The following is a 57,671-nucleotide window of genomic DNA, read 5'->3' as shown; positions in this document are numbered from 1 at the left end:
CCGTCCTCCCCGGCCTGGGCCTGGCCCTCGCCGGCCTCCAGCGCGGCATAGGCCAGGAACGCGACCAGCTCGGTCAGCGCCGCGGCCTCCTCGTCGTCTCCGTGCACGAAGCGCGAGGCCACCGACACCAGCTCGTCGAGGTTGTCGGTGCGCGACTCCGAGTCCAGCCCCGCCCGGCTCTCCTTGGACCAGTGCTCGCGCAGCCCCGAGCGGGCCAGCACGTGGTCGATCTTGTCCTGCAGCGGCAGCGCGTCCACCTCGCCGGCCAGCGCATCGATCAGGGCGTGGAAACCGGCCACAGCGTTGCGCGCCCGCGCGGTCGTCGCGACGCCTCGCGCCACCCGGCGCGAGGCGTCCCATAGCGACAACCCTTCCGCGCGCGCGTCGCGGCGCACCTCGTCGAGGGTGCGGTCGCCGATGCCGCGCGGCGGGGTGTTGACCGCGCGCTCGAAGGCGGCGTCGTCGCCGCGGTTGGCGACCAGCCGCAGGTAGGCCAGGGTGTCCTTGATCTCGGCGCGTTCGAAGAAGCGCACGCCGCCGTAGACCCGGTAAGGGACCTGCTCGGCCACCAGCTGCTCCTCCAGCGCGCGCGACTGCGCGTTGCTGCGGTAGAGCACCGCGCAGTCGCCGTAGCTGCCGCCGCCCTGCACCCACTGCGCCACCCGCTCGACCACGAAACGGGCCTCGTCGACTTCGTTGTAGGCGGCGTACAGGTCGACCGGCTCGCCCTCGCCGCTGTCGGTCCACAGCCGCTTGCCGAGCCGGTCCGGATTGTGGGCGATCACCGCGTTGGCGGCGTCGAGAATGTTGGCGGAGGAGCGGTAGTTCTGCTCCAGGCGGATGGTCTGCGCGCCGGGAAAGTCGCGCAGGAACTGCTGCACGTTCTCGACCTTCGCCCCGCGCCAGCCGTAGATCGCCTGGTCGTCGTCGCCGACCACGAACACCTGGCCGGTGTCGCCGGCCAGCACCCGCACGAAGGCGTACTGGATGGCGTTGGTGTCCTGGAACTCGTCGACCAGCAGCTGGCCGAAGCGCTGCCGGTAGTGCGCCAGCAGCGGTGCGTTGTCGCGCAGCAGCTCGTGCGCGCGCAGCAGCAGCTCGGCGAAGTCGACCAGCCCGGCGCGGTCGCAGCGCTCCTGGTACAGCGCGTAGCTGCGCCGCATCACGTCGGCCCACTCGTCCTCGCCGGACTGGATGTGCTGCGGGCGGCGGCCCTCGTCCTTCTGCGCATTGATCCACCAGGCGATCTGCCGTGGCGGGAAGCGCGCCTCCTCCAGTTCCAGCTGCTGGGCCACGCGCTTGACCAGCCGCAGCTGGTCGTCGGAATCGAGGATCTGAAAGCCTTCCGGGAGCTTCGCGTCCTGCCAGTGCAGGCGCAGCAGCCGGTGCGCCAGGCCGTGGAAAGTGCCGATCCACAGGCCGCGGCCGCCCGGCCCCGATCGGTTCCGCTGCAGCAGCGCGCCGGCCCGGTGCCGCATCTCGGCGGCCGCCTTGTTGGTGAAGGTGACCGCGAAGATGCCGTGCACCGGTACGCCATGCACCTCGTTGAGCCAGGCGATGCGGTGGGTGAGTACGCGGGTCTTGCCGGATCCGGCGCCGGCCAGCACCAGGTAGTGCCCGGCCTGCGCCGACACGGCCTCGCGCTGGGCGGCGTTGAGGCCGTCGAGCAGGTGGGAGACATCCATTGCCGCCATTGTACCGGCGCCGTCCGTGGCGCCGACAGCGCCACGCAGGGTCGCGCAATGCGCGCGCGCCCGAACCCGGGACGCGGATCGCCTCCCAGGCGGACATGCACCCGCGCACTGCCAGCCGGAGAAGCGCCGTCTGCGGAAAGGTCACGCTGCACTGCAGCATGACAACGCTGTCAGTTTCCCCTCCAATGGCCCGCAGGCAGCCGCGCTGCCGAACACAACTCGTTCATCCGATTCGTGAAGCCCTGGGGAGGGAGGATCATGAAACAGCCGCATGCGGCGCCGAAACGGCGCCTGCTCACTTCCGCGCTACTGCTGGCGCTGGCACCACCGCTGGCCGCGCAGACCGTCGAGGAGGACCGTATCGGCCCGGCCACCGCCGACAGCGACGCCACCACGCTCGATACGGTGACCGTCACCGGCATCCGCGGCAGCCTGCTCTCGTCGATGAACCTCAAGCGCGACGCGCAGGGCATCGTCGACGGCATCGTCGCCGAGGACATCGGCAAGTTCCCGGACACCAACCTGGCCGAGTCGCTGCAGCGCATCAGCGGCGTCTCGATCGACCGCACCTCGAGCGGCGAGGGTCAGCGCGTCACCGTGCGTGGCGTCGGTCCCGACTTCAACCTGGTGCTGCTCAACGGCCGCCAGATGCCCGCCTCGAACCTCGGCCCCGGCGGCGCAGGCGTTTCGAATTCGCGCGCCTTCGACTTCGCCAATCTGGCATCGGAGGCGGTCTCGGAGATCCAGGTCCACAAGACCAGCCGGGCGCGGACCCCGACCGGCGGCATCGGCGCGACCATCGACATCCTGACCGCGCGCCCGCTGGACAATCCCGGGCTGCAGGCCAGCGTCGGCATCAAGGGCGTGCACGACACCTCGGCCGACAACCTGCCCGACAGCTACCCGGGCAGCTCCTTCACCCCGGAAGTGTCCGGCATCTTCAGCAACACCTACGCCGACGGCCGCTTCGGCGTCGCGCTGACGGCCAGCTACCAGGAACGCGACTCCGGCTACAGCCAGGCCTCGGTGGCCGACGGCTGGGCGATGTTCGAGGGCGACGACACCAACAGCTGGAACCGGCTGCCGATGGCGGGCGAGCCCGGCTTCGACCTGATCACCAACCGCCCGGGGCCGGATTCGGTCTACGGGCGCCCGCAGAACACCGGCTACAGCGTCAACGGCGTGCAGCGCCAGCGCACCAACGGCCAGCTGGCGCTGCAGTGGGCGCCGAGCGACAACGTGACCACCACGCTCGACTACACCTATGCCGAGAACAAGGTGCAGCAGCAGCGCAACGAGCTCTCGGTGTGGTTCAACTACGCGCCCGGCACCAGCTCCTGGACCGACGGCCCGATCTCCGCCCCGATCGAGTATTCCGAGGACATTCCTGCGGCGAATGCGGACCTGTCCATGGGCGGCATGGAACTGGCGACGCGGAACGAGCTGAAGTCGCTCGGCTTCAACGTGGAATGGGCGGTCAACGACGCCCTGACGATGGCCTTCGACTACCACGACTCCACATCGGAGTCCCACCCGGACAGCGACTACGGCTCGGCGGGCGTGCTCGGCGCGGCCGCCTTCATCCGCGGCACCACCAGCGTCGACTACAGCGGCGAGCTGCCGATCCTGACCGTCGAGCTGCCGCCGGGCATCGCCGAGGTCGGGCCGGAGCACGTCGTGGTCACCGGATCGGTGTTCCAGAACAGCTACAACCGCTCGGACGTGGAGCAGTTCCAGGCCAGCGGCCGGTTCGAATTCGCCAACTATTCCGGTCTCGACTTCGGCGTCTCCGCCACCGAAGTCAACAACCGCACCGCTTCGGCCGTGATGCAGCGCGACACCTGGGGCGGGGTTGGTTCGACCGCCGACTATGACGACGACATCTGGTACGCGGACAACATGGGGCGTTACTTCGACGCCTTCTCCGGTCACGACGATCCCAGGTTCACCGACCGCTTCATGGTGTTCGACTTCGAGCGGCTGCGGCAGCGGGCCGCCGAGGTCGCCGGCAACGACGCGTTCTACCGCGCGCCGAGCGAGTTCACCGACGACCTGCGCACGACCGAGAAGTCCAGGGCGGCCTACGTGCAGTGGACGAACACGTTCGACTGGGCGCATCCCGTCCATGTCGCGGCCGGCGTCCGCTACGAGGAGACCGAGGTCGAATCGTCGGCGCTGGTGCGCGTGGGCACCGCGATTTCCTGGGATGCCGCCAACGAGCTCTACGTCATCTACGACGACGAGCGCGACTTCGTGGACGGCGAGGGCAAGTACGACCATTTCCTGCCCAGCCTCGACATTCGCGTCGACTTGAGCGAGGACATGCTGCTGCGCGCCAGCTATGGCCAGACCATCGGCCGCCCGGGTTGGCAGCAGATCCAGGGAGGCACGACGCTGGCCCCCGTCGTCCGTGTCGACGGCGGCGACGGCTCGCAGGGCAATCCTGCGCTCGCGCCGCTCAAGTCGAGGAACTTCGACCTGTCGTTCGAGTGGTACTACGGCGAAGCCAGCTACCTCTCGGCGGGCTACTTCCGCAAGAACATCAGCAACTTCATCAGCGACACGATCGTGCGGGACACACCGTTCGGGCTCAACACGCCGGTCGGCGGCACCTACTGGAACAACGCGCTCGACGCCGGCTGCCCGGCGACGGACATGGTGTGCATCCGCGACTACATCTTCACCAACCACGCCGGCGATCCGGGCGTCACCGTCACCGGAACCAACGAAGCCGGCCAGTTGACCGGAAGCATCGTCGGCCAGCCCGGCGACCCGATCGCGTCGTTCGACATCAACACGCCCGCCAACCAGCGCTCAGACTCGCTGGATGGCTGGGAGATCAATCTTCAGCACATGTTCGGCGAGAGCGGCTTCGGCGTGATGGCGAACTACACCATCGTCGACTCGGGCCTGACCTTCGACAATCGCAGCCTCGGCGACCAGTACCCGATGATCGGCCTGAGCGACTCGGCCAACCTGGTGCTGTTCTACGACAAGTACGACTGGCAGGTGCGCGCGGCCTACAACTGGCGCGACGAATTCCTGTCCGGCATCGGCGGCCAGGGCCCCAACCCGAACTACACCGAGTCGTACGGGCAGCTGGATCTCAACGTGAGCTATCAGGTCAACGACCGCCTGTCGCTGCACGCCGAGGCGATCAACCTCACCGACCAGACCCAGCGCATCCACGCCCGCCACACCAACCAGCTGCGCTTCGCCACCCAGACCGGGCCCCGCTACATGTTCGGAATGCGGTACAAGTTCTGAGGAGACCCGAAGGAGGCGCGCCGCGCCCGGCCATGACCCAGAGCGTCCTGCTGAACAACATCGACCACGCCGACCTGCGGGTCGAGACCCGGCGCGGCGCGGACCTCGGCGATGCCGTGATGTCCGCGCCGACCTTCCCGGGGGAGTTCCGCCAGCTGCAGGCGCACTATCCGGTGGTCTTCCAGAAGACCGCGGAGGGCGCCTTCCAGCCGGTCGCGCTGTTCGGGCTGGAGCCCGGCGGCAACCTGTTCCTCGAGGACGGGCGCTGGGATGCGGCCTACCTGCCGCTGGCGATCGAGCGCGGGCCATTCCGTATCGGCGAGTCGCCGGAGGGGCCGATGGTCCACGTCGACCTCGACCATCCGCGCGTGCGTAGCGGCGGCGGCGAAGCGCTGTTCCGGGAGCACGGGGGCACCACGGAGTTCCTCGAGCGCGTCCGCTCGGTGCTGCTCGCCTTGCGCGAGGGCCTGTACGAGGTGCCCGCCTTCGTCGAGGTTCTGCAGCGCCAGGAGCTGCTCGAGCCGTTCGTGCTGGATGTGCGCCTGGACGACGGCTCGCAGAGCCGGCTGGCGGGATTCCACACCATCGACGAGGAGCGCCTGCGCGGGCTGGATGGCGCCGCGCTCGGCGAGTTGCACGCCCGCGGGTACCTGGAGGCGGTCTACATGGCGGTGGCCTCCGTCTCGCGCTTCCGCGATCTGATCGACCGGCTGAACCGCCGCCATGCTCCCGGCTGAGCGCGCGATCGCGGAAATCGACTGTCGCGGGGTGAGGGCGCCCCCCGACGAGGCGCTGTGCGCGTTCGAGCCCGTGGTGCTGCGCGGCCTTGCCGGCCACTGGCCGCTGGTGCGCGCCGCGGCGGACTCGCCGCGGGCAGCCGTGGACTACCTGGCCCGCTTCGAGCGGAAGCCGGCGCCGCCGGTGGTGGCGACGGTCGGTCCGCCGGAGATCGACGGCCGCTTCTTCTACAGCGACGACCTGCAGGGCTTCAACTTCCGCCGCGAGAAAATGCCGCTGGGCGCGGTGCTGGACTCCCTGCTCGAGGTCCTGCCGGAACGCGCCCCGCCGGCGATCTATGTCGCCTCGACCACGATCGATACCTGGCTGCCCGGCCTGCGCGACGAGAACGACATCGACCTCGGAGACCGCGCGCCGCTGGCCAGCATCTGGATCGGCAACCGCACCCGCATCGCCGCGCACCAGGACCTGCCGGACAACCTGGCCTGCGTGGCCGCAGGGCGTCGCCGGGTCACCCTGTTCCCGCCCGACCAGTTGCGCAACCTGTACATCGGCCCGCTGGATTTCACCCTCGCCGGTCAGCCGGTGAGCCTGGTCGATTTCGCCGCGCCCGACCTGGACAGGTTTCCGCGCTTCGCCGAGGCGCTCGGGCACGCGCGCACGGCCGAGCTGGGCCCGGGCGACGCGGTACTGATCCCCTCGATGTGGTGGCACCACATGGAGGCGCTGGATGGCTTCAACGTGCTGGTCAACTACTGGTGGCGGCGCTCGCCGGCGTGGATGGATACGCCGATGAACGCGCTGATGCTGGCGCTCATGAGCGTGCGCGATCTTCCGCCGCAGGAGCGCGCGACCTGGCAGGAGGTCTTCCGCCACTACGTGTTCGAACCGGGCGAGGCCACCGACGGCCACATCCCGGAAGCCGCGCGCCGGGTGCTGGCGCCGCTGGACGACACCCGCGCGCGCGAGTTGCGGGCGCGCCTGCTGCAACGCCTCAATCGCTAGGGGGAATGGCGTGGAAGAATCGGTTTCGACGCAGGCCGGGCGTGCGCCGGTCAGGCGCGTGGTCATCGCCGGCGGCGGCACCGCCGGCTGGATGGCGGCGGCGGCGCTGTCGCGCACGCTCGGCAAGGGCCTGGAGATCCACCTGGTCGAGTCCGAGCAGATCGGCACCGTCGGTGTCGGCGAGGCCACCATCCCGACCCTGGTCACTTTCCATCGCCTGCTCGGGATCTCCGAACAGGAGTTCATGACCGCGGCGCAGGGCACGATCAAGCTGGGGATCTCGTTCGAAGGATGGCGCGAACGCGACCATCGCTACATCCACTCGTTCGGTACCACGGGGCAGGACCACTGGAGCGCGGGATTCCAGCATTTCTGGCTTCGCGGGCGCGAACGCGGCCTGGCGGAGGGCTACGAAGCCTATTGCCTGGAGTCGCGCGCGGCCGAGCAGGAGCGTTTCGCGCACCTGCCGCGCAACGGCATCAACTACGCCTACCACATGGACGCCGCCGGCTACGCACGGTTCCTGCGCACCTTCGCCGAGGGCTACGGCGTCAAGCGGATCGAGGGAAAGATCGCGCGCGTGCGCACCGATCCGGACTCCGGCGACATCGCCAGCCTGGTGCTGGAGGACGGCAGCGAACTGGCGGGCGACCTGTTCCTCGACTGCACGGGCTTCCGCGCGCTGCTGATCGGCCAGGCGCTGCGGGTCGGCTTCGAGGACTGGTCGCACTGGCTGTTCAACGACAGCGCCTACGCCGCGCAGACCACCGCCGTGCGCGACGCGGTGCCCTACACCCGTGCGATCGCCGGCGAGGCCGGCTGGCAATGGCGGATCCCGCTGCAGCACCGGGTCGGCAACGGCATCGTCTACTCCAGCCAGTACATGGACCAGACCCAGGCGCTGGAGGCGTTCACATCGAGCCTGGAGGGAGAGCTGGTCGCGCAACCCTGGCACCTGCGTTTCCGCCCGGGCAGGCGGATCCGGTGCTGGCACCGCAACTGCGTGGCGCTGGGGCTGGCCGGCAGTTTCATCGAGCCGCTGGAGTCGACCACCATCCACCTGATCCAGCGCGGCATCATGCACCTGCTGCGCTGCTTCCCGGCGGTGGTCGCGCAAGAGGACATCGACGCGTACAACCGCCAGGTCGACGCCGAGGTCGAGCACGTGCGCGACTTCGTGGTGATGCATTTCCACCTCACCGAGCGTCGCGACACCCCGTACTGGGATGCATGCCGGCTGATGGAGATCCCCGCCTCGCTGCGTCAGCGCATCGAGCTGTTCCGTGAGACCGGCAAGGTGTTCCACGTGCCCGGCGAGCTGTTCGGCGAAAACTCCTGGATCCAGGTGATGCTCGGCCAGGGGGTGATGCCGCACCGCCACCACCCGGCCGCCGACCTGATGGGCGACGAGGAGCTGTCGCGCTTCCTCGGCGACATCCGCGCCGGGGTCGACCGCACCCTCGCACAGCTGCCGGCCCACCGGGCCTATCTCGACACCTACTGCCCGGCGCCCCGCCCCGACGTGCCGGCAACACCCCAACGTCCACGATCCGGAGACGAGCGATGACCCTTTCCACCCTCGATGCCGGCATCGTGCTGGCCTACCTCGCCGGCCTCTTCGTCCTGGCCCAGTGGGTGTCGCGGGAACGGGCCGGGCACCACAAGTCCGCGCAGGACTATTTCCTCGCCGGCAAGGCGCTGCCGTGGTGGGCGATCGGCGCCTCGCTGATCGCCGCCAACATCTCCGCCGAGCAGATCATCGGCATGTCGGGATCGGGGTTCGCGATCGGCCTGGCGATCGCCTCCTACGAATGGATGGCGGCGGTGACCCTGCTGATCGTCGCCAAGTACTTCCTGCCGATCTTCCTGCGCAACGAGATCTACACGATGCCGCAGTTCCTGGAGCGGCGCTACGGCGGCCGCATCCGCACCCTGATGGCGGTGTTCTGGCTGGGCCTGTACGTGTTCGTCAACCTGACCTCGATCCTGTGGCTGGGGTCGCTGGCGATCTCCTACGTGTCCGGCATCGAGCAGACCACGGCGCTGCTGGCTCTGGCGGCGTTCGCGCTGGCGTACCAGATCTACGGCGGACTGAAGGCGGTGGCGCTGACCGACGTGGTGCAGGTCACGCTGCTGGTGCTGGGCGGACTGCTGCTGGTCGGGATCGCGATGGACCGGATCTCCGACGGCGCCGGGGTGCTGGCCGGGTTCGAGCGCCTGCGTACCGAGGTGCCGGGGCACTTCCACATGATCCTGTCGCCGGACCACCCGTTCTACAAGGATCTGCCGGGCCTGAGCGTGCTGCTCGGCGGCATGTGGGTGATGAACGTCAGCTACTGGGGTTTCAACCAGTACATCATCCAGCGCGCGCTGGCCGCCAAGAGCCTCGGCGAGGCGCAGAAGGGCGTGCTGTTCGCCGCCTTCCTGAAGCTGCTGATGCCGGTGATCGTGGTGCTGCCGGGCCTGGCGGCGGTGCTGCTGGCGCCGGACCTCGAGCGCCCGGACGCGGCCTACCCGGCGATGATGGCGCTGCTGCCGGCCGGGGTGCTGGGGCTGGTGTTCGCGGCGCTGATCGCGGCCATCGTGTCGTCGCTGGCATCGATGACCAACTCGATCTCGACCATCTTCACCCTGGACTTCTACACCCGGCTGGGGCGCGAGCACAGCCAGCGGCAGATGGTGCGCGTCGGCCGCATCGCCGCCGTGGTGGCGATGGTGCTGGCGGCGCTGGCGGCGCGGCCGCTGCTGGGCAGCTTCGACCAGGCGTTCCAGTACATCCAGGAATACACCGGGTTCTTCACCCCGGGCATCGTGGTGATCTTCCTGCTCGGGCTGTTCTGGAAGCGCGCCAACGAGGCCGGCGCGCTGGCGGCGGCGATCGGCTCGTTCGTGCTGTCGGTGGTGCTGAAGCTGGCATGGCCGGCGCTGCCGTTCATCGACCGGGTGGGGCTGGTATTCCTGCTCGCGGCCGCGCTGGCGGTGGCGGTGTCGCTGTTCACGGCGCGCGCCGGGGCGAAGGACTTCATCCGCACCGACGATGTGCGCTATCGCACCAACGCCACCTTCAACCTCGGCGCGTTGGGCGTCGTCGCCATCACCACCGCGCTGTACGCGGCGTTCTGGTAGGGGCGCGGGCCGGTTCCCGTAGCGCCGAGCTTGCTCGGCTGGCGCGCGGGCTCCGGAGCCGGGAGCAGCGGAGCAAGCTCCGCTCTACGAAGGGGCGACACGGCGCGCGGCGTGGATTCCGGAGGCCCGTAGAGCCGAGCTTGCTCGGCTGGCGCGCGGGCTCCGGAGCCGGGAGCAGCGGAGCAAGCTCCGCTCTACGAAGGGGCGACACGGCTCGCGGAGTGGATTCCGGAGGCCCGTAGAGCCGAGCTTGCTCGGCTGACGCGCGGGCTCCGGAGCCGGGAGCAGCGGAGCAAGCTCCGCTCTACGAAGGGGCGACACGGCGCGCGGCGTGGATTCCGGAGGCCCGTAGAGCCGAGCTTGCTCGGCTGGCGCGCGGGCTCCGGAGCCGGGAGCAGCGGAGCAAGCTCCGCTCTACGAGAGTGGGCGGCTCGCGGCCTGTTCTCCGGGGTCGCGGTCGCGACCCCGGCGGATCAGCCCTCCATCTGCTCCAGCTCGCGGCCGCGGGTCTCGTGGACGAAGCGGAGCACGAAGAAGATCGAGATGAAGGCCGCCAGCGCGTAGAAGCCGTAGGTGGCCGCCAGCCCGATCCCCGCCAGCATCACCGGGAAGGTCATGGTGATCGCGAAGTTGGAGCCCCACTGGAACAGCCCCGCCACCGCCAGCCCCGAGCCGCGGATCTGGTTGGGGAACATCTCGCCCAGCATCACCCACATCACCGGGCCCCAGGACATGTTGAAGAAGATCACGTAGACGTTGGCCGCCACCAGCGCCAGCACGCCCATCGAGTCGGAAAGCACCAGCCGGCCGTCGGCGTCGAGCGTGCCGGTGGCGAAGGCGACCGTCACCAGCGCCAGGGAGATGGCCATGCCCAGCGATCCGGTCCACAGCAGCGGCTTGCGCCCGATGCGGTCGATCAGCAATACGGTGACCACGCAGGCGCCGATGCTGAGCGCGCCGGACAGCACGTTGATCAGCAGCGCGTCGTTCTCGGAGAAGCCCACCGCCTGCCACAGCACCGCGCCGTAGTAGAACACCACGTTGATGCCGACCAGCTGCTGGAACGTGGCCAGCCCGATGCCCACCCAGACGATCGGCCGCACCTTGCCGGTGACCTTGCTGATCAGGTCGGACAGCCGCGGCCGGTGATGGTCGGCGGCCAGCGAGCCGTCGATCTCCGCCAGCTTGACCGGCCCGGTGTTCGGCCCGTAGAGCCGCGTCAGCACCGCCAGGGCGCGCTCGCGGCGCCCGCTCGCCACCAGGAAGCGCGGGCTCTCGGGGATGAACAGCAGCGCCCCCAGGAACACCGCGGCCGGCAGGATCTCGATCCAGAACATCCAGCGCCAGGCCTGGAAGCCCAGCCACAGCGGCTCGATCGAGGCGCCGGCGAAGCGCGCCAACAGGTAGTTGCTGAGGAATGCGGCGAACAGCCCGCAGATGATCGCGATCTGCTGCACCGTGGCCAGGCGACCGCGGTAGTGCGCCGCCGACACCTCGGCGATGTAGGCCGGCGCCATCACGCTCGCCGCACCCACCGCCAGGCCGCCGAGCACGCGGTAGAACACGAACTCGAGCGAGCTGCCCGCCACGCCCGAACCCCAGGCCGAGACCAGGAACAGCACCGCCGCGACGATCAGCAGCGTGCGGCGGCCGAACCGGTCGGCCAGACGCCCTGCGAAGAACGCGCCGACGGCGCAGCCGAGCAGCATCGAGGCGACGTTGAAGCCGGTGCCCATCGAGTCGGATCCGAACGCCAGCCGCAGGCCGTCGACGGTGCCGTTGATCACACCGCTGTCGAAGCCGAACAGGAAGCCGCCGAGGGTGGCGACCAGGCTGATCAGCACGATGAAGCGGGTATTGGGGGCATCGGCGGCCACGCCTGCGCCGGGGACTGCTGCGATGCTGCTCATGACGGCTCCTGTGGTGTCGGGAAGGTGCGGGCCGGCACACGCCGATCGCCGCGTCGAGATCGAAAGGTAGCGCAACCATCGCTCATGCGCGCGCCAGGCGGTCGCCGCGCAGGCGCAATTCGGCGGTCTCGCCCGCGGCGAGGGCCAGCGTCAGGGCGCTGTCGCGCCAGGCCAGCGCATAGGTGCCGCCGCGGTCGCTGGTCAGCCGCACGCGCCAGGGCCGGCCGTCGCGCCAGGCCAGGTCCACGCCCGCCGCGCCGCGCACGCGCAGGCCGCGCACCTCGCCGCGCGCCCAGGCGGCCGGCAGCGCCGGCAGCAGGAAGATCGTGCCGCCCCAGCTCTGCAGCAGCATCTCGGTGATGCCCGCGGTGCCGCCGAAGTTGCCGTCGATCTGGAACGGCGGATGCGCGTCGAACAGGTTGGGATAGGTGCGCGCGGGGCTGAGCAGCATGCCCAGGATCCGGTAGGCGCGTTCGGCGTCCCACAGCCGCGCCCACAGGTTCAGGCGCCAGCCGATGCCCCAGCCGGTGGCCTCGTCGCCGCGGATCTCCAGCGAGCGCCGCGCCGCGGCGGCGAGTTCCGGCGTATCGCGCAGGTTGATCTGGCTGGACGGATGCAGCGCGTACAGGTGCGAGACGTGGCGGTGATCCATCTCCGGCGCCTGCATGTCCCAGTCGTCCTGCCACTCCTGCAGCTGGCCGGCCTGGCCGACCTTGTGCGGCGGCAGGCGCTCGCGCAGCGCGGACAGCCGCAGCGCGAAGTCGCGGTCGGTGTCCAGTAGTTCGCTCATCTCGATGCACTGGCCGAACAGGTCGCGCAGGATCTGCGCGTCCATCGACGGACCGGCGCAGACCGAGGCGCCATGGGGGTGCACGTTCTCCGGCGACATCGACGGCACGGTGACCATCGCGCCGGTGTTCGGGTCCTCCACCAGGGTGGCGGCGAAGAACTCGGCCGCGCCCTTGAACAGCGGCCAGATCTTCTCGAGGTACTCCGGGTCGCGGCCGTAGTCCCAGCGGTCCCACAGCTGCTGCAGCAGCCAGGCGCCGCCCAGCGGCCACAGGCCCCACTTGGCGCCGTCGATCGGCGCGGTCTGCCGCCACAGATCGGTATTGTGGTGGGCCATCCAGCCGGGCGCGCCGTACATTGCCTTCGCCGTATGCGCGCCGGTCTCGGCCAGTTCGAACAGCATGCGCTCCAGCGGTTCCACGCATTCGGGCAGCGCGTTGGCCTCGCTGGGCCAGTAGTTCATCTCGGTGTTGATGTTGATGGTGTACTTGCTCTCCCACGGCGGCGCCATCAGGTCGTTCCAGATGCCCTGCAGGTTCGCCGGCTGGCTGCCGGGGCGCGAACTGCAGATCAGCAGGTATCGGCCGAACTGGTGGTACAGCGCGGCCAGCGCCGGATCGTCGCCTTCGGCGAAGCGCGCCACGCGCTCGTCGGTGGGCAGGTCGGCGGCGGCGGTGCGGCCCAGGTCGATCGACACGCGGCGGAACAGGCGGCGGTGCTCGGCCAGGTGGTCCTCGAGCAGCGTCCGCCAGGGCTTGCGCGCCGCGGCATCCAGCTGCACGCGGGTGATCGCCTCGGGATCGCCATCGGTGTCGTCGTAGCGGCGGTAGCTGGTGGCGGCGGTGAGCAGCAGGACCACCTCGTCGGCCTCGACGATCTCGATGCGGTCGCCCTGCCGCTGCATGCGGCCGCCCTGCGCCAGCGCGCGCAGGCGCAGGGCGAAACGCAGCCGCCCCTCGATCCCGCGGCTGGACCCGTTGCGTCCGCGCAGCAGCAGGCCGGCGTCGCCGTCGGCGACGACCTCGGACTGTTGGTCGCTCTCCAGGCCGATGCGCACGCCGACGCGCCCGGGCTTGTCGCCGCTCAGCCGCACCGCGATGCACTGGTCCACCGGCGAGACGAAGACCTCGCGCCGGTGGCGCATGCCGCGGCTCTCGAAGGTAGTGCCCGCCAGCGCGCTGTCCAGGTCCAGCGTGCGGCGGTAATCGCCGATGTCCGACACCTCGAAGAAGTCCAGCGCCAGGTCGCCCAGCGGCTGGTAGGGCATCTGCTTCATCGGATCGCCCATCATCTTCGCATCGGCCAGCGCTTCGGCCTCGGCGTAGCGGCCGGCGAAGATCAGCCGCCTGACCTCCGGCAGGGCGGCCAGCGCCTCCGGCGGCGTGGGATCGTAGGGGCCGCCGCCGTACAGCGTGTCCTCGTTGAGCTGCAGGCGCTCGTACTTGCCGCCGCCCCAGACCATCGCGCCGAGGCGGCCGTTGCCCAGCGGCAGCGCCTCGACCCATTGCGTGGCCGGGCGCGCATACCGGAGCGTGAGCGCATCGCCATCGGCATGCCGGGCAGGTGCGGCAGGCTCCGGCGGACCTGCCGCTTCCCGTCCCTGCGCCTGCGCGGCCGCCATGCCGCCGAAGCCGGCCATCGCCAGCCCGGCCGCCACGCCCTTGAACAGTTCGCGCCGGGCCGGATCGGCAGGTGCGGTGGTGCCGGCGCGACCGGGGCCGCGCCCGCTGCGGTGCTCGTTAGCCAAAGAACCCCTCCCCCGACTCTGGTTGTCTACCGGTGGTCATTCATCATGCCCGGCCGGTCCCGGGGTTGTCATTCCGCGGCGCGGCACGGCGATCGTCTCGCCCGCGTACTGCACGACGACGTCGGCACCGGGCTCCAGGTCGCCGGCATCGTCGCGCGGGCCTTCGATGAAACGCACCCGGAACTCGCGCTGCGCCTGCATGCCGGGGAAGCCGCCCTCGCGCGCGCCGATCGACAGCTCGCCGGCGTCCTCGTTCCAAGTCAGCGGAATGCGACTGAACCGCCCCTGCTCGTAGTCGTAGCTGTCGCCGTCGTCCTCGTAGAGCGAGAACGCGCCATCGGCGCCGGTGTACACGGTCAGGGTCAGCGGCGCATCCGGCCGCTCGTCGACGTACTGCTGCACCGGGCCGCTCGGCACGATGGCGCCGGCGCGCACGAACAGCGGCATCCGCTGCAGCGGCGCGTCGGCGTCGATGCGCTGGCCGCCATCGAAGCGCCGGCCGCTGTAGAAGTCGTACCAGGCGCTGCCGGCCGGCAGGTACACCGGGCGGCTGGTGGCGCCGAACTCGCCGACTGGGCTGACCAGGAACGCAGGACCGAACAGGTACTGGTCGTTGATGTCGCGCACCTCGGGATCGTCCGGGAAGTCCATCGCCAGCGCGCGCATGATGCTGCCGTCGCGGTGGTAGGTATCGCCGGCCAGGGTGTAGATGTAGGGCATCAGCGCATAGCGCAGCCTGAGGTAGTACGCCATGCTGTCGTGGTACGGCGTGCCGGCCGGGGCGATGTTCCAGAGTTCGCGGTGCGGGAACTGCCCGTGCGAGCGGAACAGCGGCACGAACGCGCCGAACTGGAACCAGCGGGTGTTGAGCTCGCGCCATTCCGGCAGGTGCGCCGGGTCCTGGTTCTCGTAGCGCTTCTCCACCGCGAAGCCGCCGATGTCGAAGGTCCAGTTGGGCAGCCCGGCCATCGAGGTGTTGACGCCGGCGGCGACCTGCTCGCGCAGGTCGTCCCAGCGCGAGACCACGTCGCCGCTCCACAGCGCGGTCGCCGCACGCTGGCTCCCTGCGAACGCCTTGCGCGAGAGGATGAATACCCGCTTGTCGGGGTCCGCGGCGCGATCGCCGCGGTACACGCCCTCGGCGTGCGGCAGCGAATAGGAGTTGAAGAACTCCGCCGAGGGCCCGAGCGCGGTCGGCGTGGTGCGCGCCTTGCGCTCCTCCACGTCGAGATTGGAATGCAGGTCGGGCTCGGTCGCGTCCAGCCACCAGGCATCGAAGCCCAGCGAATTCAGCTTGTCGTCGAGCTGGCGCCAGTAGATCGCCTGCGCCTCCGGGGCATACGGATCGTAGAACGAGCTCAGATAGCCTTCGCCGATCCAGTCCTTCTCGCCGACTTCGACGTTGCGCTTGTAGATGTATCCCTTGGCGTCGAGTTCCCTGTAGTGCTCGGTCTGCGGATAGAACTTCGGCCAGACCGAGATCATCACCCGCGCGTTCTGTGCGTGCACCCGGTCGACCATGCCCTTCGGATCGGGGAAGCGCGCGGCATCGAAATCGTGCGAGCCCCAGGCGTCCTCCGGCCAGTACGACCAGTCCTGCACGATGTTGTCGATCGGCAGCTCGCGGCGGCGGTACTCGGCCAGCACGTCGAGCAGCTCGTCCTGGGTCTTGTAGCGCTCGCGGCTCTGCCAGAAGCCGTAGGCCGATTTCGGCAGCAGCACAGCCTTGCCGGTCAGAGCGCGGTAGCCGGCGATCACCTCATCGGCGGAGTCGCCGGCGACGAAGTAGTAGTCGATGAACTGGTCGGCCTCGGACCACAGCGACAGGTCGCCGGCCTCGTCCTCCGGCAGCGGGTCGCGGTGCAGCAGGGCGATGTAGCTGGGGTCGATCAGGTCCCACTCGATCCGCAGCCGGTGGCGCTCGCCGGGCTGCATCTGCAGCGCGAACTCGTGGTGCCACGGATTCCAGTTCTGCCGCCAGCGGTCGATGACCAGCTCGTCGTCGATCCACAGCTTGATGTATTCGCTGCCGTACAGCGAGAAGGTATGGCGGCCCGGCGAGAGCGCCTCGATCGCGCCCTCCCAGCTCGCCTGCACCCGGCCGTCGCCGCCCTTCAGCGCCTCGGGGAAATTCTCCAGGTCCTTGATGTACTGGTAGTCGACCTCGGACTCGCGACGCTCGAGCTTCAGCTCGCCGTCGACCGAGTAGCGCGCGGTCAGCGCGCCCTCCTCGCCGTTGGCGTCGTACAGCTTCAGGCTCTGCGGCAGCGGCTGCAGGCCGCGCGGATCGCCCAAGCGGGTGATCGCGTTGCTATCCCACAGCAGGCCGTAGTTGCGGCTGGAGACCAGGAACGGCACCGCGTTGTCGATGTTGTGCTGCAGCAACTCGACGTCGCGGCCCTTGAGGTTCACCCAGCCCTGCTGGTGCTGGCCGGTACCGTAGATCGCCTCGTCGGCGGGCGACTCGAAGCGCTGGCGGATGCTGAAATACGGCTCGCCCTCCACCTCCAGCGGCTCGAAGCCGCGGCCGCTCGCGACCTCGGCGAGGATCTGCTGGCCGTCGCTGTCGAGGAAGCGCACCCGGCCGTCCTGCAGCGAGACCTCCGCGGTGACCTGCGCGGTGCTCAACCGCACCGCGCCGTCGGCCTCGGCGACCTCGAACGCCGGCGCGGCGCCCGCGTCCTCCACCCGCATCAGGCTGGGCGTGCGCTCGAATGCGCCCTCGGGATCGGCGCTGACGCGAACGATGCGCTCGCTCACCACCTGCAGGCGTACGGCGGCCGCACCCTCGGCGACGGGCCGCACCACCACGCCCTGGTCGGTGGTCTGGTACCGCTGCGATGCGCCTTCCGCACCGCAGGCTGACAGCAGCGCAGCCAGCGGCAGCGCCAGCCAGTTCGTATGTCTCATGGTTCCACTCCCATCAGTGTTCAAAATTCCGCCAGCTTCACGCGCAGCAGCTGCACGGCGCTGGAAAAGTTCAGGCCGTAGTCGGTCTGGTCGCCGTTCCAGACGCGCTGGAACCGCCATTGGCCGTCCTCGTCGTAGGTCCCTTCCTCCACCCGGTCGTAGATCATGTTCACCGTCTCGTCGGCGGGGAATATCGTCACCCGCGCGTGATAGCCGGTGACCAGAAACTCGTCCGGCCCGAGTTCGACGATCAGCGCCGCACCGATCGGTTCCGGGTTGCCCGGCGCCTCGCCCTGGAACCAGAACTGCGGCACGCCGTACATGACCGAGGCGTTCCAGCGCGCGTTGAGCTCGAGCAGCTGCACCGGCTGCCCGGGCTGCTCGGCGGTGCCGTGCACCTTGCCCTGAAAACTCCTCTCGGCCAGCAGCCGCGCGATCGGCCGCGTCAGCGCGTAGTTCAGCGCGAACGGCGCCAGCGTCTCCTCGTCCAGGCGCTTGGCGCCCAGCGGCCAGTTCGAGTACCTGGTGTAGTCGATGCCGAACGGCGCCCAGCCGATCGCCTGCTGTCCGAGCGCGGAGAAGAAGAAGCGCGCGTACGGGGTATCGTTGCCGGTCTCGGCGACGAACAGCGCGTTGTCCGGCCGCGAATAGCGCTCCAGCACGGTGGTGTACTTCTCGTACTCGCGCATGTAGATGTCCGGCGCCAGCAGGTCGATGTTGGGCGCGGCGAGCTTGTAGATGTCGAGCACATTGTCGGTCGGGCCGCCGCTTTCGTACTGGCCCGGCAGGCCCGGGTCGAACGGATCGCGCAGCGCGCCATTGACGTACATCGGCAGCGGGTATTCGGCCTTGCCGGCGGCCGCCACCTGGTCGATGTAGTGCGCCACGTGCCAGGCGTGGAAGAACTCGTCGGCGTCGTCGCCGAACACCTCGCGCCAGGTGCCGGGCTCCCGGTCCAGCCCCGCCGCCAAGGCCTCGGGCACCGGACCGTCGAACACGCGCTGCGCCAGCGGCGAGAAGTCGCGCGGGGCGCCGTAGGTGCCGGGCTCGTTCTGCGGCTGCACCATGATCACGGTGCGCTGCGGATCGGCCTGCTTCAGGTGACGCATCAGCTGGACGAACGCCTTGGTGTCGGCCTCCAGCGTGCTCGGGGCCAGCGGCGACAGCGAGTTCAGCGTCTCGCCCTCGGCGGTGATCACGCGCGGGAAGCGCTCGTTGTCCAGCTTGACCCAGGCCGGCGCGTAGTTCGGGCCATTGTTCTTCCAAGTCGCGAACCACAGCAGCACCAGCCGCAGTTCGCGCTCGCGCGCCTGCGTCAGCAGGGTATCGACGAAGGAGAAGTCGAATTCGCCCTCGACCGGCTCGACCTGCTCCCAGGCGATCGGCACCATCACCGTGTTGGGCCCGAGCGCATCCATGGCCGGCCAGACCATGTCCAGCGCGGCCGGGTAGTTGCTGGAGTTGTTGACCTGGCCGCCGAGGATCAGGAACGGCGCGCCGTCGACCAGCAGCGCGTGGCGGCCGTTCTCGGTGACCAGCTGCGGGATCGGCGCTTCGGTGGCGGTCTGCCCGCTCGGTGCCTCGGTGCTGGCCTGCCCGCTGGCCGACGCGGGGGCGGCGGTTTCGGCGCTCGCATCGTCGTCCGCGGCTTGTCTGCCGCCGCAGCCTGCGAGCAGCATGGCGAGCAGCACGCCGGCAAGGCCCCGGGCACCCAGGAAGGCGTTCCATTTCCGCGAAGGCCTGCTCCCCCCCCGTAGAGCGGAGCTTGCTCCGCTGCGCGGGCTCCGGAGCCGAGAGCAGCGGAGCGAGCTCCGCTCTACGGCGTGAGGCGGGGCAGCGATGGGGGCAGCAACGGGGATCGTCTTCGTCATTCGGTTCACCACTCTGCGGTACGGAACGGCGAGGCCGGCAGGCCCTCGCGGTTGACCAGGTCGGCGTCTTCGGGGTTGTCGCGCCAGGCGTAGCGGACCGCGACAGGCGCCGGCACCGCGTCGCTCCGCACCACGACGGCGTCGTCGGCGATCCGCGCCTGCGCCGGATGGAACAGGCGGTCGGCGCCGGCGATCTCGAAGCCATGCACCGCCTCGCCTCCGCCGCGCACCGCCAGCGAACTGCCCTGCAGGTCGAAACGCAGCACGGCGCGGTCGCCCTCGATCGCGACCGCGCGGTAAACCGGCCCGGAGAACACCAGGTCTTCGCCATGGGCGACATGGCGGGCCGCCAGCGCCAGGCGACGGCCGACCGTTCGCTTGTCGCGCGGGTGGATGTCGTGCGCGTCGCCGACGTCGATCGTCACCGCCTGTGCGGTGGCCGGCAGCGCCAGCGTCGCCGTCTGCGACTCGCGCAGCACCGCCCACGGGCTTTCGAGCACGCGGCCTTCGGCATCCGTGCGGTCGCCGTCGGAAACGAAACTGGCCAGCTGCGCCCAGAGGAAGGGCAGTTCCGGCGCATTCCAGTCGCCGCGCCAGCCGCGGATCATGTCAGCGAACTGCTCGCGGTAGCGCCAGGCGCCTTCGGGCGAGGCGTTGGTCTCGCCCTGGTACCAGATCGCGCCGCGCAGCGGATACGGCTGCAGCGGGCGGATCATGGCGTTGTACAGCAGGGTGCCGATCCGGTTCTTGTCGTCCAGCAGCGAGACGGTGACGGCGGTGGTGCGGAACTTCCACTCGCCGGCAAGCGGACGCCGCGCGCCGCCGGCCGGCGCCACGTACAGCTGGTCCGCGCTGCCGGCGATGCCGCCACCGCCGCCGGTGTCGGTGACCCGCACCGCGAGAGTATTCGTGCCTGCACGCAGCGCCGCCGCGGGCACCGGGTACTCGCGCGGCGTGTTCCAGGCGTTGTCCATGCCGCCGACCGGCTGACCGTTGACCCAGGCGCGGTCGCTATCGTCGATCTGGCCCAGGCCCAGGGTCACGCCGGCCGCGGCCTCGCCGGCGCTCAGTTCGAACGTGGTGCGGTACCAGGCCTCGCCGTCCATGCCGGCATAGCCCTGCGCTTCCCAGATCGCCGGCACCTCGATGTCGGCCCAGTCGCCGGTATCCAGTTCGGCCACGGCCAGTTCGGCTCCGCCGGCGGCGGTCTCGGGCCAGCCCGCGATCAGGCCGCGCGTGCGCGCTTCCACTTCGGCGTCCGCCTCGCGCTTGCCGCGCATCTTTTCCGCCAGCGCGGCGGCGTCCAGGCCGAGCATGTCGGCGTCCATCCAGGCCTCGATCGCGCTGCCGCCCCAGGTGCTGTCGATGATGCCGACCGGCACCCCGGTGGCGGCGCGCAGTTCGCGCGCGAAGTGGTAGCCGACCGCGGAGAAGTCGCCGACGGTCTGCGGCGAGGCCGCGGCCCAGGCGCCGCCGCCCAGCCGCGCCTGCGGCGCTTCCGCCCACGACTTCGGCACCTTGAAATGCCGGATCAGCGGATCGTCGGCGCGCGCGATCTCGGCCTCGGCATCCTCGGTCTGCAGCAGCGGCCACTCCATGTTCGACTGGCCGGAGGCCAGCCACACGTCGCCGACCAGCACGTCGCGCACGGTGACCGTCTCGTCGCCGGCGGTCACCGTGATCTCGAACGGCCCGCCCGCGGCATGCGCCGGCAGCACCGTGGACCAGCGGCCGTCGGCGTCCGCCACCGCATCGGCCTGTCGTCCGTCTAAAGCGACCCGCACCGCGGTGCCCGGCGCCGCCCAGCCCCAGACCGGCAGCGGCCGGTCGCGCTGCAGCACCGCGCCGTCGGAGAACAGCAGCGGCAGCTCCACCTGCGCCTGCGCCTGCGCCTGCGCCTGCGCCTGCGCCGCGATTGCGACCAGCGACAGCAGCAACACGATCCAGCTCGAACGCCGCATCACGGTCGCACCTCCTCGTAGTAGTCGTGGATCACCTGCCAGGCCTGCTTGCGCTCACCATGTTCGGACAGCAGCCCCTTGCGGTTATACCCGTGTCCGTGCGCGCCGCGCTGGAACGGGTGCAGGCGCACCGGCGAGCGGAAGTCGGCCAGCACCCAGGGCGCGACGCCGCGCAGGAACGGGACGCCGGCCAGCATGCGCAGCTGCTTGCGATAGAACGCCGCCTGGAAATCCTCGCTCCAGGCGCTGGCGGTGTCTTCGCTGCCGCGATGGCCGTGGCGCGCCTCGGCGCCGAATTCGGTGATCAGCAGCGGCTTGCCGAACGGCGTCCACACCGCCTGCTCGGGTTCGACCGGCCAGGGCGTGTACCAGCCGAAATATTCGTTGACGCCGACCACGTCGAGTGCGTCGACCAGCGGATCGCCGACCGTCAGGGTGTTGCCGTCGAAGCCCGGCCCGTAGAGCGCCGCACCGACCAGGCGGGTGGGATCGAGCCGGCGGCTGCGCTGCGCCAGCGCCGCCAGCGCCGCGTCGCGCTCGGGGCTGGAGGACGTCTCGTTGGCGATGCCCCACAGCACCACAGCGGCGCGGTTGCGGTCGCGGCCGATCATCTCGGCCAGCATCGCATCCAGCCTGGCGCGCATGTCGGGGTCGGCGAAGTCGATGCCCTGGTAGACCGGGAGTTCCTGCCACAGCAGCAGTCCCATGCGGTCTGCCAGGCGCACCAGGTGCTCGTTGTGCGGGTAGTGCGCCAGGCGCAGGAAGTTGGCGCCCAGCTGTCGCGCCTGCTCGAGCAGGCGGCGCGCGTCGGCCTCGGAATACGCGCGGCGGCCGTCGATCTCCTCGTGCAGGTTGACGCCGCGCAGGAACACCGATTCACCGTTGAGCAGGATCTCGTCCCCGCGCACGGCGATGCTGCGGAAGCCGATGTCCTCCTCCAGCGCGTCGTCGGGCGTGGAGACGTGCACGCGATACAGCTTGGGCCGCTCCGGCGACCACGGCTCGAACGGCGCCTCGAAGCGGATGCGCGCACGGCCGTCGGCGCCGGCCTGCGCGCGCACGTCCACGCCCAGTTCTGGAATGCGCACGCGCACCGGCTGTCGCGGCGCACTGCCGGCCACACGGACCCAGCCGTCGACGCGTCGCAGCGAGTCCGGTGCCAGCTGGATGAAGTAGTCCTGGACGTAGGTCGCCGGCGTTTCCACCAGGTCCACGTCGCGGGTCAGGCCGCCGTAGTTGAACCAGTCGAAGCCCTGCGCCGGGATGCCGTCCTTGCGCCGTTCGTTGTCGACGTGCACCAGCAGGCGGTTCTTGCCGTCACGCACGCGTTCGGTCAGCTCGAACTGGAACGGCGTGAACCCGCCCTCGTGGCTGCCGAGCTTCTCGCCGTTGAGGAACACGTCCGCGCGGTAGTTGGCGCCGCCGAAGTGGACGAACAGCCGGCGCCCTTCGCGGCGCGCGGCGGCGGCGTCGTATTCGAACGCCTTGCGATACCAGACCGAGCCTTCCAGATACATCAGTTCCGGCCGCTGGGTGTTGAAATCGCCCGGCACCTCCAGGGTGACGTCGTCATCGAACCCGTATTCGTAGAAGTCGTCGTGGGCGCTCGCGGTGCGGTCCTTCCACACCGCCTTCCACTCGCCGATACCGGAGGCGTAGGGATCCACCAGCGCCTGCCATTCGCCGTTGAGGCTGCGCCGCTGGCGCGCCGGCAGGTTCGTCAGCACCGGTGGCGGCGGCGCGGCGGCTTCAGCGGCGGCCGGTTCGTCGTCGCGATCGCTGCGCTCCTGCGGCAGCGCGGTATAGCCTTGCGCAGCCGCCAGCAGCGGCGCCGCGGCCAGCAACAGCGCCAGCCATCGCTGCGCGCCGGCGGACGGCGCGGGCCTAGCGCGGATCGCCATACAGGATCCCCCGGCCGCCGGTGGCGAGATACACGCGGCCGTACAGGCGCGGATCGCCGGCGACGCTGCGCAGGCTGCCGAAGCGGTGCGCATCGTCGTCGATGCGCAGCCAGTCGCGGCCGTCGTCGTCGGAACGGTACAGGCCGAACTCGCCCCGCACCGCGCCGAACAGGAACAGCGTCGGCGTCTCGCTGCCGTCCTTCGGCTTGCCCAGTCCGATCGCGCGGGCGTCGTCGACGTCCGGCAGGCGTTCCAGCCGGCCGGCGTTCCAGCGCAGCAGCCCGCGCCGGGACGCGGCGATGTAGACCAGGCCGGCGTGGCCGTGCGCCGGCCTGAGCTGCGCACGGAACCGCTCCTCGGCCTCGCCGGCCGTGCCGGCGTCGCGCGCGGCTTCAGTGAACTCGCCGCCGCCGTCGTCGCTGAGGTAGAGCCTGCCGCTGGCCGGATCGAACCCGTACCAGCGCGCCGCGTCCACCCGGTCGGCCTCGACCACCGCGGTGTCCGGCAGCCCCTTCACCCGCTGCCAGCGTCCGCCGAAATCGTCGGTGCGCCAGTGCCCCGCCTTGCGCGGCTGCCAGATCACCCGCTTGCCGTCGGCGGCGATCGCGATATGGCCGGCGCCCTCGCCCTGCGGCGGCTCGGCGGCGAACATCGCCCAGCTGCGACCGCCGTCGCGCGAATGCGCCGCGAGCACCACGCCGTCGCGAGCGTCGTGCAGATGGCCGCTGCGGACCATCACCTCCGGCGCCCGGCCCGCGAAGGCCAGGCTCTCGGTGTTGCTGTAGCGCGGCGGCGCGGCGAACTGCACGGTGGTGCGGTCCAGGTCGTCGTGCACGAAGCCGTCGATGTCGCCCAGCCCGCTGATCAGGTGCGGCCCCTGCGGCGGGCTGACCAGGACCAGCGGCACGGTTTCCTCCAGGCCGGCGTCCTCGAAGCGCCAGTGCACGGTGCCGCCGCGCTCGAACGCGGTCATGTCGTGCGAGGCCCAGAGGCCGTAGCCGGTGACGAACCACACCCGGTCCGGATCGAACGGATCGATCTCGATATCCGCCATCCAGTGCGGCGTGGCCTGCGCGGTCCAGGGCGAGGCCGAATGATCGAACTCCGAACGCGGGAACACCGGCTGCCAGGTCTTGCCGCCGTCGGTGCTGCGGAACACGTCGTCGTGCGGCCCGAAGCGTCCGAAGGTGGTGGCGACGATCGTGTCGGGATCGTGCGGGTCCGCCGCCACCGCGCCCCAGCCGAAGCCGTCGCCCTCGGTGTCGGTGGACTGCGGCGCGGGGGTGATCTCGGTCCAGCTGCCGTCGGCCGGCGAATATTTCCACAGCGCGCCGTCGTGCATCGCATCCGGACCCGGCTCGTCGCCGTAGCTGACCAGCCAGTCGCCGCGCGCGTCGCGCACCATGTGGTTGGGCCGCAGCCCGGTGGGCTGGCCCGGAAGCGCGCGCCAGCCGGCACCGCCGTCTTCGGAAACGTACAGGCTGGTCTGGCGCGTGGAGACGCCGGCGTACACCTTCGGCGTCGGCGCGCCGGCCTCGCCGCTGTCCGGATCGAACGCCACGAACGCGATGCCGACGTGCTGGCGCCGCCAGTCGTTCTCGGCCATCGCCGCTTCCGACTCGGCCAGCGCCGGAAATGCGTCCACCTTGTTCCAGCTGGCGCCGCGGTCGTCGCTGCGCCACAGCCCGTGCGCGCGCGAACCCAGCAGCAGCACGCGACCGTCGTTGGGATCCACCGCCAGGCGTTCGCCGTTGCCGCGGCCCAGCTCGTTGCCGCCGAGCTTGAACGGCAGGTCGCTGCGCTCGAACGTGGCGCCGCGATCGGCCGAGCGCAGGATCGCGCCGTTGCCGGCGCGTTCGTGGGTGTAGGTGCCGGCGGCCAGGTACAGCCGCTGCGGGTCGGAAGGATCCAGCGCCAGGCTCTCGATGCCGGCGAGATTGGCGTCCTGGTGGCCGATCCAGTCGGTCAGCGGCACCCAGCGCCGCGCGGCGGCCTCCCAGCGGTAGGCGCCGCCCACATCGGTGCGCGCGTACAGCAGTCCGGCTTCCGTCGGATGGAACACCAGCCCGGTGACGAAGCCGCCGCCGCCGATCGCGACGTTGCGCCACTGGTACGGTGCCGGCGCGGCGATTCCCCGCGGCGTCGCACCCGCCAGCAGCGCCAGCGCCAGCAGGCCGGCCATCATGCCCACCGAGGGAGTGCGCATTGCGCGGCCGTTGGCCCGGCGGTACAGGGGGCGGGAAAGGCTGGTCGCGGGCATCTCGGCAGCGGTTTCCTCGTGAATGGAGCCGGTACGGGCTCGCCCGCAGGGGTGCCGGGGCGGCGGTCGCCGCGGACGCGGGCTCCGCCATCCGCCCGCCGCAGACTGCCCGGCGACGCCGGCGCCGCACGCACGCGGCGGCTGCATGGCGGCGCCGAAACGCCGGCCCCCGCACCGCCGCCCCGGGGAGGCGAGACGACGATGCGAGGCGGCGAAGGCTACAGATCCAGGTTGGCGCGGACGGTCAGACCGATCCGACGATCGTTGAGGTACCAGCCGTTGGGGCGGCTCGGGCTACCGTAGTAGTCGAAACGTTCCTCATCCAGCAGGTTGGTGCCGTCGAGCGAGATCGACCAGATCTCGTCGAAGTTGAATCGGATCGACGCGTCCAGTTGTCCGGTCTCGTCGTGGTACTGCGGCACATGGCCGGCATTCGGCGGCCGGGTGGTGACCAGCCAGGTATCGCGCCAGTTGTACGCGGTACGGACCGAGAAGCGTTCGCGCTCGAAGAACAGCACCACGTTGTAGCTGTGCTTGGACAGCCCCTCCAGCGGCAGGTAGGCCACCTCGATGCCGTCGGTGGTCTGCGCGTCCGGCGACGGCGCGCTGCTGTCGACGTAGGTGTAGTTGGTCTCGAACCCGAACCCCGACTGGAAGATCTGCCGGTAGCCGACCTCCAGGCCCTTGATCTTGCCGTCCTCGCCGTTGGTGCGGGTCTGCAGCTCGAACGGGCGCACGCACTCGGCGCCCACGCAGGGGCGCGCCGAGCTGTCCGGCGTGTCCTGCACCTCGTACGCCGGGTCGTAGTAGTTGGCGGTCACCGTGTCGTAGAAATAGAAGCCCTTGACCTGCTTGTAGAAGGCGGTGCCGTACAGCATCGAGCCTTCGCCGAAGTACCACTCCAGGGAAGTGTCGAACTGATTGGAGTACATCGGCTCCAGGTAGGGGTTGCCACGGTTGGCGTAGGACAGGCCGCCGGTGTTGAAGTCGAAGAAGGTGTTGTCCAAGTGCACGTAGGGATCGAGCAGGTCGAAGTTGGGCCGCGACATCGCGCGCGAGGCGGCCACGCGCCACTGCAGTTGCGGGGTGAAGAACATGCGGAAGTTGAAGCTCGGCAACACGTCGGTGTACGCGTGCTTCACGCTGACCGGGACCAGTTCGTTCACCGGCACGTCCTGCTCGCGCTCCCAGCCGTCGACCGTGGTCTCGGTGCGCACCAGGCGAACACCGGCGTTCGCGTCCCAGGGGAAGCGGCCGCTGTCGTTGCCGAAGCGCAGCATCGCGTAGGCGGCATAGGTCTTCTCGCCGAACTCGCGAATATCGGTCTGCGCGTTGTAGGTCACCGGATCATGGCCGAACATGCGCACGGTGTTCTCGTAGTCGGCGACCATCTCGTCGCAGGCCACGTAACCGGTCGGCAGGCCGCTCTGGCCACGGAAATGGTCCTCGAAGGGGAACAGCCTGTAGCACGCGTCCGGGTACTCCGACAGGGGCACCGCGGCCCACGTGCCCCAGGCGTTGTCCGAACCCGGCGGCGGGATCTTCTGCCAGTTCCAGCTGGAACTGCGCACGATCGAGTCGCGGTCGGTCAGGCGGACGCCGAAGCGCAGGTCGCGCAGGAAGCCGCTGTCGACGAAATCCCAGCGCACGTCCGCCCGCCACGAAATCTGGTCGGCGTCGTTGTCGTCGCGCTTGTCCAGGTGGGACATCCACCCGGCGTAGTTCTCGACGTTGCTCATGTAACCCGGGATCGGCTGGCCGGTGGCCTGGTCGACGACGCTGATCGACGGCCGCTCGCCGCGGAAGTCCACGATCACCGGCGGCATGCCGTAGAGCCCTGACCAGCCACGCCAGTCGTTCGGATCGTCCAACTGCCCCGCCAGCAGGTCGACCCAGTAGTTCACGCTTTCGGTGGTGGCGTCGACATACTGCAGATCGGTGGAGAAGTGGAGCCGGTCGTTGACCTGCCACTTGAAGCCCGCGCCGTAGTCGCTGGTCACCGAATTGCGCCAGTCCATGCGCGCGGTGGTGGTCACCAGCGCGTTGTTGAACGTCCCGTACTGGAACTCGCCATCCGGGGTGAAGCCGAATGGATCGGTGAAGGCTTCGTAGCCGGGGATCGACGGCGAGACGAAGCCCCAGCCGTTCCCGGACCAGTTCACCACGTCGTCGGTGTTGTTGTTGAAGTTGCCGGCGCGGACGCTGTACTCGCGGTTGCGGAACTTGTAGTCCGAACGCAGCGCTTGCGCGTAGATCTCCATGTCGTCGTTCGGCTTCCACTGGAACGCCGCGGCCAGGCCGTCGCGCTCGCGGTCGCCGAAGTGGCTGTACATGCCGATCTCGGTGGGGATCACGACCTCCTGCCCCTCGTAGCCGGGCACATCGTCGAACACCAGGTAGCTGCCGAGGTTGATGCGGTCCTCGCGGTACTGGCCTTCCTGGCGGGCGATGTTGAACAGGAAACCCATCTCGCCGACGCCGGTCAGCCAGCGGTTGCTGAACAGGAACGAGGCCGATGGATGCACCGAATCGCGCAAGTCCCAGCGGTTGACGGTGAAGCTGCCGCTGAGCCTCATGCCATCGGCATCGAACGGCATGCGCGTGCGCAGGTTGACCAGGCCGCCGATACCGCCTTCGATCAGCTCGGCGTTCGGATTCTTGTAGACGTCGATGCCGGCGAGCAGTTCGGCCGGCACGTCCTCGAGGCTCAGTGCGCGGCCCGCGTTTGCGGTGAAAACGTCGCGGCCGTTGAGTTCGGTGCGCACCTGGGTCAGGCCGCGGATGGCGATTTCGCTGCCCTCGCCCTTGTTGCGCCGGATCTGCACGCCCGAGATGCGCTGCAGCGCCTCGGCGACGTTGTTGTCGGGCAGCTTGCCGATGTCCTCCGCAACGATGGAATCCACGATCTGGTCGGTGGTTTCCTTGATGATCTGCGCGCGGGTCAGGCTGCCGCGGACGCCGGTGACCTGCACCGTATCCAGCTCGGTCACGCGGGCATCGGGATCCTCCTCCTCGGCGCCCGGCGCGGAGGGCGCCTGCTGCGCCCAGGCGTGGGCGCTGAACGTCAGCGCGACGGCGGTGGCGATGGCGGTGAGCCGGAGCGCGCGGGCGGCGCGATGACCCGCCGGCCGAGGATGACGCTTTTGCATGCTGTTCCCTCCCAGGACACATGGCTGACGCTTGCGGACCGGGCCGCGGGCGCCGTGGCGCAGTGCGGTCCCGGGCGGTGGTGGTGCCTCGGACGGGCTCTCCGGTCTACGCCGTCGTTCGCCCCTCCCGCGCTCCTGCGTCCGGCGCCGGGCCGGTCGCGTCACACCCGGCCCGAGGCCGGGGTTCACGGGCCGGCAAGCAGGCCATCCGGCCCCGGCCCTCGGCGTCCCCTTGGCACGGGCGCCGTGAATGTGACTTGCGTCGGAGCATAGGCGCCGTGCGCCATGCCGTACCAATGAAATATTTACAAGATTCTATATCCCGTTGGAATACGAGCTAGCACCGGCCGGCCCCCTTCCGCGTAGAGCCGAGCTTGCTCGGCTGCCCACCCCCCGAAGCCGGAAACGGCGAAGCGCCCCGACTCTCCCGCCCGGCCAACCGCAACAGCCCGCCAGGACGCCAGGACGCCAGGACGCCAACGACAGGATCGGCCCGAATCGCCGCAAGAGGGCGCAACGCGCGCCCACGCGCAACTCACTCCTCCGGAGCGAAGACCCCCGCCAGCCGGGCGATGGACGCACCCCCCGCATACCCCACGCACCCCACCGGCACCGACCCGCCCGTCGCCTCGACGACCCTTCCGGCCCAGACCGGCTCGAAGCCACCGCAAAGCTCGATGAACTGCGCCCCGTCGCGCACCAGGTCCACGGCCACCTGGACCACTGCGGACTGCTCCGGCACGGCGACCACGATGCTCCGTACCCCGCCCCGCTCGATGACGAGGCGATCGGTCCCCGGATCGGTCTCCGGTGCCTCGAAGATGAATGCCCAGCTGATCATGAAATTCCTCCCATGGAGTCGAGTCGTTTACGAGCGCTTCCTGGCAACGATGAATACCGACCCATTCCTGGGCTGCCATTCGCGATCGATGCCGAAGCCGGCATCGGTCAACCTCGAGACGAGCTGCTGCCTGCCGAAGCGATTCACGTAGGGCGCGAAACCCACGAACTGCATGAGGGGAATCAACATTCGCCAAGCAGCATTGATGTCATCGATCAGCACGGTGCTGGAGACGAAGATCCCACCTGGCTTCAGCAGTCCATGCACTCTCGAAATCGCAGCCTCGACGTCCTCGAGCAGGTGCAGCACGTTGAGCCCCAGCACGGCATCGTAGCTTTCCGGCTCCAGTGCGAGGCTCTCCAGGGTGCCCTGGCGAAAGCTGATGTTTTCGACGCCTGCTTCGGCGGCCTTTCGTTCGGCGATCTCCAGCATCCTGTCCGAGATGTCGGTCGCATCGATGCGCTTCACATAGGGCGCATGGACGATCGCCGTACTGCCGGTGCCGCAGCCGAACTCCAGCACGGACCAGTCCGGCCGGAAGTACTCCTGGGTGATCGTCAATTTCTTCCGATAGGCCTTCTCGTCTCGAATCGGGCTCCTGGCGTAGCGAGGCGCATTTCTGTCCCAGAATTCTTTCGTCTTCTTCAATCGTCTGCCCTTCTGCCGTTCGGCGGTCATCCCTGAGGCGTCCTGCGAGGCGGGGCCGAACAGGAGGAATCATCGGGGTCCAAGCCTCGCACGAATGCGGCAACCTCTTGAGCGCATGCCTCCGTGGAAGTCTGAAGAAGCAGGTGAGGCCCTGCAACCACGACCGTGCGGCAGTCGGACAGGCTGGCCGCCAGCTCCTCCGATGCAGACCGGACCAGCAAGCGATCCTCGCCGGCCACGAGCTGCAACACGGGAACCTGCACGGACGGCAGAAGCTGCGAGACATCGATGCGCATGGCCGCTGCAGCTCGTGCGCGCAGGGCAGCCGGGCTGACCGAGCGCAGCGCTGCAGCGAGTTGCGACCTGAGGGCGGGCGTGGCCCACGGCCCCAGAAGTGACCAGGACAGTAGTGGCATGGGCGGCCGAACCGGGGCGAACCGCACCAGTGGCGCCAGGGGGGAAAGTGCAGGCACCGGCGCTCGCGCGAACGTGGTGGACAAGACCAGCCCCGCAAGGCCAACAGGCGCGTTCGCAGCAACGAGGATGGCCAGCGGGCCGGAGAACGACTCCCCTAGAAGCACGAAGGGATTGGACGTGCGAAGCTGAGCTCGGACGATTGCCTCGAGCTCGAGATACCCCAGAGCACGATCCGGCGGGTAAGCAATGGCTCGGGCCGCAACCCCGAGATCGCCGAGACGAGAACAAAAGGCCTCGAGCAGCGTTGCAGTGCCATCGAGCCCGGGAAGTAACAATACCTCCATCATGTCGTCCCTTGGATCCTGGAGTCAGCCGCTCGGAGACATGAAGATGGCTTAAATGGGGAGGCACCCACAACTCCTAGCGGTGGCGAGAGGTTCCGTCCGTCGCAAGCCGCTTCTAGACAGAAAAATTTCGCATTCAGTATGGCCACCCCTTCATTGCTGCCTCGACAACGATCTCCTGTAACTGCTCATTCGTTAGATCGTACTTCCGTACGAGTTCATTCTTGTACTTCTCTTCGAGTTCTCGTTCCATGTCGATCTGCTTCATGATCTGCGAGCCAGGAACGCGCGCCATTGCCTCCCGGGTCGCCCTGTCTTCGGCCGCAGCCGACTCGCGAAAAACCTTCTTGCGCTCTTCCTCAGAGAGACCAAAACGTTCTTCTGGCACGTGGGAGAGGGCAGCCAATCTCTCCTCACTGATGAGAACGCGAGGTTCTTCTTTGTCCAGCGGGCCCATCGCGATCATTCCAATCCAGAGCCCCTGTCCCGCGTTGGCCTGCTCTTTGGTCCCATAGACGTATATGTAGATATTGGTCGCGACGTTGTGGTGACGGAAGCCACGGCGAGCCCTGGCGGAGCGATAGCGTCTGAAGATTTCATCTTCGAGTCCCGCCCTCGTTGGGACGCTAGAGACGACGATCTGCTGCTCAATCTGGGTCTTGATAGGCGTGTCGGATACTTTCTCGTCTATAACCAGGTATGTGATTCCGGACTCAGGCAATGCGCTCGAAACGGCTTCTGGATGTTCTCCAGAATCTGGCGCGTGTATTTTCTCGGATTCTTCCCGAGCGCAACCTCCGCCAAGAAGAAAGATAAGAAAGACCGGCAGACAAATTACCCTTCTTAAGCGCATTTTTGTCACCCCACTGACTGCCTAGCACCCTAGCTAGTCCGATCTGCACCGGGCCGCTTCCGAGGTCGATGTTAACGCGGAACCACCCGGGTACAAGATGATGCGAAGCGGGTTCTGCTTGAACGAATTGCTAGGGAAGGCCTGAATATCTCGTCCGTTCCGCGCGACGATAGCGCAACTTGATGGAGACAGCGATCGATGCAACTGATGTTCGTTGACACCGAGGGCTTTGTCTCTGACATCCTTTGTTTTCCCTAGTCGGTCTGCGAACAAATCGGTGTGCACCGAGACGCGCCGCGAAGCGGAACCGGCTTGGATGACGAGGGGGATCTCTCAGTGCCACCACATTCGATGGCCGAGATTGATGTGGTTCGCTGTCAGGACACGGGGTCACGAGATCGGCTCCGGGCCCGGGGCCTCGCTCCGATCACTTCGTGCAGAAGCGCCCCCGGGTCGATGCCGATGGCATGGCAGAAGTCGGCGAACTCGATGACGTCGATCCGGCGCTCACCGCGCTCGACCTTGGAAACGAAAGTCTGGGTCGTCTTCAGCGCCTCGGCCACGTCGATCTGAGTGAGCCCGGCTTTCAGCCTTGCCTCCCTCAAAGCGCCGATCAACGCGCGGTACTCAGGACGGTGAGTGAAGGCGGGCATGGTCGCTCAAGATGCGAAACGCCCCAGAACCTAGATGCTATATTGGAATAGTCCAAATTAGACTATTTATGCTATGCTGATCCACATCGTCCATGGTGAGGGACAGACGACGCTGATATCGATGGAGGCTTGGACAAGGATCGTTTCACACGCCTAGAGGAACACATCATGAGCAAGGAACCACGCTCGCTCACGGTACGCGCCCGCGAGTACCGACTGCCCGAAGAAGTGCACCTGGAACTGCAACAGACCCGCGACCGCCTACGCCTGCTGGCCTGCCTGACCGCACCACGCTCCCCGCAGGACGACCTGCCCATAGCCGAGCTGTCGCTAGCGCCAGCCGCCTTGGCGCAGTGTTTCCAGGAGTTGGCCGATCGACTGGACAGTAGCCTGCGGGAAGTCTATTGGCCCGATTCGCCACCGCCCAACTGAGCTTCAAGCCCAAGGCAAGGAATCAGGCAGTGGGGTCAGTGCGGACGTTATTTGATTATGGGCCCTGACGCCAGAATCAGGTCTCGCCCTGAAGCAGGGTCGGCTTGAATGAACTGTCAGGCCCCAATTTGAAGGAACGACTGCCGCCGTCATTTGCCCTTCTTGTGCTTATGAGGTTTGAGAGAGGGCGTATTTCCAGGCGTGTCCTTGTTGTCACGTCGACGTCTATCAGGTTTCCCTGTTGATTTGGCAATTGGTTTGGGGCCGGGTTTGATTGTCATGATCGCTCTCCTTGGTAGTTACAGAAGTGGAACGCTGCCACCTGTAACGTACTTCCTTCTCATCAGGTGAGATTGCATAGCCGCCTAACGCCTTATGTCTTGAACTTCCCCTAGCTAGGTGCAGAGAGCCCGGCGTGCGCGCCCGATAACGCTTCGGTCTCAGCACCACCGTAACTCAGCAGGGGCCGCACGCCGGATCTCGCGCCCTGCGCCCGAACAGTTGATCGAGGTTTCCCCTCGAACCGATAAGCGTGGGCCTCAGGCGCGATGCTCTCGACAGGCCAACTCTAGCGGAGAACGGGCATGTGGGCAGCAGGAATCGACGTGGGCAAGGCCAACCTGGACCTTGCGGTGGATGGGCAGACGGGTGTGGCGCGCTTCTCCAATAACCCAGCGGGGATCGGGAAGCTGGCCAAGCGCCTGGCGGCCCTGGGGAACGGCGGCCCTGGGGAACGAGCGGGCCGTCGTAGAGGCGACCGGTGGCTACGAGGAGCCCCTGCTCGAGGCCTGTTGCGACGCCGGGCTCTGGATCGCCCGAGTCAACCCGCGCCAGGCACGTGACTTTGCTCGGGCTACCGGCGAACTGGCCAAGACCGATGCCATCGACGCCCGGCTGCTCGCCCTCATGGCGCGGATGCTCGGCGACCGCCCGCGCCGGCATGTCGCGCCGCCGCTGTGGCAGCGGGAGCTGCGCGACTGGTTGCGCCGGCGCGGCCAGGTGGTCGTGTTGATCCAGGCGCAGAAGCAGCAGGCGGCGATGGCGCGCGGGAGGGCACCAGTCCGCGTGGCCCTGTACATGGCGACGCTCTCGGCGGTGCGCTGGGATCCGCTGATGAAGGCGCACTACCAACAACTGCGCGCTCGCGGGAAACTGGGCAAGGTCGCGCTGGTGGCCTGCATGCGCAAGCTCCTCGGCATCATCAACGGCCGCCGGCGCGATGAGCTGCTTGCGGAGGGATTAATCCTGGCCTGAGCCGTCCGATCACAAGACAGTTGCTGAGTTAAGCCGAACTGCGTAGTGGAGGCAAAGGCATGACAGGCTCTCTCTGCCATGCCTTTGCCGTAACGAAGCGGTTTCGGCTTGAACGAATTGTTAGGCGCATCACCGGAGACGCCAGCCCTCAAGCTTTTTGCCGGCGAGGGCGAGGTAGGCAGCATTGAGATGCGCAAAGTAGTCAGTCTTTTCGTCTCCGAAGTCAATCAGGAATGACCTTGTTAGATCCGGGCCTGGCGGCGCATCCTCCCCGGCGATGAAGCCCAGTAAGAGATCACGATAATGCGTCAGCTCGGCAAGCTCAGAGTAAGTGCTGTTGATGAGAGTGAACAGTTCCTTGTCGAGCTCCGCTAGCGTGGGGAGAAGCTTTTTATACTGCTCGTCGTGGAACTTAGGGATCCACTGATTTGACTCGAAAGTGTCCTCTGGCTCGCGCTTAACACGAACATGTTCTGTTCCGTTACGCGCAATGTGTAGCCGATACTCGGCCTCTGGGAAATCCTCTGATAGTTCCTTGATGGTGCCAAGCACTCTGAACATTGACGTGTGGGACCAGTGGTTCTTTTCAATTTCCTCGGCGAGAAGCAGTTTGATGGCCGAGAGCTTTCTAGCCCTCTCGTTACGCCGGCGAAAGAACTCAAACACCTCTTTTGTGACAAAGATGATGATGGCGGCAATTACAGTTGCCGGGAGAATTGAGGGCAAGTGGTTCAATGCGGCTGTGATGCTCATTGATGCGCCTATCACCTGAATTAAGCCGCGCCGCGAAGCGGCGGGGACTTCCTACGCAAAATTGGACACCTGCGGGTTAGGCGCATTGCTCGTACTCGACCGGTGACCGGTACCCCAGAGCCGAGTGTAGACGCCGGTGATTGTAAAAGTCGATGTAGTTGCGGACCGCGGTGCGCAGGGCGCTGTCGGTGTCGAAGGTCCGGCGGTGGTACATGTCCGATTTCATCGACTTGTTCCAAGATTCCATTTGCGCATTGTCGTTCATGCGACCCAACCGGTTGGCTGACTGCACCAGTCCGGCACGGGCCAGGCGCTGCCGGAAGCCGCGGGCGAGGAACTCGATGCCCCGGTCGCTGTGCAGCACCGTCCCCGGGGCCGGCCTGCGCGTCCGCAGCGCTGCTGCCAGGGCACGGCGGGCCAGGGCCACCGTACGGTCGACCCCCAACGACCAGCCCAGCAGGCGACGGGAGTGGCGATCCATCACCGTGGCCAGGTAGCGCCACTGGCCCTGGACCTTCAGATATGTCACGTCAGCCACCCAGACCTGGTTGGCGCGGCCGGTCTCGACTCGGTGCGCCCGGCTCTCCACGCTGGAGAGGAATCGGGCCAGTCCTGGTCGCCGTCGGTACAGCCGCGCCGAGCAAGCGCGCAGGTTTCCTCGCGCATCAGGCGTTCGACGCGGCGCCGACCGATTATTTCGCCCTGCCGGCGCAGCGCCGCGTGCACGCGCGGACTGCCGTAGGCTTGCCGTCCGTCGCGATGCACGGCGCGGATCTTCTCCAGCACGTGCGCGTCCTCGATCGCGCGAGGACTGGCCGGTCGGCGCCGCCAGGCGTAGTAGCCGGACGGGCTGACCTGGTGCAAGCGGCACAGCACTCTCACCGGCATGGCTTCTTCGTGCTGTGCGATGAAGGCGAAGACGTCGGCCTTGGACTGGAAGTGAACGCGATGGCTTTCATTAAAAGGCATGCTCGAGCTTGAGCTGCTCGTACTGCTTCTTCACCTGCCGCAGCGCCTTGAGCTCGGCCGCTACCGCCTTGTCAACCTCGATCCCCTTGGTCACGATCAAGCCCTCGCGTGCGTGCTTGCGCCAACGAGACAACATGAAGGGATGGATGTAAAGCGACTCGGCCACGTCACGCACCGCCACGCCCGGAAGCTGGCTCAACCGGACGGCGGTGGCTTTGAAGGTGTCGCTGTATCGATAGGGCGTTCTGGGACCTGGTTTGGGCATTGAAGACACTCCTGAAGTGAGATCAGGGTGTCCACTGAACCGTAGGAACTACCGCGTCGGCTTGAATGAATTGTTAGCTGCCAACTGTGAGCCCTCGAATCCAGACAATTCCGTGCCAAAGGTTGTAGAGCAGCATGATGGCACCATAGGTCGCAAGACCTGTAAGAGCGCCTTTGACAGCTGGAGATTGCATTGGCGCCGTGAGAGCCGTGACAATCTGCGCGAAGCCACTATCGCTTTTTGTGTACGTGTTGATTTGACTGAACGTAGTTGGCGATGGATAGAGATAGGTGATCACGACCTGTTCTCCGGGAACAAGCGTTGGAAAAACAATCTCTGCTGTTCCATCATCTCGGCGATTCACGACATGCTCCGATGGCGGCCAAATACTGAAGTCAGCTGGCAGGTGGTTATGCCCAAGCCTTAAATTTGTCGCGGCAAGCCTGCCGGCATTCCGGACAACAATGCTATGTGAGTTGATGTTGAATGGCTGCCCATCCGGCGGGTTCACCCGAACGGCTGTGGCATGGGAAAGAAAGCTGATCAATCTAGGCCGGCGCTCAAGCTTTCGGTCAAGGAGCGCTCCAACAAAGAGCGCAACTACCGGCGCTGCAATCGTTGCAAAAATGTGCCAGTCCATTCGGAACTCCCCTTGGCAGCTAACGCTTAGTAGACCCCGAACTGGGGCAATAAAACGGAGTATTCAGCTTCGCTCCATCCAGGTCAAACCAGGAATTTGTAGCCGGATCAGTGAGTTGCCGCGTCCATGGATGAGATGCACGGTGGATCAGCACCGGGGATACCCTGTGAAATGCGCTGCTATGCTTTATCACCCACGAAAGTGGCGATAACAGGGACGGGAGTTACGGCGCCATCCCCCGAGAACCTGCAGGTTCCACTCAAGTGAACTGCGGCGGCAAGGCATCGCCGTACAGCCGCCGCGCCGTGCTCCGCAGCGCCTCCAGCACGCGCTCGGCGCCGGGCGAGAGCTGCTGGTCGCGGCGGCGGACGATGCCGAAGACTTCCATGCGCACGCCCAGGTCGATCGGCAGCGCGGCCAGCTGGCCCGCCTGCACGTAGGGCGCCACCGACTCGATCGGCAGCGCGGTCAGCAGGTCGCCGCTGCGCAGCAGGTTGGTGATGACCGGCAGCGCCGAGGTTTCGATGATGTTGTGCGGCCGCCGCAGGCCGCGCTCCAGGAATACCGAGTCCAGCCTCGCGCGCAGCACGCTGGCCGCCGGCGGCAGGATCCAGCCGTAGTCGACCAGGTCGGCGTGCTGCAGCCGCTCGCGCCCGGCCAGCGGATGGCCGGCGCGGACGATCACTGAGTGCGGCTCATCGGCGAGCGGCTCGAAGTCCAGCTCGGCGGCGCCTTCCGGGCCCATGATGCGGCCGATCACGATGTCCAGCCGCCCGTCGAGCAGCCTGGCCACCAGCGGCCGGCTGTAGTCCATCTCCACGCGGATCATGATGTCGGGGAAATCGCGCTTGACCAGCGCGACCGCCTGCGGCACCAGGTTGGTGCCGGGATTGACCACGGTGCCGATCGCCGCCTGCCCCATCCGTCCGCCGCGCAGCGCCGCGATCTCGTCGTGGGCGCGGCCGATCTCGGACAGCGCCGAGCGCGCCCGACGAATCAGCGCCTGGCCGTACCAGGTCGGCTCGACGCCGCGCGCGTGGCGCTCGAACAGCTTCACGCCCAGCACGCTTTCCATCTCGGCCAGCAGCTTGGAGGCGGCCGGCTGGGTCATGGAGGCCGCCTCGGCCGCGCGCAGCACGCTGCGCTGCTCGTGCAGGTGCAGCAGCAACAGCAGATGCCGCGTCTTCAGACGCGAGGCGTTCGACCAGTTGGTGCTCGCCTGGACCATGCGGACTACCCTCCCAGATGGCGATGCGGTTGCGGCGCGTGCCCGAGCGGCAGTCGTCGTTCGCGGACGCGCGACCGATGATACGTATTCGCAGGCGGAATAGTATCTGCTGAAAATTTCATTTGTCGAACATAGGTTTGCGGGCAAGGCTTAAAGCCGGATCGCCGGCCCCGCCGGGGCGAGCGTTCGGGTCCGGCGTTCCGGCGGGGCGTCCGGCGCAGGATGGCGCGCAGGCCCCGCTGCCGCCGCAGGCTCATGCCAGGAGGAGGGTCCATGGCGCATCCCATCGGCAGTCGCGTTTCGTGCAGTGCCGCGCGGCGCGCCCGCCCGTCGACGGCGCCGCGCCGCCGCGCATGAGCGGTCACCCGTTCCGGTTGCCGCTGATCGCCATCCTGCGCGGCATCCTGCCGCAGCAGGTGCCGGCGCACGTGGCTGCGCTGGTGGACGAGGGGTTCGATGCGATCGAGATCCCGCTCACTTCGCCCGACTGGGCCGACAGCATCGGCAGCGCCGTGCGCGCCTTCGGCGATCGCGCCTGGATCGGCGGCGGCACCGTGCTGCGCCCGGCCGATGCCGACGCGCTGGCCGCGCTGGGCGCGCGCTTCATCGTCACCCCGCATGCCGATCCGGCGCTGATCCGCCATGCGGTGGCGCGCGGCCTGCAGGTGGTCGCCGGCTTCGCCACGCCCACCGAAGCGTTCGCCGCGCTCGACGCCGGCGCGCAGATGCTCAAGCTGTTCCCCGCCTCCAGCTACGGACCGGCCCACGTGCGCGCGTTGCGCGCGGTGCTGCCGCCCGTCCCCGTGTTCGCCGTCGGCGGCGTCGCCGCGACCGCGCTCGGCGCCTATCTCTCTGCCGGCTGCAGCGGCGCCGGCATCGGCGGCGAGCTCTATCGCCCCGGGCAGCCGGCCGAGCGCACGCGAGAGAACGCGTGCGCGTTCCGGCAGGCCTGCCTGGAAGCCCTGCCATGACGCTCGCACCGCGGCGGGCGCAATGATCGCGGTCGACTGGGGCACCTCGCGCCTGCGCGCCTATCGCCTGGACGCCGCCGGCACGATCCTGGAACAGCGGCGCTCGGACGATGGCGCGACCGCCTGTCGCGGCCGCCACGCGGAGACGCTGCGCGCCTGCATCGACGACTGGGACGAAGAGCTGGTGCTGCTGTGCGGGATGGTCGGCAGCCGCCACGGCTGGCAGGAAGTGCCGTACGTGGCCTGTCCCGCCGGCATCGACGCCCTGGCGGCGGCGCTCTGCGGCGGCGAGGCGGCGCGACTGCCGGCGCGCCGGCTGTGGCTGGTCCCCGGAATGGCCGACCGCAGGTCTGCGCATCCCGGCGACACGATGCGCGGCGAGGAGAGCCAGGTACTGGCGCTGCTCGAACGGCTCGGCGGCGGCCGCCACGCGATCTGCCTGCCGGGCACCCACAGCAAGTGGGTGGCGGCGGACGACGGCCGCATCGCCTCGATCGCGACCGCGATGACCGGCGAACTGTTCGACCTGCTGCGCCGGCACGGCACCCTGGCGGAACTGGCGCCCACGGGCACGGGCCACAACGGCATCGGCACGGCCACCGCCGAGACCGAGGCATTCGACCGTGGCCTGCGCGACAGCGCCGCCGGCGGCGGCCTGCTGCACCATCTGTTCGGCGCGCGCGCCCAGGTTCTGTTCGAGGGCCTGCTGCCGCAGCACCTGGCCTCGTACCTGTCGGGCCTGCTGATCGGGCACGAAGTCCGCTCGCTGCTGCCCGCCTGCGCGCCCGCCGCCGGCGCCCCGCTGCACCTGGTCGGCAACGAGGGGCTGCTCGACGCCTACGCCCGCGCCTTCGCCGCTCTCGGCGTCGACACCCGCCGCCATTCCGAGCAGCTGGCCGCCGACGGCCTGTACCTGCTGGCGCGCCGCCGTGGGCTGGCCTGAAAGGCGTTTGCGGCGGCGGCCGTGCGCGTCCCGCCGTCGCGCAAGGCTTCCATGGCTCGCCCCGCGCAACTCAGCGCGTCGGCGCCGGCCCGGTCGAACGCCGCAGCTGCAGGGTGTAGGGCACCATCACCATCGCCCCGGCGTCGCGCTCGCGGATCGCCTTGAGCAGTTCGATGCCGGCCAGCTTGCCCATGTCGCGGGTCGGCTGGCGCACCGTGGTCAGCGCCGGATAGATGTGCCGCGCGATCGGGGTGTCGTCGAAGCCGCAGACCGAGACGTCGCCAGGCACCGACAGACCGCGTTCGCAGATCGCGGAGATGGCGCCGGCGGCCATGTCGTCGTTGGCGGCGAAGATCGCGGTCGGCGGACGCGCGAGGTCGAGCAGGCGGTCGGTCGCGGCGACGCCGGAGTCGAAGTAGAACTCGCCTTCGGCCACCAGCGCGGGATCGAAGCGGATGCCGGCGCGCTTCAGCCCTTCGCGGTAGCCGGCCAGCCGCCAGCCGCTGGCGCCGTGCGCCGGATGGCCCTTGATGTGGGCGATGCGGCGGTGGCCCAGCTGCACCAGGTGCGCGATCATCTCCGCCACCGCGCTCTGCTCGTCCACGGTCACGCCGATGCGGCGATGCCCCTCCATCGGCGAGATGCTGGCGTACGGCACGCCCAGTTCGTCGAGCCGCTGCAGCAGCGCGGGGTCGTCGGTGATCGGCGGGGTCAGCACCACGCCGTCGAGCCGCGACTGGTCGATCAGCGCCTCGACCTTGGCGACGATGTCGCGCGCGTCGTAGACCAGCGGCGCCAGCATCAGGTTGTAGTGGTGCGCCTGGCAGGCGTCGAGCACCCCCAGCTCCACCTCCATCAGGTAGTTGCTGGACGGGTTGTCGTACAGCATCGCCACCAGGTAGGACCGCCGGCCGGCCAGCGTGCGCGCCGAGGGGTGCGGGCGGTAGTGCAGCTGCTCGACGATCGCCTCGACCCGCTGCCGGGTCGCTTCGGCGACGTTCGGCTCGTGATTGAGCACGCGCGAGACGGTCTTCATCGACACGCCGGCGGCGGCGGCCACGTCCTCGATGCGGATTCGCATGTTGCCTCGTCCCGGCTCGGCCACGACCGGCTGCGATTCTGCCAGATGCACGCGCGCACGCATGTCAGCGCGCGTGCCGCGGCGGTGGGAACGGATTCATCGGGGCGTTTCCTCCATGGGTGCTTCGCCGATGCCGTCCCCGGCATGGTCCACCGGCATTTTTCCGTGATGCAACAAGCATCGCCGGCAGCTTGGGGCTATTCTGCCCACATCTTGACAACGCTGTCATCCATCGGGCCGCCGGCCCACCACCGCGGAGAACACCCCTGATGCCCACGACCTGGAACGCGCGCCTGCGCATCGGCGTACTGGCCCTGGCCCTGGCGCTGGCCGGCTGCACGCCGTCCGGCGACGACACCGACGCCGCGGCCGCATCGCCGCCCACCGCCGACGGCGGGGCGCCGAGCGCCGAGATCGATTCCGCCCAGTGGCCCGAGGTGGACTGGCCGCTGGCGGCGGATCCGGACCTGGAGAACCGGATCGACGCGCTGCTGGCGACGATGACGGTGGAGGAGAAGGTCGGCCAGATCATCCAGGGCGACATCGACAGCATCACCCCGGAGGACGTGCGCAAGTACCGGCTCGGCTCGATCCTCGCCGGCGGCGGCTCGGATCCGGGCGGCCGCTACGACGCCCCGCCGCAGGACTGGCTGGATCTGGCCGACGCGTTCTGGGAAGCCTCGATGGACACCAGCGGCGGCGGCAAGGCGATCCCGATCATCTGGGGCATCGACGCCATGCACGGCCAGAGCAACATCGTCGGCGCCACGCTGTTTCCGCACAACATCGGCCTCGGCGCCACCCGCAACCCGGAGCTGCTGCACGAGATCGCCCGCATTACCGCGATCGAGACGCGCACCACCGGCATGGAGTGGACCTTCGCGCCCACCGTCGCGGTGCCGCAGGACGACCGCTGGGGCCGCGCCTACGAGGGCTATTCGGAGGATCCGGAGCTGGTCGCCAGCTACGCCGGGGTGTTCGTCGAAGGCCTGCAGGGCAAGCCCGGCACGCCCGAGTTCCTCGACGATCATCACGTGATGAGTTCGGTCAAGCACTACCTCGGCGACGGCGGCACCAGCGACGGCAAGGACCAGGGCGACACGGTGGTGAGCCAGGCGCAGCTGCGCGACATCCACGCCGCCGGCTACGTGCCGGCGATCGCGGCCGGCGCGCAGGCGGTGATGGCCTCGTTCAACAGCTTCCACGGCGAGAAGATGCACGGGCACGGGCCGCTGCTGACCGACGTGCTGAAGGAGCGGATGAACTTCGGCGGCTTCATCGTCGGCGACTGGAACGGCCATGGCCAGGTCCGCGGCTGCACCAACGTCGATTGCGCGCAGACCTTCAACGCCGGCCTCGACATGGCGATGGCGCCGGACACCTGGAAGGGCATGTACGAGTCCACGCTCGCGCACGTCCAGGCGGGCACGATCCCGATGGAACGCCTCGACGACGCGGTGCGCCGCATCCTGCGGGTGAAGTTCCGCGCCAACCTGTTCGAGAAGCCGAAGCCCTCCGAGCGTGCGCTCGGCGGCCGGTTCGAGCTGCTCGGCGCGCCGGAGCACCGCGAGGTTGCACGCCGGGCGGTGCGCGAATCGCTGGTGCTGCTGAAGAACCAGGGCGGCATCCTGCCGCTGTCGCCGAAGTCCAGCGTGCTGGTCGCGGGCGACGGCGCGGACGACCTGAGCAAGCAGGCCGGCGGTTGGACGTTGACCTGGCAAGGCACGGATACCCGGCGCGAGGACTTCCCCAATGCGGACTCGATCTGGGACGGGCTGAAGGCGCAGGTCGAAGCGGCCGGCGGCCGCGCCGAGCTGGCGGTCGAGGGCGACTATGCGCGCAAGCCGGACGTGGCGATCGTGGTGTTCGGCGAGGAGCCCTATGCCGAATTCCAGGGCGACCTGCCGGACCTCATGTTCCAGGGCGGCAACTCCGGCGACCTCGAGCTGATCCGCAAGCTCAAGGCCGACGGCATCCCGGTGGTGGCGGTGTTCCTCAGCGGACGGCCGCTGTGGCTGAACCGCGAAATCAACGCCGCCGACGCCTTCGTCGCCGCATGGCTGCCCGGCTCGGAGGGCGGCGGCGTCGCCGACGTGCTGCTGCGCGGCGCCGACGACAGCGTCCAGCACGATTTCAAGGGCAAGCTGAGCTACTCGTGGCCGCGCCGCGCCGACCAGTTCGCGAACAACCACGGCCAGGAGGACTACGACCCGCTGTTCGCATTTGGCTTCGGCCTGACCTACGCCGACGACGGCGACCTCGCCCCGCTGTCCGAGGAACCGGGCGTCGACCCCGAGGCGGCGCGCAGCAACGCCTGGTTCGAGCGCGGCGTGGCGACCACCGGGCTGACCCTGCGCCTGGTCGGCGCCGACGACAGCGCCACCGACGTCGTGCATCCGGCCGCGAGGACCGCCGACGGCAGCCTGGACATGACCGCGGTCAACACCGAGATCCAGGAGGGCGCGCGCGCGTTCGCCTGGTCCGGCGACGGCACGGTGCAGCTGCGCGCCAACACCCCGCTCGACCTGGAGCGGGAGACCAACGGCGACGTGTTCGTGGTCGCGACCGTGCGCGTGGACGCGCTGCCCGCCGACGGCGAGGCGACGTTGCTCGCCGGCTGCGGTCCGGACTGCGTCGGAACGCTGCCGATCGGCGATGCGCTGGCGAAGCTGCCGCAGGGCGAATGGACGCGCCTGGGGGTGCAGCTCAAGTGTCTGCGCGCGGCCGGCGCCGATACCGCCCGACTCGACATGCCGTTCGCGCTGCGTACCGGCGCAGGCGCGCGGATCGCGCTCAGCCGCGTCGCCCCGGGTACCGATTTCGACCACAAGGTCGACTGCGCCACGCAGTAGCCGCTTCCTCCACCGGGGCGCGCCGGCCGCCACGCCGGCCGCCCCGGCCTTTCCGCCGATGTCGCCTCCGGCCACCTGGGCGCTGCAACACAGCGGCCCGCAAGCGGGGGCAGCCGGGCCGTATCCATGGGCCTAGAATCGTGTCCTCCCGCACGGAGCGCCCGACCATGATCGACCTCTACTACTGGCCCACCCCCAACGGCCACAAGATCACCCTGTTCCTCGAGGAGGCGGAGCTCGAATACCGCATCAAGCCGGTGAACATCGGCAAGGGCGACCAGTTCGAACCCGGCTTCCTCGCGTTCTCGCCCAACAACAAGATGCCGGCGATCGTCGACCACGCGCCCGCGGATGGCGGGGAGCCGATCAGCGTGTTCGAATCCGGCGCGATCCTGTTCTACCTCGCCAACAAGACCGGCCGCTTCTTCGGCGCGGACGTGCGCCGCAAGGTCGAGGTCGACCAGTGGCTGATGTGGCAGATGGGCGGCCTCGGGCCGATGACCGGGCAATACGGGCACTTCAACGTGTACGCGCCCGACCCGATCCCCTATGCGATCGAGCGCTATACCAACGAGGCGCAGCGCCTGCTCGGCGTGCTGGACAAGCGTCTGGCCGGCCGGGCCTTCATCGCCGGCGACGATTACACCATCGCCGACATGGCCAGCTATCCGTGGATCGACCCTTACGACAAGGCGCCGCTCGACCTGCAGCCCTATGCCGAAGTCCGGCGCTGGCATGCCGCGATCGCGGCACGCCCGGCGACGCAGCGCGCGTACGCGCTGACCAGCCAGGTCAACCCGGAGGCCGGCAAGCCACTCGGCGAGGAAGAGCGCCGACTGCTGTTCGGCAAGGCGCCGCCGCGCGGCTGAGGGCGGCCGGTCGCCGGCGCTCGAGATGGCCGCATCGATGCCTTCGTAGAGCCGAGCTTGCTCCGCTGCTCCCGGCTCCGGAGACTACGCAGCCGAGCAAGCTCGGCTCTACGGGGCTCCATTCGACATCGCCCCCGGTCCGCCTTCGCCGCCCGGCTCGCCTCGTAGAGCGGAGCTTGCTCCGCTGCTCCCGCTCCGAGAGCGCGCAGCCGAGCAAGCTCGGCTCTACACTTGGCGTTCGCGCCCGCCGGGAGACACCATGCGACCACTGCTCGCCACCGCCGTCCTCATGCTCGCCAGCACCGCCGCCACCGCCGAAACCGGCAAGCTCACCCTCGAGGCCATCACCGGCGACGCCGCGCTTTCCGGCCCGACCCTGACCCGTCCCAAGATCGCCCCGGACGGCTCGCGCGTCACCTTCCTGCGCGGCAAGGACGAGGACCGCAACCGCCTCGACCTCTGGGAGTACCACATCGAAAGCGGCCAGACCCGCATGCTCGTCGACTCACGCGTGGTGCTGCCCGGAGAGGAGACCCTCAGCGACGAAGAAAAGGCGCGCCGCGAGCGCCAGCGCATCGCCGGCCTGTCCGGCATCGTCGACTACCACTGGGCACCCGATGCGGAGCGGCTGCTGTTCCCGCTCGGCGGCGAACTCTACCTCTACGACCTGACCCGGGGCGGCGCCGACGCCGTGCGCCGGCTCACCGATGGCGGCGGCTTCGCCACCGACCCGAAGATCTCCCCGCGCGGCGGCTACGTCAGCTTCATCCGCGACCGCAATCTCTGGATCATCGACCTCGCCAGCGGCCGCGAGATCCGCCTCACCGACGACGGCTCGGACACCATCGGCAACGGCGTTGCCGAATTCGTCGCCGACGAGGAGATGGGCCGCCACACCGGCTACTGGTGGGCCCCGGACGACTCCGCGATCGCCTACGCCCGCATCGACGAGTCGCCGGTGCCGGTGCAGAAGCGCTACGAGCTCTACGCCGACCGTACCGAGATGGTGGAGCAGCGCTACCCCGCAGCCGGCGATCCCAACGTCCTGGTCGAGCTGCGGGTCGCGCGGCTGGCCGATGCCGGGCCGCCGCCGACCCGCGAAGGCACCATCGATACCGCCGAAGGCCAGCGCCAGGTCCGGTTGCAGACGCGCATGGGCCCGGCGGAGCCGCTGCGCATCGACCTCGGCGACGATCCCGACATCTACCTGGCGCGGGTGGACTGGCGCGACCCGCAGCGGCTGACCTTCCAGCGCCAGTCGCGAGACCAGCGCCGGCTGGAGCTGGTCGAAACCACGCTCGCCACCGGCGCGCAGCGGATCCTCGTGGCCGAAACCTCGAAGACTTGGGTGCCGCTGCACGACAGCCTGCGCTTCCTCGACGACGGGCGCTTCCTGTGGAGCTCCGAGCGCAGCGGCTTCGAGCATCTCTACCTCGCCGCCGAGGACGGCAGCCGGCTGGTCCCGCTGACCTCCGGCGACTGGCCGGTCGACGAACTGCTGGCCGTGGACCAGGCCGCCGGACGCGTGTACTTCAGCGCCGGTCGCGAATCGCCGACCGAACGCCACGTCTACATGATCCCGCTGGCCGGCGGCGAGCCGCAGCGCCTGTCGCAGGCGCCCGGCATGCACGACGCCACCTTCGCCGACAACGCCAGCGTCTACGTCGACCGCTGGTCGAACACCCGCACGCCGCCGCAGCTGGAACTGTTCCGCGCCGATGGCAGCCGCATCGCCGCTCTGGTCGACAACGACCTCGACGACTCCGGGCACCCCTACGCGCCCTATCGCGATGCGCACCTGCCGACCGAGTTCGGCACCCTGCCCGCCGCCGACGGCACCACGCCGCTGCACTACAGCCTGATCCGGCCCGCCGGCTTCGACGCCTCGCGCCGCTACCCGGTGGTGGTGTTCGTCTATGGCGGGCCGGCGGCGCAGACCGTGCTGGAAAGCTGGCCCGGCCGCGCCGACGCCTTCTTCAATCAATACCTGGCGCAGCGGGGCTATGCGGTGTTCACGCTGGACAATCGCGGCACCCCGCGCCGCGGCGCCGCCTTCGGCGGCTCGCTGTACGAACGGCAGGGCACGGTGGAGGTCGAGGACCAGGTGGCCGGCGTCGAATGGCTGCGTGCGCAGCCCTGGGTGGACGGCGCGCGCATCGGCGTGCACGGCTGGTCCAACGGCGGCTACATGACCCTGATGCTGCTGGGCAAGGCGCCCGATGCCTACGCCTGCGGCGTCGCCGGCGCGCCGGTCACAGACTGGGCGCTGTACGACACCCACTACACCGAGCGCTACATGCACCTGCCCGCTGCCAACATCGCGGGCTACCGCGAGGCAAGCGTGTTCACCCACGCCGGCAACATCCGCCCCGACAGCCTCCTGCTGATCCACGGCATGGCCGACGACAACGTGCTGTTCACCAACTCCACCAAGCTGATGGGCACCCTGCAGCAGGCCGGCGTGCCGTTCCAGCTGATGACCTACCCGGGCGCCAAGCACGGCCTGCGCGGCAAGGACGCGCTGCACCGCTACCGGCTGACGGAATCCTTCTTCGCGCGCTGCCTGCAGCCGTAGAGCGGAGCTCGCTCCGCTGCGCCCGGCCTCGGAGCCCGCAACGGCGGCCCAACCCTCCAGTGCCCGCAACGTGGCCCCCCAACCTGCCCCGTAGAGCGGAGCTTGCTCCGCTGCGCCCGGCTCCGGAGCCCACCACCGGTCCGCACAGCCGAGCAAGCTCGGCTCTACGGGACTCCGATGCCCGCGACGTGGTCGGATCCTCCGGTGGCCGCGCGTCAGCTCACCCGCGCCAGCATCCGCCGGTGCCGGATCAGCCGCGCCCAGCGCGAGCCGATGTCCGCCCAGCACACATAGGCCGCCTCGGCGGCCACCCGCCACAGCGCGACAGGGCGCCAGCGCCACTGCGGCTCGGCCGCGCACAGCTCCGGTTCCAGGCCGAGCTGGCGGGCGAGCAGCGCGCAGCGCGCCAGGTGGTAACGGCTGCTGAGCAAGGTCACCGTGCCCAGGGCGATGTCGGCGCGCAGCATCTCGCGCGCGTTGCGCAGGTTCTGCAGGGTGTCGCGCGACTGCGACTCCAACTGCAGCGGGGCATCGTTGGCGAGGCCGAGCGCCAGCAGCGCGCCGCGCGCGAGTTCGGCTTCGGTCGGCACGCCCGGCGGGCCACCGCCGAGCAGCACCACCTGCCGCGGCGGGCGCAACCGCCAGAGCGCCATCGTGCGCGCCAGGCGCGCCTCGAAATCGGCGTCGATGCGGCCACCCGGCGCGTGCTTGCCGAACACCAGCACGCAGTCGCCGCGGCCCGGCAGGCAGGGCGCGGTGCGCGCCACGCGCAGCACGTGGACGAAGTACGCCAGGTACACCAGCCCCAGGCTGAGCGCGCACGCCGCGGCCGCGACCGCCAGCGCGTGCAGCGCGTCGCGGTCGATGAACAGGCCGATGCGGTGGGCGAGACGGCTGGCCAAACGGGCGCTCCGGGGCCGGACGGTTCACAGTCTAGCCCTGTCGCGGCTCGTATACTGCCCGGCCTTTCCGGCACGGAGCCCCGCCCAGTCGATGTCGTCGTCCCCGATCCCGGCGCTGGCGATCCGCGCCTTCACCGCCACCACCGCGCTGGGTCGCGGCAGGGCGGCCCAGGCCCAGGCGCTGGAGCAACGCCGCAGCGGGCTGCGCCGCAACGATTTCGGCAGCGATCCGCTCGAGACCTGGATCGGCCGCGTGGACGGCCTGGAACAGGCGCCGCTGCCCGCCGGGGCCGGGAACTGGGAATGCCGCAACAACCGCCTGGCCTGGTTGGCGCTGCAGCAGGACGGGCTGATGGACGCGGTGGCCGCGGTGCGCGAACGCCATGGCGCCGCGCGCGTGGCGGTGGTGGTGGGCACCTCCACCTCCAGCATCGGCGCCACCGAGGACGCCTACGCCCGGCTCGAGGATGGCCGCTTTCCCGCCGACCTGGCGCGCCCGATCGTGCACCAGCCGCATTCGCTGGGCGATTTCGTCCGCCACGCCGCCGGATTGCGCGGCCCCTGCATCACCGTCGCCACGGCCTGCTCGTCCAGCGCCAAGGTGTTCGCGCAGGCGGCGCGGCTGATCCGCGCCGGCATCGTCGACGCGGCGCTGGTCGGCGGCGTGGACACCCTCTGCGGCAGCGTGCTGTTCGGCTTCAACTCGCTGGGTCTGGTCTCGGCGCAACCGGCGCGGCCGTTCGATCCGGCCCGCGACGGGCTGTCGCTCGGCGAGGCCGGCGGCTTCGCGGTGCTCGAGCGCGGCGACGATGCCGCACTGCTGCTGCGCGGCTATGGCGAGTCCAGCGACGCCCACCACATGTCGGCGCCGCATCCCGAGGGCCTGGGCGCGCGCCTGGCGATGCGCGATGCGCTGCAGCGCGCCGGAGTCGACGCCGATGCGGTCGGCTATCTCAACCTGCACGGCACCGCCACGCCGGCCAACGATGCGGTCGAGGCGCGCGCCGTCGACGCACTGTTCGGCGACGGCCTGCACGCCGGCTCGACCAAGGGCTGGACCGGCCATACCCTGGGCGCCGCCGGCATCGTCGAATCGGTGTTCGCGCTGATCGCGCTCGCCGACGGGCTGCTGCCCGGCACCCTCAACAGCAGCGCGCGCGATTCCGCCTGCGGCCCGCAGATCCGCCTCGACAATGCCCGCGCCCGCATCCGCTACGCGATGAACAATTCTTTCGGCTTCGGCGGCAACAACTGCGCGCTGCTGTTCGGTGCCGCATGAGCGCCATCGGTGCGAGCATCGCCGGCATCGGCTTCTGGAGCGACGGGCTGCCGTCGTGGCAGGCGGCGCGCGGCTACGTCGCCGGCGGGGCGCTCGAAACGGACGCGCCGCGGCGGCCGGCGCCGCGGCTGCTCGCCCCGAACGAGCGCCGGCGCGCGCCGGAGTCGGTGGCGGTAGCGCTGGAAGTGGCGATGGCCGCCTGCGAGGCGGCCGCGCACGATCCCGCGGCGCTGCCGTCGGTCTTCGCCTCCGGACACGGCGACTTCGCCATCACCGACTACATGTGCCGCACCCTGGCCGAGGATCCGCGGGCGATCTCGCCGATCCGCTTCCACAACTCGGTGCACAACGCCGCCGCCGGCTACTGGACCATCGGCACCGGCTGCATGGCCACCACCACCGCGATCAGTGCCGGGCGCGCCACCTTCGCCGAGGCCCTGCTCGAGGCGATGGTGCAGCTGGCCGACGGCGCCCCAGCAGTGCTGCTCGCCGCCTACGACACCACCGCCCCGGGCCCGCTGGCGACGATGACCGCCAGCCACGGCCTGCTCGGCGGCGCCCTGGTGCTGCTGCGCGAGGGGCCCGGCACGCGGCTGCGCGCCAGGCTCGTCGACGCGTCCACCACGCCCGGCGGCGGCCGCCTGGCCGCGCTGCGCCACGACAACGCGATGGCGCCGATGCTGCCGCTGTTCGATGCGCTCGCCGGCGGCGGCGACCTGGCGCTGCTCGATGCCGGCCCGGGCCGCGCGCTGCGCGTGGAGATCGCCCATGGCTGAACTGCTTCCCCGCCTGCACCGCGGCAACGTCGCGGTGGTGATCCCGGCGCTCAACGAATCGCTGCGCATCCGCGAGGTGGCCGAGGGCGCGCTGGCCCGCTGCGACCGCGTGATCTTGATCGACGACGGATCCGACGACGGCACCGCCGACTGCATCGCCGACCTGCCGGTGACCCTGCTCCGCCACCCCGTGCGGATGGGCAAGGGCGCCTCGCTGCGCGACGGCTTCCGCGAAGCGCTGCGCCAGGGCGCGCAAGCGGTGCTGACCATGGACGGCGACGGCCAGCACTCGGCCGAGGATATCCCGCGCCTGATCGACTGCGGCAACCGCCACCCCGGCTGCGTGGTGATCGGCGCGAGGCTGCGCAAGCGCGGCCGCCAGCCCTGGTACCGGCGCCTGGGCAACGACTTCGGCGACTGGGGCATCGCCCTGGGCTGCGGCTTCCGCCTGGTCGACTCGCAGAGCGGCCAGCGGCTGTACCCGGCGCGGGTCTGCGCGCTGGAGAACGTGCCCGGCGAGGGCTTCGTGTTCGAGGCGCAGATGCTGATCTCGGCGGCGCGCGACGCCGGCGCCGGAGTGGTCTCGATGCCGGTGGAATCGCGCTACGCCTGCGCCGACTCCGCGGAGCAGTTCCGCAAGAGCCACTTCCGCCTGTGGCGCGACCTGTACGGCATCACATCGCACGTCGTGCTACAAGTCGTCGGCCGGGGCGATCTCCTGCGCACCTGGCGGCTCACCCGCTCGCGGCCCCCGGTGATCGACGATCCGGACGACCCCGCCGGCGGACGCCTCCCCCAGGATCCGCAGCAGGCAGGTTGACCGATGCAGCGCAGCGCCGCCGCCACCGACACGGACGTCCTCATCCTGGGCGGCGGGCTCGCGGGGCTGACGCTGGCGATCCAGCTGCTGCGGCGCGACCCCGGCCTGCAGGTGACGGTGCTCGAGCGCCGCGCGCATCCGGTGCGCGAGGCCGCGCACAAGGTCGGCGAGTCGACGGTGGAGATCGGCGCCCACTATTTCGCCGACGTGCTGGGGCTGCGCGCGCACCTGGACGACGAGCAGATCCGCAAGTTCGGCTTCCGCTTCTTCTTTTCGGAAGGGCGAGAGGACATCGATGCCTGCACCGAGCTCGGCGTCAGCCGCCTGCTGCCGACGCCGTCGTGGCAGATCGACCGCGGCCGCTTCGAGAACTTCCTCGGCGAGCGCGCGCGCGCGCTCGGCGCCGACTTCCGCGACGGCGCCGTGGTGCGCAGCATCGAGATGGCCGAGACGGGCAACGATGCGCCCCACCGGGTGGGCTTTGAGCGGGGCGGCACCGCGGCGACGCTCGTCGCGCGCTGGGTGGTCGACGCCAGCGGCCGCGCCGGACTGCTCAAGCGCAAGCTCGGCCTGGCCGAGGCCAACGACCACGACGCCAACGCGGTGTGGTGGCGGGTGGAAGGGCACGTCGACCCCAACGCCTGGTCCACGGACCCGGCCTGGCTGCGGCGCTGCACGCCGCCCGACCGCTGGCGCTCGACCAACCACATGTGCGGGCCTGGCTACTGGTTCTGGCTGATCCCGCTGGCTTCCGGCTCGCACTCGCTGGGCATCGTCTGCGATGCGAAGATGCACCCGCTCGAGACCATGAACACCCACGAGCGGGCGATGGCCTGGCTGCGCGAACACCAGCCGGCCGTGGCGTCCGCACTCCAGGCGCATGCGCTGCAGGATTTCCTGTTCCTGCGCGGCTTCTCCTACGGCTGCCGCGAGGTCTTTTCGGCGGACCGTTGGGCGCTGACCGGCGAGGCCGGCCTGTTTCTCGATCCGTTCTACTCCCCCGGCAGCGACTTCATCGCCATCGCCAACACCTATGTCTGCGACCTGGTGGAGAAGGACCGCGCCGGGAAGGCGTTCGCGCCCTACGCCGGGATCTACCAGCAGCTGTACTTCTCGTTCTACGAGAACACGATGACGCTCTACCAGGACCAGTACCCGCTGTTCGGCGACGAGCGGGTGATGCCGATCAAGGTGATCTGGGACTACACCTTCTACTGGGCGCTGCTGGCGCCGCTGTTCTTCGGAGGACGGCTGACCGACCTTGCGATGCTCGGGCGGCTCCGGGGCGAGCTGGCCGCCGGCAGCGCGCTCAACCGCGCCATGCAGCCGCTGCTGCACGACTGGGGCGCGCGCAACGCGGGCGCGGCCCCGCCCGCGGCGCGGCTGCTCGACCAGTTCCGCATCGACTGGTTCCACGAGATGAACCGTGCCCTGGGCGACCGGCTGGAGGACGACGCCTTCGCCGCGCGCATCGCCGGCAACGTCGCGCGCATGCGCTGGCTGGCCGCGGAGATCCTGGCGCGGGCGCGTGGCGACCATCCCGGACTCGACGGCCACGGCCTGGACGCGCTGCTCGACGACGGGCCCGGCATTCCGGCGTCCCTCGCGGCACTGTGGTACGCCGACGCGGCCTGAGCGGAAAGCCCGGGAGGATCAGGCATCATTCGCCGCGGGACGGACGGCACCGCCGTCCCGCCTCTCCGATACGCCGCCGCCGGATCCCGCATGCCCGAGTCGCCGCTCCTGCTCCAGCTCGTCGTCATCCTCGCCACCGCGCGCGGCTGCGGCCTGCTGCTGCGGCTGGTGGGGCAGCCGGCGGTGATCGGCGAGATGGCGGCCGGCATCGTGCTCGGACCGATCGTGTTCGGCGCGTTGTTCCCCGACGTCCACGCACGGCTGTTCGCGCCGGAATCCCTGTCGGCGCTGTCCTCGCTGTCGATGCTCGGGCTGGTGCTGTTCATGTTCATCGTCGGCGCAGAACTGCGCGCGCCCGAGGGGGTGCGTGCGCAGCTGCGCGCGGCCGGCTGGGTCGGCGTGCTGAGCGTGCTGCTGCCCATGGCGCTGGGCATCGCGGTCTCGCCGGTGCTGCATCCGCAGCTGGCGCCGGCCGGGGTCGGGTTCTGGCCGTTCGCGCTGTTCATGGCGGCGGCGATGTCGATCACCGCTTTCCCGATCCTGGCCCGCATCCTCAAGGAGCGCGGCATGACCCACAGCCGCCTGGGGCGGCTGTCGCTGAGCTCGGCGGCGATCGCCGACGTGCTGGCCTGGATCCTGCTGGCGCTGGTGGTCGCGCTGATCGGCTCCGGCGAGGGCTACGCGGGATTCCTGCGCTCCGCGGCCGGCCTGGTGGCGCTGTCCGCGATCGTCTTCGGCGCCCTGCGCCCCCTGTACGCCTGGCTGCTGCGGCGGCACGCGGCCGACGGCCGGCCCGCCGGGTTCATGCTCGCCGCGCTGCTGATCGGCGCGTTCGCATGCGCCGCGGCCACCGAGTGGCTGCACCTGCACCCGGTGTTCGGCGCGTTCCTGTTCGGTGCCTGCCTGCCGCGCGACGACCGCCTGCTCGCTACCCTGATCGAGCGCATCGAGCACTTGGCGATCATCGTGCTGATGCCGATCTTCTTCGCCCTGGCCGGGCTCGGCACCACCGGGGACGCCTTCGTCGGCGCCGGGCTGGGAGCGATGGGGCTGATCCTGGCGGCGGCGGTGATCGGCAAGATCGCCGGCGGTGCGGCAGGCGCGCGCATCGCCGGGTTGGGCTGGCGCGACAGCCTGGCGGTGGGCTCGCTGATGAACGCGCGCGCGCTGATGGAACTGATCGTGATTAAGGTGGGACTGGATGCCGGCATCATCGGGCCGCAGGCGTTCACCATGCTGCTGGTGATGGCGATCGCCACCACGGTCATGACCGGGCCGCTGCTGAGCCTGTTCGCCGGCCGTACGCCGCGTGGGGTGCACCTGCCCGTTTCCTCAGGACGCGTCACCCCTCCCCCGTAGAGCCGAGCTTGCTCGGCTGCATGGGCTCCGGAGCCGAGAGCAGCGGAGCAAGCTCCGCTCTACGGACGGGGGATGGTGCGGCAGCGGTCGGAGGAGCGGCAACGCGGCCCGCGCGCGACTCCCGCGGCCGTCACTCCTGCGGCGGCGTGCCCGGCGCGGTCTCGGGCGGCGGGTTCGGCACGTGGATGGCCAGGCCGCTGGCGTATTTCTGCCGTGGGCTGATGTTCACCCCGACCCCGGCGCCGCCGAAGCTGCTGCCGCCGACGCGGCCGCCACCGGCGCCGACGCTGACGCCGCTGCCGCCGTAACCGTCGGCGGTACCCTGGAACAGCACCCCGTTGGCGCCGAGGCTGGCGGCCTCCTCGCGCAGCTTGCGCAGGATCGCATCGGTCTTGTTCTGGTCGCCGTAGGTGAACGCGCCGCTGCTGGTCTCGAGGATGGCGATCTCCTCGTAGCCGCCGGGCGGCGGGCCATGGTAGATGCGCACCTGGGCCGGATCGATCGGCGGGCGCGGGGTACCGGTGAGGACGTGGGAACTGGCACAGGCGGCGACCGCCAGCACGACCAACAGCAGGGGCAACAGGCGGAGCGCGCGCATGGCGATGTCCTCGGGGTTCGGTGCCGGACCGATTATCGCCCCGATCGCCTGAAGCCGGCGTGCATGCCGCGGCCGGAACCGGGCCGGGATTTCCGCCCCCAGGCAGTGCCCGCGATCGCGTCAGCCCATGCCGCCGTTGATGCCGATCACCTGGCCGTTGACGTAGCCGGCGGCGTCCGAACACAGGAAGGCGACCAGCGCGGCGACCTCCTCCGGGGCGCCCACGCGCCCGGCCGGGACCAGCTGCTTCACCTGCTCCGGCGCGAACGCCCCGGCCGCCATCGACCCGGCGATCACGCCCGGCGCCACCACGTTCACGCTGATGCCGCGCGAGGCCATCTCCCGCGCCAGGGAGCGCGAGGCGCCGTGCAGGGCGGATTTGGCCGCCGCGTAGTTGGCCTGGCCGCGGTTGCCGAGCACCGCGGCGACGCTGGACACGCTGACGATGCGTCCCCAGCGGGTGCGCGCCATCGGCAGCAGCAGCGGCCGGGTGACGTGGAAGAAGCCGTGCAGCGAGACGTCGATCACCCGCCGCCACTGCGCCTGGCTCATGCCCGCCATCGGCGCGTCGTCGTGGATGCCGGCATTGTTGACCAGCACCTGCACCGGGCCGTGCTCCAGCAGCGCCTGCAGCGCGGCGTCGGCGGCCTCGCCGTCGGCGACGTCGAAGGCGACCGCCTCGGCGCCGCCGCCGGCCTCGCGGATCGCCGCCACCACCGCGTCGGCACGGGCGCGGTTGGCATTGGCGTGGACGATCACGTGGAGGCCATCGGCGGCGAGCCGCCGGCAGATCGCACCGCCGATGTCGCCGCTGCCGCCGGTGACCAGCGCGCGCCTGGGAGGATTGGCAGTCATGCCGCGATGCTAACCCGCCGCGGCGCGCGGCGGCACCGCGGTATCAGTCCGGCAGTTCCTCGATCACCGTGCTGCCATCGGCCGCGTAGAACCGCAGCACCGGGTCGCCGGCCGCGCCTTCGACGGTCGCACTCAGGCGGCGGTTGCCGCGGGCGTCGTGGAACTGCAGCAGGTTCTGGTCCTGCACCTCGTCGTCGGGGAAGCGCACGTTGCCCAGGGCCATCCGCGCCACCCCGGGCGGATGATCGGCGTTGAATTCGTCGATCCGCCGCTGCCGCTCGTCCTCGGGCAGGCCCTGGATCTCGGTCAGCAGGTCCAGGTAGTCCTGGATCGGCCAGTCCGGCGTATCCCAGGTCTTGATGGTCGCGCCCTTGACGCTGCCGTAGTCGAGGGCGTCGATCGCGAACAGCTGGTCCTGGTCGTAGCCGTCGAAGCTCAGGTGTCCCCAGCGGGAGACGTTGCCTTCCGCGTCCTTGCGCCCGCCGAAGGTCAGGCCGCCGCTCTCGGTGCCCTCGGCGTCGAAGAACAATGCGCCGGCGGTATCGGAAGCCTTGCGGTTGGTGAAATCCGGATACTCGTGGCCCTTGATGATGATGCCGGGAATACGCCGGGTATTGCTGAGCACCATGCGCAGGGTGCCGTCGGGTTCGACCACGTTGATGCGCTGGACGGTGATCGTGTCGAAGCGAGGGTTGCCGTCGGCACCGGTGAAGCCGGCGAGCAGCGCGGCGATCACGCCGATCGTCAGCGCGCCCGAGTAGGCGACGAGGCATTTCTGGCCATCGAGTTTCATGCTGGACTCCTGGATGCGGGGGATTCGCCGCACCGCCCGCGCGGTGCGGCCGCTGAAAAGCGGCGGCGCGTCGATGCCGCACCGCCGCGCCCGACCTTAGGACGGATGCACCATGCGTTCTGTGCAGCAGTGCGCGTGCCGGCCGCCACATGCGCGGAACGCGCCGGCGATCACAGCGAATCGGGGCAACCCGACGCGCTATGCCGGCGGCGCGAACATCACCGCGGCGCGCCCCTCGGCGAGCACCGTGCCCTGGTGCAGCACGCGGAAGGCGTACTGCTGGCTGGCGGCGGTTTCGGCCAGCGCCTCGGCCTCGCCCTCGAGCGGGCCCGGCAGATCGTCGATGCGGCCCAGGTGCAGGCGCACCTCGCGCAGCGCCACCAGCAAGCCGGGCGGCGCGGTCCCGCCGCCCGCGCGCGCGCGCAGTCCACCGTGCACCGCCATCGCCTGTGCGCCGTACTCGCACAGGTGCACCGCGCGCAACCGGCCATCGCCGCGCAGGGGGTGGTCCGGCGCGCGGTGGCTGCCGGTGCGCAGCCGGATGCGCGCCGCGTCCCAGGCCAGCACCTCGTCCCAGAGGCACATCGCACCCTGGTGCGGGACCAGGGCGAGGATGTCGCTGCGGCCGATCACCCGGCGGTCTCCGTGGCCGGCGCGGCGAGCGGCTCGGGAGGCGGCCGCGCCACCAGCAGCGCCAGCACGAAATTGGCGACCACGCCGATCCCCACCGTGACGCCGATGGCGCGCAGCACCGGGATCGACGACAGCGCCAGCAGGCCGAACACCAGCGCGGTCATCGCCGCGCAGACCAGGATCCCGTGCAGCGTGCGCAGGCGCTCCGCGGCAGCGCCGCCGGCGCGCTCGAAGAACAGGGCGTAGTCCAGGCCGAGGCCGGCGGCCAGCACCAGCGAGACCAGGTGGAACAGGTTGAGCTCCACCCCGAACCCGCGCAGCAGCGCCACGCTCAGCAGCAGCGCCAGCGCCACCGACAGCAGCACCCGCCCCGCCCGCCGCAGCGAGCGCAGCGCCGCCCCCACCGTCAGCGCCAGCAGCACCGCCGCCAGCGCCAGCGCGCCGAGCACCTGCCCGCGCCAGGCCGCCACCAATGCCTCGGAGGCGTCCTTGAAGTCGAGCAGCCGCGCCTCGCTGGTAGCGGCCACGGCGGCCACGGCGCCCGGGTCCTGCAGTCCGCCCAGGGTGACCAGCGCAGTGGCGCCCGCCGGCGTCTCCAGCAGCAGGCCGGCGACGCCCGCTTCCAGCGGCGTGCCGGCTAGGTCGCCGGGCCGCAGCGGCGCGGCGGTGCGGGCGGTTTCGACATCGGCCAGGAACGGCGCGAAGGCATCGGCCCGGAACGGGCTGCCGGCCAGCGCCTCGTCGAGCGCGGCGCGCAACGCGTCGGGCGCGGGCAGGCGCGCCTGGCGCGCACGCTGGACGGCGGCGCTGGGCAAGTAGCGCGCCGCCGAGTCCCAGCCGGCGATGGCGCCATCGGCCGCCAGCGCATCGAGCGCCGGCCGCAGCCGTTCCAGCGCCTGCAGCGCGGCCTCGGCGTCCCCCGCCTCCAGCGCCAGCACGTAGCGCACGTCCGGGGCGCCGAGCTCGGCGCGCAGGCGCCCGTCCTCGGCCAGCGCGGCCTCGGGCACCGGCGTCAGCCGCGACAGGTCGTTCTCCCAGACATTGCCCGGCGCGAACGCCGCCACCGCCGCGCAGGCGAGCGCCAGCGTCGCCAGCAGCGGCCCCG

The 57,671-nt window shown here is 69.6% G+C and carries 44 protein-coding genes and 1 pseudogene (1 of these 45 running past the window's edge); 17 read left to right on the top strand and 28 right to left on the bottom strand.

The genetic code is table 11. From position 1 onward, the window contains the following. Positions 1-1,685, bottom strand: the 5' portion of a protein-coding gene (uvrD, locus tag H0E84_RS20055; RefSeq protein WP_180680433.1) for a DNA helicase II. Its footprint begins 514 nt before the window's first position; only the first 1,685 of its 2,199 coding nucleotides appear in the window; it begins with the start codon at positions 1,683-1,685; its stop codon lies off the left edge, out of view. Positions 1,686-1,952: 267 nt separating this feature from the next. On the opposite strand from uvrD, the gene H0E84_RS20050 reads away from it, so the two are divergent. The 5 genes from H0E84_RS20050 to H0E84_RS20030 are packed head-to-tail and all read left to right on the top strand — an operon-like array spanning position 1,953 to position 9,830. After that, complete coding sequence (locus H0E84_RS20050; RefSeq protein WP_180680432.1) at positions 1,953-4,961, top strand: TonB-dependent receptor; 3,009 nt, start codon at positions 1,953-1,955, stop codon at positions 4,959-4,961. A gap of 32 nt (positions 4,962-4,993) precedes the next feature. Then, on the top strand, positions 4,994-5,698 hold the full coding sequence (locus H0E84_RS20045; protein WP_180680431.1) for a SapC family protein: 705 nt from the start codon (positions 4,994-4,996) through the stop codon (positions 5,696-5,698). Beyond that, positions 5,685-6,704, top strand: a complete 1,020-nt coding sequence (locus H0E84_RS20040) for a cupin-like domain-containing protein (RefSeq protein ID WP_180680430.1) — start codon at positions 5,685-5,687, stop codon at positions 6,702-6,704. The genes H0E84_RS20045 and H0E84_RS20040 overlap by 14 nt, the downstream gene beginning before the upstream one ends. A gap of 10 nt (positions 6,705-6,714) precedes the next feature. Beyond that, positions 6,715-8,271, top strand: coding sequence for a tryptophan 7-halogenase (locus H0E84_RS20035; protein WP_180680429.1), 1,557 nt, complete (start codon positions 6,715-6,717; stop codon positions 8,269-8,271). Next, a complete protein-coding gene (locus tag H0E84_RS20030) occupies positions 8,268-9,830 on the top strand; it encodes a sodium:solute symporter family transporter (protein WP_180680428.1) in 1,563 nt (520 codons plus the stop codon). Before H0E84_RS20035 ends, H0E84_RS20030 begins: the two co-directional genes overlap by 4 nt. Before the next feature lie 473 nt (positions 9,831-10,303). Here H0E84_RS20030 and H0E84_RS20025 read toward each other — a convergent pair whose 3' ends face one another. The 13 genes from H0E84_RS20025 to H0E84_RS19970 all read right to left on the bottom strand — a co-directional run bounded on the left by H0E84_RS20025 (position 10,304) and on the right by H0E84_RS19970 (position 32,084). After that, positions 10,304-11,740 carry a sugar porter family MFS transporter gene (locus tag H0E84_RS20025; RefSeq protein ID WP_180680427.1) on the bottom strand — a complete coding sequence of 479 codons (1,437 nt, stop codon included), beginning with the start codon at positions 11,738-11,740 and terminating at the stop codon, positions 10,304-10,306. 82 nt (positions 11,741-11,822) lie between these two features. Further along, entirely contained in the window at positions 11,823-14,168 is a 2,346-nt protein-coding gene (locus H0E84_RS20020; RefSeq protein ID WP_180680449.1) for a glycoside hydrolase family 95 protein, read from the bottom strand. Between the two features lie 144 nt (positions 14,169-14,312). Then, positions 14,313-17,186 (bottom strand): TIM-barrel domain-containing protein, encoded by a 2,874-nt coding sequence (locus H0E84_RS20015; RefSeq protein WP_180680426.1) that lies wholly within the window; start codon positions 17,184-17,186, stop codon positions 14,313-14,315. A gap of 20 nt (positions 17,187-17,206) precedes the next feature. Next, entirely contained in the window at positions 17,207-18,865 is a 1,659-nt protein-coding gene (locus tag H0E84_RS20010; protein ID WP_180680425.1) for a DUF5597 domain-containing protein, read from the bottom strand. Positions 18,866-19,062: 197 nt separating this feature from the next. Beyond that, entirely contained in the window at positions 19,063-21,018 is a 1,956-nt protein-coding gene (locus H0E84_RS20005; RefSeq protein WP_180680424.1) for a sialate O-acetylesterase, read from the bottom strand. Next, entirely contained in the window at positions 21,018-22,919 is a 1,902-nt protein-coding gene (locus H0E84_RS20000; RefSeq protein ID WP_219339860.1) for a glycoside hydrolase family 2 protein, read from the bottom strand. Before H0E84_RS20000 ends, H0E84_RS20005 begins: the two co-directional genes overlap by 1 nt. Next, complete coding sequence (locus H0E84_RS19995) at positions 22,903-25,179, bottom strand: cellulase (RefSeq protein ID WP_257644335.1); 2,277 nt, start codon at positions 25,177-25,179, stop codon at positions 22,903-22,905. Before H0E84_RS19995 ends, H0E84_RS20000 begins: the two co-directional genes overlap by 17 nt. Before the next feature lie 218 nt (positions 25,180-25,397). Beyond that, positions 25,398-28,328 (bottom strand): TonB-dependent receptor, encoded by a 2,931-nt coding sequence (locus tag H0E84_RS19990; RefSeq protein WP_180680423.1) that lies wholly within the window; start codon positions 28,326-28,328, stop codon positions 25,398-25,400. 535 nt (positions 28,329-28,863) lie between these two features. Further along, positions 28,864-29,169: a DUF6506 family protein gene (locus tag H0E84_RS19985; RefSeq protein WP_180680422.1), complete on the bottom strand. Its 306-nt coding sequence runs from the start codon at positions 29,167-29,169 to the stop codon at positions 28,864-28,866. A 27-nt stretch (positions 29,170-29,196) separates the two neighbouring features. Further along, positions 29,197-29,847 carry a class I SAM-dependent methyltransferase gene (locus tag H0E84_RS19980; protein WP_219339859.1) on the bottom strand — a complete coding sequence of 217 codons (651 nt, stop codon included), beginning with the start codon at positions 29,845-29,847 and terminating at the stop codon, positions 29,197-29,199. Then, positions 29,844-30,578, bottom strand: a complete 735-nt coding sequence (locus H0E84_RS20910; RefSeq protein ID WP_425600517.1) for an alpha/beta fold hydrolase — start codon at positions 30,576-30,578, stop codon at positions 29,844-29,846. The genes H0E84_RS19980 and H0E84_RS20910 overlap by 4 nt, the downstream gene beginning before the upstream one ends. A 136-nt stretch (positions 30,579-30,714) precedes the next feature. Next, on the bottom strand, positions 30,715-31,440 hold the full coding sequence (locus H0E84_RS19975; RefSeq protein WP_180680421.1) for a hypothetical protein: 726 nt from the start codon (positions 31,438-31,440) through the stop codon (positions 30,715-30,717). 368 nt (positions 31,441-31,808) lie between these two features. After that, a complete protein-coding gene (locus H0E84_RS19970; protein WP_180680420.1) occupies positions 31,809-32,084 on the bottom strand; it encodes a helix-turn-helix domain-containing protein in 276 nt (91 codons plus the stop codon). A gap of 168 nt (positions 32,085-32,252) precedes the next feature. Here H0E84_RS19970 and H0E84_RS19965 point away from each other — a divergent pair, with 168 nt between their 5' ends. Then, positions 32,253-32,516 carry an XAC0095 family protein gene (locus H0E84_RS19965; protein ID WP_180680419.1) on the top strand — a complete coding sequence of 88 codons (264 nt, stop codon included), beginning with the start codon at positions 32,253-32,255 and terminating at the stop codon, positions 32,514-32,516. A 149-nt stretch (positions 32,517-32,665) separates the two neighbouring features. Here the strand turns inward: H0E84_RS19965 and H0E84_RS20615 are convergent, their stop codons facing one another. Continuing rightward, complete coding sequence (locus tag H0E84_RS20615; protein WP_257644334.1) at positions 32,666-32,797, bottom strand: hypothetical protein; 132 nt, start codon at positions 32,795-32,797, stop codon at positions 32,666-32,668. Between the two features lie 303 nt (positions 32,798-33,100). Between H0E84_RS20615 and H0E84_RS19960 the strand changes: the two are divergent. Next, a pseudogene (locus H0E84_RS19960) lies at positions 33,101-33,770 on the top strand (IS110 family transposase). A gap of 129 nt (positions 33,771-33,899) precedes the next feature. Here the strand turns inward: H0E84_RS19960 and H0E84_RS19955 are convergent. The 6 genes from H0E84_RS19955 to H0E84_RS19930 all read right to left on the bottom strand — a co-directional run bounded on the left by H0E84_RS19955 (position 33,900) and on the right by H0E84_RS19930 (position 37,625). Beyond that, a complete protein-coding gene (locus H0E84_RS19955; protein ID WP_180680418.1) occupies positions 33,900-34,523 on the bottom strand; it encodes a hypothetical protein in 624 nt (207 codons plus the stop codon). A 76-nt stretch (positions 34,524-34,599) separates the two neighbouring features. Continuing rightward, positions 34,600-35,052 (bottom strand): IS3 family transposase, encoded by a 453-nt coding sequence (locus H0E84_RS19950; protein ID WP_345776359.1) that lies wholly within the window; start codon positions 35,050-35,052, stop codon positions 34,600-34,602. Further along, positions 35,049-35,492 (bottom strand): IS3 family transposase, encoded by a 444-nt coding sequence (locus tag H0E84_RS19945; protein WP_180680416.1) that lies wholly within the window; start codon positions 35,490-35,492, stop codon positions 35,049-35,051. The genes H0E84_RS19950 and H0E84_RS19945 overlap by 4 nt, the downstream gene beginning before the upstream one ends. Further along, positions 35,482-35,757 (bottom strand): transposase, encoded by a 276-nt coding sequence (locus tag H0E84_RS19940; RefSeq protein ID WP_180680415.1) that lies wholly within the window; start codon positions 35,755-35,757, stop codon positions 35,482-35,484. The genes H0E84_RS19945 and H0E84_RS19940 overlap by 11 nt, the downstream gene beginning before the upstream one ends. A gap of 73 nt (positions 35,758-35,830) precedes the next feature. Further along, the gene (locus H0E84_RS19935) at positions 35,831-36,397 is read right to left on the bottom strand and encodes a hypothetical protein (RefSeq protein WP_180680414.1); all 567 of its coding nucleotides are present in this window, start codon (positions 36,395-36,397) and stop codon (positions 35,831-35,833) included. A gap of 259 nt (positions 36,398-36,656) precedes the next feature. Continuing rightward, the gene (locus H0E84_RS19930; protein WP_180680413.1) at positions 36,657-37,625 is read right to left on the bottom strand and encodes a LysR substrate-binding domain-containing protein; all 969 of its coding nucleotides are present in this window, start codon (positions 37,623-37,625) and stop codon (positions 36,657-36,659) included. A gap of 353 nt (positions 37,626-37,978) precedes the next feature. On the opposite strand from H0E84_RS19930, the gene H0E84_RS19925 reads away from it, so the two are divergent. Both H0E84_RS19925 and H0E84_RS19920 read left to right on the top strand, forming a co-directional pair. Continuing rightward, positions 37,979-38,596: a 2-dehydro-3-deoxy-6-phosphogalactonate aldolase gene (locus H0E84_RS19925; RefSeq protein WP_180680412.1), complete on the top strand. Its 618-nt coding sequence runs from the start codon at positions 37,979-37,981 to the stop codon at positions 38,594-38,596. A gap of 22 nt (positions 38,597-38,618) precedes the next feature. Further along, positions 38,619-39,539, top strand: a complete 921-nt coding sequence (locus H0E84_RS19920; protein WP_180680411.1) for a 2-dehydro-3-deoxygalactonokinase — start codon at positions 38,619-38,621, stop codon at positions 39,537-39,539. A 70-nt stretch (positions 39,540-39,609) separates the two neighbouring features. Here the strand turns inward: H0E84_RS19920 and H0E84_RS19915 are convergent, their stop codons facing one another. Next, the gene (locus H0E84_RS19915) at positions 39,610-40,620 is read right to left on the bottom strand and encodes a LacI family DNA-binding transcriptional regulator (RefSeq protein ID WP_180680410.1); all 1,011 of its coding nucleotides are present in this window, start codon (positions 40,618-40,620) and stop codon (positions 39,610-39,612) included. Between the two features lie 269 nt (positions 40,621-40,889). Between H0E84_RS19915 and H0E84_RS19910 the strand changes: the two genes are divergently transcribed. From H0E84_RS19910 to H0E84_RS19900, 3 genes are all read left to right on the top strand, one after another. Then, the gene (locus H0E84_RS19910) at positions 40,890-43,472 is read left to right on the top strand and encodes a glycoside hydrolase family 3 protein (RefSeq protein ID WP_180680409.1); all 2,583 of its coding nucleotides are present in this window, start codon (positions 40,890-40,892) and stop codon (positions 43,470-43,472) included. A 167-nt stretch (positions 43,473-43,639) separates the two neighbouring features. Then, a complete protein-coding gene (locus H0E84_RS19905; RefSeq protein ID WP_180680408.1) occupies positions 43,640-44,341 on the top strand; it encodes a glutathione binding-like protein in 702 nt (233 codons plus the stop codon). A gap of 259 nt (positions 44,342-44,600) precedes the next feature. Continuing rightward, positions 44,601-46,916 (top strand): S9 family peptidase, encoded by a 2,316-nt coding sequence (locus tag H0E84_RS19900; RefSeq protein ID WP_180680407.1) that lies wholly within the window; start codon positions 44,601-44,603, stop codon positions 46,914-46,916. 215 nt (positions 46,917-47,131) lie between these two features. Here H0E84_RS19900 and H0E84_RS19895 read toward each other — a convergent pair whose 3' ends face one another. Beyond that, positions 47,132-47,818 (bottom strand): YdcF family protein, encoded by a 687-nt coding sequence (locus tag H0E84_RS19895; protein ID WP_180680406.1) that lies wholly within the window; start codon positions 47,816-47,818, stop codon positions 47,132-47,134. 91 nt (positions 47,819-47,909) lie between these two features. On the opposite strand from H0E84_RS19895, the gene H0E84_RS19890 reads away from it, so the two are divergent. From H0E84_RS19890 to H0E84_RS19870, 5 genes are all read left to right on the top strand, one after another. Next, positions 47,910-49,097, top strand: a complete 1,188-nt coding sequence (locus tag H0E84_RS19890; protein WP_219339857.1) for a beta-ketoacyl-[acyl-carrier-protein] synthase family protein — start codon at positions 47,910-47,912, stop codon at positions 49,095-49,097. Next, the gene (locus H0E84_RS19885; protein WP_180680405.1) at positions 49,094-49,873 is read left to right on the top strand and encodes a beta-ketoacyl synthase chain length factor; all 780 of its coding nucleotides are present in this window, start codon (positions 49,094-49,096) and stop codon (positions 49,871-49,873) included. Before H0E84_RS19890 ends, H0E84_RS19885 begins: the two co-directional genes overlap by 4 nt. After that, positions 49,866-50,693 (top strand): glycosyltransferase family 2 protein, encoded by an 828-nt coding sequence (locus H0E84_RS19880; RefSeq protein WP_180680404.1) that lies wholly within the window; start codon positions 49,866-49,868, stop codon positions 50,691-50,693. Before H0E84_RS19885 ends, H0E84_RS19880 begins: the two co-directional genes overlap by 8 nt. Positions 50,694-50,696: 3 nt before the next feature. Next, positions 50,697-52,328, top strand: coding sequence for an NAD(P)/FAD-dependent oxidoreductase (locus H0E84_RS19875; RefSeq protein ID WP_180680403.1), 1,632 nt, complete (start codon positions 50,697-50,699; stop codon positions 52,326-52,328). 90 nt (positions 52,329-52,418) lie between these two features. After that, positions 52,419-53,687 (top strand): cation:proton antiporter, encoded by a 1,269-nt coding sequence (locus tag H0E84_RS19870; RefSeq protein ID WP_180680402.1) that lies wholly within the window; start codon positions 52,419-52,421, stop codon positions 53,685-53,687. Between the two features lie 130 nt (positions 53,688-53,817). On the opposite strand, the gene H0E84_RS19865 is transcribed toward H0E84_RS19870, so the two are convergent. The 5 genes from H0E84_RS19865 to H0E84_RS19845 form a co-directional block, all read right to left on the bottom strand. Further along, complete coding sequence (locus tag H0E84_RS19865; RefSeq protein WP_180680401.1) at positions 53,818-54,285, bottom strand: hypothetical protein; 468 nt, start codon at positions 54,283-54,285, stop codon at positions 53,818-53,820. A 120-nt stretch (positions 54,286-54,405) separates the two neighbouring features. Further along, on the bottom strand, positions 54,406-55,140 hold the full coding sequence (gene fabG / locus H0E84_RS19860) for a 3-oxoacyl-ACP reductase FabG (RefSeq protein ID WP_180680400.1): 735 nt from the start codon (positions 55,138-55,140) through the stop codon (positions 54,406-54,408). A gap of 43 nt (positions 55,141-55,183) precedes the next feature. Next, complete coding sequence (locus H0E84_RS19855; RefSeq protein WP_180680399.1) at positions 55,184-55,933, bottom strand: hypothetical protein; 750 nt, start codon at positions 55,931-55,933, stop codon at positions 55,184-55,186. A gap of 198 nt (positions 55,934-56,131) precedes the next feature. Then, the gene (locus H0E84_RS19850; protein WP_180680398.1) at positions 56,132-56,566 is read right to left on the bottom strand and encodes an ApeP family dehydratase; all 435 of its coding nucleotides are present in this window, start codon (positions 56,564-56,566) and stop codon (positions 56,132-56,134) included. Then, positions 56,563-57,671: MMPL family transporter (locus H0E84_RS19845; RefSeq protein ID WP_486624447.1), on the bottom strand; the 1,109-nt coding region annotated here is incomplete at its 5' end. The genes H0E84_RS19850 and H0E84_RS19845, both read right to left, overlap by 4 nt.

The sequence above is a fragment of the Luteimonas salinisoli genome, assembly GCF_013425525.1.
Lineage (GTDB): Bacteria > Pseudomonadota > Gammaproteobacteria > Xanthomonadales > Xanthomonadaceae > Luteimonas > Luteimonas salinisoli.
The sequence above is the reverse complement of the archived record's forward strand: the minus strand, read 5'-3'. Positions and strand labels throughout refer to the sequence as shown.

Bases quoted from the DNA above. Each gene is read 5' to 3' on its own strand.
- H0E84_RS20050 (WP_180680432.1), top strand. From the start codon at position 1,953: ATGAAACAGCCGCATGCGGCGCCGAAACGGCGCCTGCTCACTTCCGCG.
- H0E84_RS20045 (WP_180680431.1), top strand. From the start codon at position 4,994: ATGACCCAGAGCGTCCTGCTGAACAACATCGACCACGCCGACCTGCGG.
- H0E84_RS20040 (WP_180680430.1), top strand. From the start codon at position 5,685: ATGCTCCCGGCTGAGCGCGCGATCGCGGAAATCGACTGTCGCGGGGTG.
- H0E84_RS20030 (WP_180680428.1), top strand. From the start codon at position 8,268: ATGACCCTTTCCACCCTCGATGCCGGCATCGTGCTGGCCTACCTCGCC.
- H0E84_RS20025 (WP_180680427.1), bottom strand. From the start codon at position 11,740: ATGAGCAGCATCGCAGCAGTCCCCGGCGCAGGCGTGGCCGCCGATGCC.
- H0E84_RS20020 (WP_180680449.1), bottom strand. From the start codon at position 14,168: ATGGCCGGCTTCGGCGGCATGGCGGCCGCGCAGGCGCAGGGACGGGAA.
- H0E84_RS20015 (WP_180680426.1), bottom strand. From the start codon at position 17,186: ATGAGACATACGAACTGGCTGGCGCTGCCGCTGGCTGCGCTGCTGTCA.
- H0E84_RS20010 (WP_180680425.1), bottom strand. From the start codon at position 18,865: ATGCTGCTCGCAGGCTGCGGCGGCAGACAAGCCGCGGACGACGATGCG.
- H0E84_RS20005 (WP_180680424.1), bottom strand. From the start codon at position 21,018: ATGCGGCGTTCGAGCTGGATCGTGTTGCTGCTGTCGCTGGTCGCAATC.
- H0E84_RS20000 (WP_219339860.1), bottom strand. From the start codon at position 22,919: ATGGCGATCCGCGCTAGGCCCGCGCCGTCCGCCGGCGCGCAGCGATGG.
- H0E84_RS19995 (WP_257644335.1), bottom strand. From the start codon at position 25,179: ATGCCCGCGACCAGCCTTTCCCGCCCCCTGTACCGCCGGGCCAACGGC.
- H0E84_RS19990 (WP_180680423.1), bottom strand. From the start codon at position 28,328: ATGCAAAAGCGTCATCCTCGGCCGGCGGGTCATCGCGCCGCCCGCGCG.
- H0E84_RS19985 (WP_180680422.1), bottom strand. From the start codon at position 29,169: ATGATCAGCTGGGCATTCATCTTCGAGGCACCGGAGACCGATCCGGGG.
- H0E84_RS19980 (WP_219339859.1), bottom strand. From the start codon at position 29,847: ATGACCGCCGAACGGCAGAAGGGCAGACGATTGAAGAAGACGAAAGAA.
- H0E84_RS20910 (WP_425600517.1), bottom strand. From the start codon at position 30,578: ATGGAGGTATTGTTACTTCCCGGGCTCGATGGCACTGCAACGCTGCTC.
- H0E84_RS19970 (WP_180680420.1), bottom strand. From the start codon at position 32,084: ATGCCCGCCTTCACTCACCGTCCTGAGTACCGCGCGTTGATCGGCGCT.
- H0E84_RS19965 (WP_180680419.1), top strand. From the start codon at position 32,253: ATGAGCAAGGAACCACGCTCGCTCACGGTACGCGCCCGCGAGTACCGA.
- H0E84_RS20615 (WP_257644334.1), bottom strand. From the start codon at position 32,797: ATGACAATCAAACCCGGCCCCAAACCAATTGCCAAATCAACAGGGAAA.
- H0E84_RS19955 (WP_180680418.1), bottom strand. From the start codon at position 34,523: ATGAGCATCACAGCCGCATTGAACCACTTGCCCTCAATTCTCCCGGCA.
- H0E84_RS19945 (WP_180680416.1), bottom strand. From the start codon at position 35,492: ATGCCTTTTAATGAAAGCCATCGCGTTCACTTCCAGTCCAAGGCCGAC.
- H0E84_RS19940 (WP_180680415.1), bottom strand. From the start codon at position 35,757: ATGCCCAAACCAGGTCCCAGAACGCCCTATCGATACAGCGACACCTTC.
- H0E84_RS19935 (WP_180680414.1), bottom strand. From the start codon at position 36,397: ATGGACTGGCACATTTTTGCAACGATTGCAGCGCCGGTAGTTGCGCTC.
- H0E84_RS19930 (WP_180680413.1), bottom strand. From the start codon at position 37,625: ATGGTCCAGGCGAGCACCAACTGGTCGAACGCCTCGCGTCTGAAGACG.
- H0E84_RS19925 (WP_180680412.1), top strand. From the start codon at position 37,979: ATGAGCGGTCACCCGTTCCGGTTGCCGCTGATCGCCATCCTGCGCGGC.
- H0E84_RS19920 (WP_180680411.1), top strand. From the start codon at position 38,619: ATGATCGCGGTCGACTGGGGCACCTCGCGCCTGCGCGCCTATCGCCTG.
- H0E84_RS19915 (WP_180680410.1), bottom strand. From the start codon at position 40,620: ATGCGAATCCGCATCGAGGACGTGGCCGCCGCCGCCGGCGTGTCGATG.
- H0E84_RS19910 (WP_180680409.1), top strand. From the start codon at position 40,890: ATGCCCACGACCTGGAACGCGCGCCTGCGCATCGGCGTACTGGCCCTG.
- H0E84_RS19905 (WP_180680408.1), top strand. From the start codon at position 43,640: ATGATCGACCTCTACTACTGGCCCACCCCCAACGGCCACAAGATCACC.
- H0E84_RS19900 (WP_180680407.1), top strand. From the start codon at position 44,601: ATGCGACCACTGCTCGCCACCGCCGTCCTCATGCTCGCCAGCACCGCC.
- H0E84_RS19890 (WP_219339857.1), top strand. From the start codon at position 47,910: ATGTCGTCGTCCCCGATCCCGGCGCTGGCGATCCGCGCCTTCACCGCC.
- H0E84_RS19885 (WP_180680405.1), top strand. From the start codon at position 49,094: ATGAGCGCCATCGGTGCGAGCATCGCCGGCATCGGCTTCTGGAGCGAC.
- H0E84_RS19880 (WP_180680404.1), top strand. From the start codon at position 49,866: ATGGCTGAACTGCTTCCCCGCCTGCACCGCGGCAACGTCGCGGTGGTG.
- H0E84_RS19875 (WP_180680403.1), top strand. From the start codon at position 50,697: ATGCAGCGCAGCGCCGCCGCCACCGACACGGACGTCCTCATCCTGGGC.
- H0E84_RS19870 (WP_180680402.1), top strand. From the start codon at position 52,419: ATGCCCGAGTCGCCGCTCCTGCTCCAGCTCGTCGTCATCCTCGCCACC.
- H0E84_RS19865 (WP_180680401.1), bottom strand. From the start codon at position 54,285: ATGCGCGCGCTCCGCCTGTTGCCCCTGCTGTTGGTCGTGCTGGCGGTC.
- fabG (WP_180680400.1), bottom strand. From the start codon at position 55,140: ATGACTGCCAATCCTCCCAGGCGCGCGCTGGTCACCGGCGGCAGCGGC.
- H0E84_RS19855 (WP_180680399.1), bottom strand. From the start codon at position 55,933: ATGAAACTCGATGGCCAGAAATGCCTCGTCGCCTACTCGGGCGCGCTG.